The following is a 54,695-nucleotide window of genomic DNA, read 5'->3' as shown; positions in this document are numbered from 1 at the left end:
GCCGAGGCGGGCAGCCCCGCGAGGGCCGCGCCCTGGAGTGCCCGCAGCACCACCAGCGCGCCCAGCGACGGCGCGAACGGCACCAGCAGCCCGACGACCACCGCGACCGCCAGCGAGGCCGTCATGACCGTACGCCGTCCGAAACGCTCCGACAGGGCGCTCGCCGGGAGCACGAACAGTGCCAGGCCGCCGGTCGCGGCGGCCACCGTCCAGCTCGCGTCGCCCGCCGCCACGTGGAACTCGCCGGAGATCAGCGGCAGCAGGGCCTGAGTGGAGTACAGCAGCGCGAAGGTGGCGACACCCGCGAGGAAGAGGGCGAGGCTCATCCGGCGGTAGCCGGGGCCGCCCGGGGTCATACGGGAGTCGGAGTCGGGGACTGAGGCGACGGCGCCCATGATGGCGGGCGCCCCGGTATCGGCGGGAGTCATGCGTCGACGGTAGGAAGGCCCGCACTCATCCGTCCAATGCACGGACTCGGCATAATCGTTCCCATGGTGCATCAGCCGAGGTCGCAGCCGCGTCTGTCACAGACCGGTGACACAGAAGACATCGTCGCGTCGCTGGCGCCCCGCCTCGCGCACTTCGCCGGCGTGGCCCGCACCGAGCACGTCACGCGGGCCGCGCAGGAGATGCGGGTCCCGCAGTCCACGCTCTCGCGGGCCATGGTCCGGCTGGAGCAGGACCTCGGTGTCGACCTGTTCGCCCGCCGGGGCCGCACGGTCTCCCTGACCCCCGCGGGCCGCACCTTCCTCACCTCCGTGCAACGCGCCCTCGCCGAGATCGAGCGCGCCGCCGAGGAGGTGCGCGCGGACGCCGACCCGGCCACCGGCAAGGTCGCCTTCGGCTTCCTGCACACCATGGGCGCCGAGACCGTACCCGGGCTCATCCACGCCTTCCGCGCCGACCACCCCCGCGTCCGCTTCAGCCTGGTGCAGAACTACGGCGAGGCCATGCTGGAAGGACTGCGGGCGGGCGAGCTCGACCTCTGCCTCACGTCCCCCGTGCCGGACGCCCCCGACCTGGTCGCCCGCCGCCTAGACGAGCAGAAGCTGCGTCTGGTCGTCCCCGCCGACCACCGGCTCGCCGCCCGCCGCCGCATCCGCCTGGCCGAGGCCGCCGAGGAGTCCTTCGTGACCCTGGAGCCCGGCTACGGCCTGCGCCGCATCACGGACGCCCTGTGCCGGGAGGCCGGCTTCAAGCCGCGTGTCGCCTTCGAGGGCGAGGAGGCCGAGACCCTGCGCGGTCTGGTCGCGGCGGGTCTCGGGGTCGCCCTGCTGCCCCCGCCGGCCTTCCCCCGCCCCGGAGTCGCCGAACTGACGGTGACGGCCCCGCGCGCCGTGCGGGAGATCGGCGTGGCCTGGCTGGAGGGGCACCCGGACACACCGCCGGTGGCGGCGTTCAAGAAGTTCCTCCTCGCCAAACGCGGCAGGCTGCTTCCCGCATGAGCGCGGGTTGCCTTCCGTCCGCGGGCGGGCCGCCGCCCACCTGACGGCGGACTGCTCGCGGACGGCAGCGAGTTGCTCCCCACCGGCAGCCGGCGGCCCTACCGCCGCAGTGTCTTCCCGAACCCGGCGGCCAGCGGCATCCGCAACCCCAGCGGCGGCGGAGCCGCCAGCGCGTCCTGCACCGGGCGTGAGAACACCCGCCCGAACAGCGAGCCCATGACGAAGTCGGCAGTGAGCGCGAGGACTTCGTCGCGGTACTGACGCAACCCGTGCCCGTCGGCGTGCACTTCGAACCGGCACACGTCCCGGTTCGCCTTCTTCGCCCGCTCCGCGAACCGGAACGACAACTCGGGATCGGTCCGTTCGTCGTTCGTGCCGTGCACGATCAGCACGCGGCGCCCGGCGAGCTGCCTGACCGGTTCGGGGGAGGCCGCCATGTCGTCCTCGGGCAGCCAAGGGGCCAGGGCCACCACGGAGTCGACGGCCTCGTGCCCGGCCGCGTGCAGTGCGGCCCGGCCGCCCATGCCGGGACCGGCCAGGCAGACCGGCACGTCCCCGTAGCGTCGTACGATCTCCTCGACCGCCCAGGCGGCGTCGGCGGCCGCGTGCGCCTCGGCGCCGTTCCAGCCGCGGTAGCGGTAGTGCACCACGTGCACGGCCAGGCCCTCCTCGCGCCCGGCGCGGGCCAGCCGTCGCCCCAGCGCGCGCAGCGAGGCGGCCGTCAGCACCGGCGAGGGTCTGCGGGTGGACACCTCCTGGGCGCCCGGGAGCAGCAGCACCGCTCCGCCCACCGCCGCCGGCTCCGTGCCGAGCGTCCTCCCCAGCCGGGCCGTGCGAACCGGCGTCGCTTGGTGTGCCATGACAGAACAGTGTCAGAAGCGCCGCTGTACGCCACCCGTCCGGGCGGTCACCGTTACATATCGACGGTTGTGTACACACGATGATCTACGCGCGTAGGAGTTACAGTGCGGAAATGACGAGCCAGGCTGCGCACCAGGGGAACACCCCGAGCTCGGACCAGATCCGCCGGGCGCCCAAGGTTCTGCTCCACGATCATCTCGACGGCGGGCTCCGCCCGGGAACCGTCGTCGACCTGGCCCGCGCTTCGGGCTATGCGCACCTCCCCGAGACCGATCCGGACAAGCTCGGCCTGTGGTTCCGCGAGGCCGCCGACTCCGGTTCACTGGAACGGTACTTGGAGACGTTCTCGCACACCGTCGGCGTGATGCAGACCCGCGACGCCCTCGTCCGGGTCGCCCGCGAGTGCGCCGAGGACCTCGCCGAGGACGGCGTCGTCTACGCCGAGGTGCGCTACGCCCCCGAGCAGCACCTGGAGGGCGGGCTGAGCCTGGAGGAGGTCGTCGAGGCCGTCAACGAGGGCTTCCGCGAGGGCGAGCGGACCGCCCTGGAGAACGGTCACCGCATCCGGGTCGGCGTGCTGCTGACCGCGATGCGGCACGCGGCCCGCTCGCTGGAGATCGCCGAACTCGCCAACCGCTACCGGGACTCGGGCGTGGTGGGCTTCGACATCGCGGGCGCCGAGGCCGGGTACCCGCCCACCCGGCACCTCGACGCCTTCGAGTATCTGAAGCGGGAGAACAACCACTTCACGATCCACGCGGGCGAGGCCTTCGGGCTGCCGTCCATCTGGCAGGCGCTCCAGTGGTGCGGCGCGGACCGCCTGGGCCACGGCGTGCGCATCATCGACGACATCACGGTCCACGAGGACGGCACGGTCGAACTGGGGCGGCTGGCCTCCTACGTCCGCGACAAGCGCATCCCGCTGGAGCTGTGCCCGAGTTCCAACCTCCAGACCGGGGCGGCGTCCTCGTACGCGGAGCATCCGATCGGGCTGCTGCGCCGGCTCCACTTCAGGACCACTGTCAATACGGACAATCGTCTGATGTCCCACACCAGCATGAGCCGGGAGTTCGAGCGGCTGGTCGACGCATTCGGATACACGCTCGACGACATGCAATGGTTCTCCGTCAATGGGATGAAATCAGCATTCATCCCTTTCGATGAACGACTGGCGATGATCAATGACGTGATCAAGCCCGGATACGCGGCGCTGAAATCCGAATGGCTGTTTCAGCAGACCGTGTCCACCAGGGGTTTCTCTTCCCCGGACGAGTGATCGGCGGATACGGGAACGCATCCGGGACGCATATTCCGTCGGTATTTCGATGTTTGCGGCGGACGGCTCGGCGTGTTTACGGTCGTGGACCGCTCAGTTCCCTGTCTTCCACCCAAGGACGCGTTTTCATGAAGCAGTCTGCCGCCAAGTCCCTCGGTGTCGCCGCCCTCGGCGTCGCCTTCGCCGCCGCCGGCGCGGGCGCCGCGAACGCCGCGCCGGCTGTTCCGGACGCCGGCCAGGCACTCGGCACCGTCGGCAAGGCGCTCCCGACGGAGAACGTCACCAAGTCGCTGCCCGGCGCCGGCCAGGCGCTGAACCAGGCCAAGCCCGCGATGCAGTCGGGTCTCGCGGCCGCGCAGCCGGCCGCCCAGAGCCTGCTCCAGAACGGCCCGACCAAGCCGGTCGGCGGCCTGCTCGGCGGCCTGCCGCTGCAGGGCCTCCCCACCCACGGCCTGCCGCTGAACGGGCTGCCGCTGGGCTGAGTCCCAGGGCCGCTCGCCGACCCCCGCAGCGGACACGACGGCACGGCTGGGGCGCACCTCCTGGTTCCAGGGTGCGCCCCAGCCGTGCCGTCGTGTCCGCGTGTGCGGCGTTCACCATGCGCCGCCGGCCGCCCCCTCGGAGGGCAGCAGGATCCACAGCGCGATGTAGACCAGGAACTGCGGGCCCGGCAGCAGGCAGGACAGCAGGAACAGCACGCGCATCGTCGTCGCGGAGGTGCCGAAGCGCCGTGCCAGCGCAGCGCACACTCCGCCGAGCACACGGCCGTGGGTCGGGCGGGCGAGGGCGGTCATCTCGACTCCTTCGTGGTCTGTCGGTGCGGGGCCTTTTCGTCGGCTGCCCCGTCCGACTTCCACGCTACGGAGACGAAGGGGGCAGAGCGTCGCTCCACGGGGCGAGGCCGACCCTGGGAATCGTCGGGGTGCGCCCCTGAGGCGGCTCCTCCTGGCGCGGGGCGGTCCGCTCCCCGCGCTCCGCCCCGCGGCGGAGACGGGAGCGGCCCGCGGGGACGACCGCGAGGTGGGCGAGGGCCACGCCCACGGTGTTCAGCAGGACCGTGTCGACGTCCACCACCCGGCCCGGCACGCCGGTCTGCAGCAGGGTGATGCCCAGCGAGATCAGGGCGCCGGCGGCGACCGTGCGGATCAGGGAGCCGACCGGGGAGACATGGAGGCTGCCGTGCGTCATCGGCAGCAGTACGCCCAGCGGCGCGAGCAGCGCCAGTCCCTCGCCGATGCGCCGGCCCGCCTCGGGCCAGCCCAGCGCCAGGTCGGCCCGGACGGTGGCGAGCGGACGCAGATTGGGGGGCGTCACCCAGGGGACGTCCAGCGGACGCAGCGTGAGCCAGGCGACGAGCGCGAGGTGGGCGACGAGGAGGACACCCCCTGTCACGCGGACGTGGAACGCGGCGCTGCCGCGGATGGAGCCTTGACGCTGCACGCCACCCAAGACGCAGCCCCCGGCACGATCGGTTCCGCCCGGACACCCCAGTGACGGATGAGTGCTGCGCCACACCCGGCGGCGCGTCCGTGCCCCACAGGCTTCTCACGTGCGGGTGGCGTCCGGGTGCGCCGTGCTCGGCGCTGCCCTCCCGGGCGCCGCCGCGCGGTGCCGTTCCCGGCGTGCCGGGCGTGGTGCCCCGCACCGGTGCCGTTCCCGGCGCGCCGTCTCTCCCGTCAGCCGTCCGCCACCGGGCTGGACGGGGGCAGGCCGACGCCCGGGTGGGAGCGGAGTTCTCCGGTGCACTCGTAGCGGCGCAGGGCCGTGTCGTCCGGGCCGCCGAGGACGACGGAGCCGTCTCCCTCGGCTGCGGCCGAGTCGGACAGGGTGCACACGATCTGGGCGAGGGCGTACGGGGCGAGGCCGGCCGGCGGGCTGCTCAGCCGGAGCGTGTCGGCGGGGTCACGGGGGCGGGGCCCCTCGACCCTCAGTCCGCCCGGGACGTGCGTGGTGTACCCGGCCGCCTTCTCGACGGGCGACGGCGGCGCGGCGAGCTGGTCGAGCAGTCCCTGCGCCACGATCACCCGCCGCCGCGCGTCCGCGGTGCTCTCCGGCACCCGTACCGTACGGTCGACGGTCACCAGCGACGAGCCGCACAGCAGGAACACCTGGACGGGCACGCCGCGCGAGGACTGGATGGCCAGGTCGGGCTGGGACAGCGAGCAGGGCACGCGGGAGGGCGCGCCGCCGAAGTCCGTGGGCACCTCGGTGGGCCGGATCCCGCACCCGGCGAGCAGCAGGCCCAGGGCGGTCATCGTCACCGGCAGGAGTCGGCGTGCGTTCATCGGGCGGCCCCCTTCGAGCCGTTGTCCTCGTCCTGCCCGCGCTCGCTCCGCTCCGCGGCGAGCGTGGAGGCGTCCCGCGGCAGCCGCAGCGTGAACACCGCTCCGCCCTCCGGTGAGTTGGCCGCGGTGATGCCACCGCCGTGGATGTGCGCGTTGTTCAGGGCGATGGACAGTCCGAGGCCGCTGCCCTCGGAGCGCGGCCGGGACGCGCTCGCCTTGTAGAAGCGGTCGAAGACGTGCGGCAGCACGTCCTCGGGGATGCCCGGCCCGTGGTCGCACACCTCGATGACGATCTCGGCGGGCCGCTCCGCCTCCGCGGCCGACTCGCGCACCGACACCCGCACCGGCGAGCCGCCGTGCTTGAGCGCGTTGCCGATGAGGTTGGCGAGGATGACGTCCAGACGGCGCGGGTCGAGCTGGGCGTGGATGCCGCGCTCGGCGTCCAGCTCGACGGCGTCCAGCCAGGCGCGGGCGTCGATGCAGGCGGTGATCAGGTCGGCGATGTCGACGTCGTCCAGGACCAGCCGGGCCGTGCCCGCGTCGAAGCGGGTGACCTCCATCAGGTTCTCGACCAGGTCGTTCAGCCGCCGGGTCTCGCTGACGACGAGCCGGACCGCCGGCTCGATCATCGGGTCGATGCCGCCGCCCTCGGACTCCAGCTCCTCCTCGAGGACCTCCGTCACGGCGGTGATGGCGGTCAGCGGTGTACGCAGCTCATGGCTCATGTCCGCGACGAAGCGGCGGGAGGACTCGTCGCGGGCCGCCATGTCGGCGACCCGTTTCTCCAGCGCCTCGGCCGCCTTGTTGAACGTCCTTGACAGATCGGCGAGTTCGTCGGTGCCGGACACCTGCAGCCGGGTGTCGAGCTTGCCCTCGCCGAGCCGGCGCGCGGCGACTCCGAGCCGGTGCACCGGCTTCAGCACCGTGGTGGCGGCGGCCTGGGCGAGCAGGGCGGCGCCGATGAGGGCCAGGCCGGTGGCGATGCCCAGGGACCAGGCGAGCGAGTTGAGGTCCTTGGCCTCCGGCTCCAGCGACTTGAGCATGTAGCCGGTCGGGCCGCCGCCGATCACCCGCGTGCCGGCCACCAGATACGGGGTGCCGTGCATGACGATCCGCTGCCAGTACAGGTGGTACGGCGCCTTGTTGGCCGAGGAGAGCGGCTGCTGCCTGTTCACCGCGGTGCGCAGTGAGACGGGTACGTCCTCCAGCGAGAAGCCGTTCAGCCCGCCGGAGTTGCCGTACAGCGTCCTGCCGTTCGCGTCCTGGCCGACGAGCAGCACGCTGAAGCGCTGGCTGCTGCCGGCCATCTGCCCGGCGGTGTGCTGGAGCTGGTCCTGCGTGGTGTGCACCGGCAGCGCGCCCGCGCGGTTCTGCACCTCCTGCTGGAAGTCGCGCAGCGCCGCGTCCTGGGCGCGGGTGAGCACCGCCTCGCGGTTGAGCCAGTACGCGATCCCGGACGCCGACACCGCAGCGGTCAGCGCCACCAGCGCGAAGACGACGACCAGCCGCAGCCGCAGACTGGTGAACCGCAGCCGGGACAGCGTCCCCCTGTTGCGCTCCGAGGCCCAGCCGCGGAGCCCGCCCTGCTCGTCGGTCACTGAGGCGCGTCCAGGCGGTAACCGACGCCGCGCACCGTGCGGATCAGGGTCGGGGACGAGGGCACGTCCTCCACCTTGGCGCGCAGCCGCTGCACACAGGCGTCCACGAGCCGCGAGTCACCGAGGTAGTCGTGCTCCCACACCAGCCGCAGCAGTTGCTGCCGGGACAGCGCCTGCCCGGGCCGGCGGCTCAGCTCCAGCAGCAGTCTCAGCTCGGTCGGGGTGAGCTGGAGGTCCTCGCCGTTCTTCGTCACGGTCATCGCCGCCCGGTCGATGACGAGGCTGCCGAAGGTCGCCGAGTCGTTCGCCTCCCGCTCGCCGCGCCGCAGCACGGCCCGGATCCGGGCGTCCAGCACCCGCCCCTGCACGGGTTTGACCACGTAGTCGTCGGCTCCGGACTCCAGCCCGACCACCACGTCGATGTCGTCGCTGCGCGCGGTGAGCAGGATGATCGGCAGCTGGTCCGTGCGCCGGATGCGCCGGCACACCTCGAACCCGTCGATGCCGGGCAGCATCACGTCCAGCACGATCAGGTCCGGCCGCTGCTCGCGCAGCAGCTTCAGACCGTCCTCGCCGCTGGCAGCGGTGGCCACCCGGTGCCCCTGGCGCGTCAGTGAGAGCTCCAGGGCCGTTCGGATGGCGTCGTCGTCCTCGATCAGCAACAGGGAAGGCACGGGCTTCATTCTGGCCCATGCGGGGTCGCTGTTTCGACACCCGTACGGCACCCGTACGGCAACCTGCGCCCGGTAACGGCTCTCCGGCCCCTGTGACAGGTCTGTGACAGTCGGCGGACATGGTCATGAAGTGACCACGGCAAGCTTTTCGGCACGGGGCAAGGAAGCACGACGGAACACCGGGACTCCACGACGGGGGGCGCGAATGAACACACTGCACAGCACCAGCCACAGCGCAGTGGTCACGCGTCTGCACGACGTGGCGGCCCGGTCTCCGGAGAAGTCCGGTGCCGTGAGCGGGCGGGGGTGCGCTCGCGGCACCGGGCGTCAGCACACCGCGCATGCGTCGCAGGGGCTTCAGCCCCGCATGACGGTGGTTGACGCGAACACGGGGGATACACACGGGGGAACCGCGTACGGGGAGGGCTCGGGGGAGCGCCGCACGCTGTCGGAGACTGTGGATGCCGAAGCGGCGTTCACCGCCTACGTCCAGGAGCGCCGCGCCTCCCTGTACGCAACCGCCTACCACCTGACCGGCGACCGCTTCGAGGCCGAGGACCTGCTGCAGAGCGCGCTGTTCTCGACCTACCGGGCGTGGGACCGGATCAGTGACAAGGCGGCCGTCGGCGGATACCTCCGCCGCACCATGACCAATCTGCACATCAGCGCCTGGCGGCGCCGCAAGCTCAACGAGTACCCGACCGAGGAACTGCCGGAGACGCCCGGCGACACGGACGCCATGCGCGGCACCGAACTGCGCACCGTCCTGTGGCAGGCGCTCGCCCGGCTGCCCGAACTCCAGCGCACCATGCTGGTCCTGCGTTACTACGAGGGCCGTACGGACCCGGAGATCGCGGACATCCTCGGCATCAGCGTCGGCACGGTGAAGTCCAGCATCTGGCGGTCCCTGCGCCGGCTGCGCGAGGACGAGGTCCTCAGCTTCGGCCGTGACCGTGAGGAGTCCTTCGGCGAACTGGTCGCCTGACACGACCGAAGGGCAGGGGGAACGGGGGAAGGGGAAAACGGGGGGAATCCCGGGGGGACACGGGGCTCGGGGGAGTCACGGGGGACTCGGGAACCACGGGGGAAGTGGGGACACGGGGGAAGCACGGGGGAACCCACGGGGGAAAGTGGGGGAGCACCAAGGGAGCGGGGCTGGAGGACCGGGGGGTCTGTCCAGTCCCGCTTTCGTGTCCCGCTTCCGGGCACGTGCGCACGCGCGTTGACGTGCGAGGGGGCGTATCAGGGGCGTACGGGATGCGTACGCCCCTCTGCCGTAGGCCGGTTGAGCCGTGAGCCGGCTGAGGCGTGAGCCGGCTGAGCCGTCAGGCGGCCGTCCGCGTCTGCGCCTGCCGTCCCGCCGCCGCGGCGGCCAGCCGGCCCAGGGCCTCGTCCCGGTCGCACGCGTGGGCGCCCAGTGTGACCTGACGGGCCACGATCGACCGTTCGGCGCGCATCAGCCGCCAGCCGCGGCGCAGCAGGAACGGCACCGACTTGCGGCCCTCCTTCAGATCCCGCGCGAAGCGCCGCCGGAACGTCGTGACCGGTCCGCGGTTCAGGCACAGCGCGTCGGCCAGGACGCCGAGTTCCCGGCAGCGCTCCACGATCTCGGCGGCGAAGATGCCCTCCGCGATGAACAGCGGGGTGCGGCCGATGTGCAGTGTGGTCTCGCCGGTGCGGGCGCTCAGCGAGATGTCGTACACCGGCACGCTCGTGCTGCCCGTCGCGCACAGCCGGCTGATCGCCGCGACCGCGACGTCCGCGTCCCACGAGCCGGGGTGGTCCCAGTCGATGTCCGAACTCCCCGCCACCAGTGGCAGCGTCGGGTCGCCGGCCTCCTTGTAGAAGTCGTCGAGGCGCAGTACGGGCAGTCCGGCGCGGGCGGCGACCAGGGACTTGCCCGAGCCCGAGGGGCCGCACAGCAGTACGACACGGGCGGGAGACGGAGGATGAAGGCTCACGGAACACCAGTTTGACGCATGGTGGCGCGGCTGCCGACCCCGCGGGTCGGCTTTGGAACGTGGCTTACGTCTCAACTACCCTGTGCGCTGTTCTCGTTACCCACCGCATCCGTAAGGCGGCACCAGACATGGCCCGACACGCGTCCTCACCTCGTCCCACCGCCCGCCGCGCCCTGGTCGCCGTCGTGACCGCGGGGGCCGCCCTGGGCGTGGGCGCGACGACGGCCTCGGCGGAGATCCTCCCGGGCGGGGGCGAGGGACGTCTGCTCAGCTCCCTCGGCCAGGCCGACGCGCAGTCGGGTGTGCAGGCACTGGCCGGCACGGTCGGCCACACCACCGGGACCGTCACGGCCCTCAAGCCCAACCCGCTCGCGGGCACCGGCGTCGACCCGCTCGACAACGGCGTCGGCACCCAGGTCGCCGACTTCCAGCCGGTCGGCTCGAAGATGGTCACCGGCCCGGTGGCCCAGGCCCCGTCGGTGGGCGCCGTGCCGGTCGTCGGACAGCTGCTCGGGTCGGTGCGCTGACCCGGGCGCGTCCCGCGCACACGGAGAGCCGCGCCTCCCCCGGACGGAGGGGAGACGCGGCTCCGACCCGTGTGGGGCGCGTGCGGCGCCCCGGGCGGCTCAGTACGACGAGCCGGAGGCGCCCAGGGAGCCCGTCGGGTGCCAGACCGTCTTGGTCTCCAGGAAGGCCGTCATGCGGTCCGTGCCCGGTGTCGCCGACCAGTTGTCCACAGGCTGTGGACGAAGGACGCGCTTGAGGTTGTCCGCCGCCGCGACCTCCAGTTCCCTCGCCAGCTCCGCGTCGGCGCCCGCGAGGTCGATCGCGTTGACGTCCTGGTGCGCGGCGAGCGGCGCGGCGATCTCCGCCGTACGGCCGGACAGGACGTTCACGACACCGCCCGGCAGGTCGGAGGTGGCCAGCACCTCGCCGAGGGAGAGCGCCGGGAGCGGGGACTTCTCGCTCGCGATCACGACCGCCGTGTTGCCGGTCGCGATCACCGGGGCGATCACCGAGACCAGGCCCAGGAACGACGACTCCTGCGGGGCCAGGACGGCCACCACGCCGGTCGGCTCGGGGGAGGAGAGGTTGAAGTACGGGCCCGCCACCGGGTTGCCGCCGCCCACCACCTGGGCGATCTTGTCGGTCCAGCCCGCGTACCAGACCCAGCGGTCGATCGCCGCGTCGACCTGCGCGGCCGCCCTGGCCTTGGACAGGCCTTCGGCCTCGGCGACCTCGCGGACGAACTGCTCGCGGCGGCCCTCCAGCATCTCGGCGATGCGGTAGAGGATCTGGCCCCGGTTGTACGCGGTCGCGCCGGACCACGCCCCGAACGCCTTGCGCGCGGCCACGACCGCGTCACGGGCGTCCTTGCGGGACGACTGCGGAACGTTCGCCAGCCAGTTGCCCTTGGAGTCGCTCACCTCGTACACCCGGCCGCTCTCGGAACGCGGGAACTTGCCGCCCACGTACAGCTTGTAGGTCTTGAGGACCGAAAGCCGCGGTTCGGTCGTCGCCCCGGACTTCACTGACTTCTCGGAGTTCTCAGACATCGAGGTACGCCTCCAGGCCGTGCCGGCCGCCCTCGCGGCCGAAGCCCGACTCCTTGTAGCCGCCGAACGGCGAGGTCGGATCGAACTTGTTGAACGTGTTGGACCAGACGACACCGGCGCGCAGCTTGCTCGCCACCGCCAGGATCCGGGAGCCCTTCTCCGTCCAGATGCCCGCGGACAGCCCGTACGGGGTGTTGTTGGCCTTGGCGACGGCCTCGTCCGGGGTGCGGAAGGTGAGGACGGAGAGCACCGGGCCGAAGATCTCGTCACGGGCGATGGTGTGCGCCTGGGTGACGCCGGTGAACAGCGTCGGCGCGAACCAGTAGCCGCTCTCGGGAAGTTCGCAGGCGGGCGACCAGCGCTCGGCGCCCTCCGCCTCGCCCTTGTCGGCGAGCGCGGTGATCCGGGCCAGCTGCTCGGCGGAGTTGATCGCGCCGATGTCGGTGTTCTTGTCGAGCGGATCGCCCAGGCGCAGGGTGGAGAGCCTGCGCTTGAGGGAGTCCAGCAGCTCGTCGTGGATCGACTCCTGCACCAGCAGCCGCGAGCCCGCGCAGCAGACCTGGCCCTGGTTGAAGAAGATGCCGTTCACGATGCCCTCGACGGCCTGGTCGATCGGCGCGTCGTCGAAGACGATGTTGGCGCCCTTGCCGCCCAGTTCGAGGGTGAGCTTCTTGTCCGTGCCCGCGACCGTGCGCGCGATCGCCTTGCCGACGGCCGTGGAGCCGGTGAAGGCGACCTTGTTCACGTCCGGGTGCGCCACCAGCGCGGCGCCCGCGTCGCCGTAGCCGGGAAGGATGTTGACGACACCCTTCGGCAGGCCGGCCTGGCGGCAGATGTCCGCGAAGAACAGCGCGGACAGCGGGGTGGTCTCGGCGGGCTTGAGGACCACCGTGTTGCCGGTCGCCAGCGCCGGGGCGATCTTCCACGCCAGCATCAGCAGCGGGAAGTTCCACGGGATGACCTGGCCGGCCACGCCCAGCGGCTTCGGGGACGGCCCGCTGTGCCCATGCGTCGTCCTCCGGCCGAACCCGGCGTGGTCGAGCTTGTCCGCCCAGCCGGCGTAGTAGAAGAAGTACGCGGCCACCAGGGGCAGGTCCGCGTCCCGCGTCTCCCTGATCGGCTTGCCGTTGTCCAGCGTCTCCAGGACCGCCAGCTCACGGCTGCGCTCCTGGATGATGCGGGCGATGCGGAACAGGTACTTGGCGCGCTCGGAGCCGGGCAGCGCCGACCACTTCACGAAGGCCTTGCGGGCCGCCTTCACCGCGCGGTCCACGTCCGCCTCGCCGGCCTGGGCGACCTCGGACAGCACCTCCTCGGTGCTGGGGGAGACCGTCTTGAAGACCTTGCCGTCGGCGGCCTCGGCGAACTCGCCGTCGATGAACAGGCCGTAGGACGGCGCGATGTCGACGATCGAGCGGGACTCGGGCGCCGGTGCGTATGCGAAGGGAGAAGTCTGGTTTTCCATGTTCATGGGGTTCTCAGTCCACCGTCACGTAGTCGGGACCGGAGTAGCGGCCGGTGGCCAGCTTCTGGCGCTGCATCAGCAGGTCGTTCAGGAGCGAGGAGGCGCCGAAGCGGAACCAGTGGTTGTCCAGCCAGTCCCCGCCGACGGTCTCGTTGACCAGGACCAGGAACTTGATCGCGTCCTTGGAGGTGCGGATGCCGCCGGCCGGCTTCACACCGACCTGCACGCCGGTCTGCGCCCGGAAGTCGCGCACGGCCTCCAGCATCAGCAGGGTGTTGGCCGGGGTGGCGTTGACGGCGACCTTGCCGGTGGAGGTCTTGATGAAGTCGGCGCCCGCCAGCATGCCGAGCCAGCTCGCCCGGCGGATGTTGTCGTACGTCGACAGCTCGCCGGTCTCGAAGATGACCTTCAGGCGCGCGGCGCTCCCGCAGGTCTCCTTCACGGCGACGATCTCGTCGTACACCTTCAGGTACTTGCCGGCGAGGAACGCTCCGCGGTCGATGACCATGTCGATCTCGTCGGCGCCCGCGGCGACCGCTTCGCGCACGTCCGCCAGCTTCACGTCCAGCGGCGCCCGGCCGGCCGGGAAGGCGGTGGCGACCGAGGCGACCTTCACGGTCGAGCCGGCCACGGCCTCCTTCGCGGCGGCCACCATGTCGGGGTAGACGCAGACCGCGGCCGTGGCGGGGGCCGTACGGTCCGTCGGGTCGGGGTGGACCGCCTTGGCGCCGAGCGCCCGGACCTTGCCCGGGGTGTCCGCGCCTTCCAGCGTCGTCAGGTCGACCATCGAGATGGCGAGGTCGATGGCGTACGCCTTCGCGGTGGTCTTGATGGAACGGGTGCCGAGCGAGGCGGCACGGGCCTCCAGGCCGACCGCGTCGACACCGGGCAGCCCGTGCAGGAAGCGGCGCAGCGTGCTGTCGGACGCGGTGACGTCAGCGAGAGGGGGTGCAGTGGTGGGCATGGTCACCAGGCGAGCATATCTACGCGCGTAGCGGCTGTACACCCCCGGGATTGTCTTGTGACCAGCCCGATGTTCGCACGGTGCCCGCCCCGTCCTCGCGCACCGCGGATGAGAGCCCGTCCGGCCGTCGGGCAGAATCGGGACCATGACGACGCCCGAGCACGAACCCCCCGCGCCGCGACCTGCCGCCCCCGAGTTCAAGGACCGGGTCAACCGGTCGTCCGCAGGCATCGCGAGCGGTGTCCTGCTCCTCGCCGCCGTCGGGTGGCTGGGCATCGACGCGCTGGTGGTCGGCGAGGGCACCACCCCGTGGCTGGCCCTCGCCGGGATGATCCTCGTCGTGCCGCTCCTGGTCGCCTTCACCCTGCGGCCCGCCGTGTACGCCAACACCGACCGGCTGCGCATCCGCAACCCCTTCCGAGTGATCGTGCTGCCCTGGGGCCAGGTCTCCGGGCTGCGCTCCGGGTTCTCGAACGAGGTGTTCGACCAGTCCGGCACCAAGTACCAGCTCTGGGCGGTGCCCGTCTCGCTGCGGGGGCGCAAGCGGGCCGCACGGCGGCAGGCGCGGGCCGAGGCGGCGGGCGAGCGCGCGGTGGGCGCGGGCCGGGCCGGCGGACGCTCCGGCGGTGCCTTCGGGGTCGGGAACGCGGCCGACGACGGGCCCGTCCGCGCGGCGGGCGACCAGTTCATGGATGACCTGCGCGAGCTGCACGAGGCCCGCGAGCACGCCGAGACGGCGCAGGGCGAGGTGACCGTCCGCTGGGCGTACGAGATCGTGGGGCCGGCGGTGGCCGGTGCGGTGGTGCTGGCGATTCTGATCGCCGTGGGGTGACGCGCGCGTCGGCGGCGCGGGTGTCGGCTGCGTGTGTGCCAGCCGTGTGTGTCGGCCGTGTGTGTCGTCCGGTGTCCTTTCGGACGTGTGTGCGGCGGGTGGCTTCCGCCGGAACGGGTGTCCCTCTCGGTGAGGGACACCCGTTTTCGTACGGGTCAGATGCCCGCCGCCGCCGACAGGTCCCGCTTGATCGACGCGAGCAGCTCGGTGGCCTTGGCGCGGGCCGCCGGGAGGTCGGCGTGGGTACCGACCGGGACCACGACCTCCAGGTAGCACTTCAGCTTGGGCTCCGTGCCGCTGGGACGGACGATCACGCGGGCACCGTCCAGGGTGTAGCGCAGGCCGTCGGTGGGCGGCAGCCGGTCCGTGCCCCGGGTGAGGTCCTCGGCGCGGGTCACGGGCAGGCCCGCGAGCGCGCTCGGGGGCTGCTCGCGCAGGCGGCGCATCGCGTCGGCGATCAGCGAGAGGTCCTGGACGCGGACCGAGAGCTGGTCGGTGGCGTGCAGGCCGTGCTCGACGGCGAGGTCGTCGAGCAGGTCCAGGAGGGTGCGGTCCTCCTGCTTGAGCCGCGAGGCCAGCTCGGTGATCAGCAGGGCGGCGGTGATGCCGTCCTTGTCGCGTACGCCGTCGGGGTCGACGCAGTAGCCGAGGGCCTCCTCGTAGCCGTAGCGCAGGCCCTCCACGCGGGCGATCCACTTGAAGCCGGTGAGGGTCTCCTCGTAGGGCAGGCCCGCCTTCTCGGCGATGCGGCCGAGGAGGGAGGAGGAGACGATCGACTCCGCGAAGGTGCCGGTCGCCCCGCGGGAGACCAGGTGGGCGGCGAGCAGGGCCCCCACCTCGTCGCCGCGCAGCATGCGCCAGTCGGCGCCGTCCTTGACGGCCACCGCGCAGCGGTCGGCGTCCGGGTCGTTGGCGACGACCAGATCCGGGTCGGTCGCGCGGGCCCTGGCGAACGCCAGGTCCATCGCACCGGGCTCCTCCGGGTTGGGGAACGCGACGGTCGGGAAGTCCGGGTCCGGCTCGGCCTGTTCGAGGACCAGCTCGGGGGCGGGGAAACCGGCCCGGGCGAACGCGGCGAGGAGGGTGTCCTTGCCGACGCCGTGCATCGCCGTGTAGACGGTGCGGGCCGTACGGGGCGAGCCGGGGGCGAGGACCGCGTCCGTGCGGGCGAGGTAGGCCTCCAGGACGGAGTCGTCGAGCGTCTCCCAGCCGGAGTCCGGACGGGGGACATCGTGGAGGCTCTTGATCGCGTCGATCTCGGCGGCGATCCCCGCGTCGGCGGGCGGCACGATCTGGGAGCCGTCGCCCAGGTAGACCTTGTAGCCGTTGTCGCGGGGCGGGTTGTGGCTGGCCGTGACCTCCACGCCCGCGACCGCGCCGAGGTGCCTGATGGCGAAGGCGAGGACGGGCGTGGGGAGGGGGTGCGGCAGCACGGCGGCGCGCAGGCCGGCGCCGGTCATGACGGCGGCGGTGTCACGGGCGAAGTCGGCGGACTTGTGTCGGGCGTCGTAGCCGACGACCACGAGGCCCGCGTTCTCGTCCCCATGAGCGGTGCCGTTCTTCTTCAGGTACGCGGCGAGGCCGGCCGCGGCGCGGATGACGACCGAGCGGTTCATGCGCATGGGGCCCGCGCCGAGTTCGCCGCGCAGGCCCGCGGTGCCGAACTGGAGGGTGCCGGCGAAGCGCGCGGTCAGCTCCTCGATGCTCTCGGGGGTCTCGGCTTCCAGGAGCCGGGCGAGTTCGTCACGGGTCTCGGTGTCGGGGTCCTCGGCCAGCCACGCCTTGGCCCGTGCGATGAGGTCGTCGTGCACGTTGGGGTCAGCCTCTCGTGTGTGTGTCTGCCCGGGGGCCTGCGGCGGTCGGTGCGCTTGCCTCCGGCGGTGGGTGCCGGTGCCTCCGGCGGTGGATGCGCTTGCCTCCGGCGGTCGCGTGCCGGTTTCTCCGGCGGTCGCGTGCCGGTTCCTCCGGCGGTCGCGTGCCGGTTCCTCCGGCGGGTGCCGGTTCCTCCGGCGGTCGGTGCCGGGGCGCCTGGGGTGCGTTGTGGGGCGGGGCCGTGGGGGTGGGTCCAGCCCGCCGCGCACGGGCGTACTGCCCAGAGTTCTCATGGGTGGACTGGGCAGAGACGAAGTATGCGGCGGGCTGTCGACCCACCCCCACGGCCCCTTCCGTCGTTCGGCGGCTTTCCCGTCGTCGTGGGGGCCGCTCGATGGGTGGGCCGGTGCCTGTTCGTGGTTCTACAGGCGGCCCAGGACCTGGGTCAGGAGGGAACCCATGCGGGTGGCGCTGTCGCGGCCGGCCTGGAGGACCTCCTCGTGGTTGAGGGGCTCGCCGGTCATGCCCGCGGCGAGGTTGGTCACCAGGGAGATGCCGAGGACCTCCGCGCCGGCCTCGCGGGCGGCGATGGCCTCCAGGACGGTGGACATGCCGACCAGGTCCGCGCCGATGGTGCGGGCCATGCGGATCTCCGCCGGCGTCTCGTAGTGCGGGCCGGGGAACTGGGCGTAGACGCCTTCCTCGAGGGTGGGGTCCACGTCCTTGCACAGCGCGCGCAGGCGCGGGGAGTACAGGTCGGTGAGGTCGACGAAGTTGGCGCCGACGATCGGCGAGGTGGCCGTCAGGTTGAGGTGGTCGCTGATCAGCACCGGCTGGCCGGGGCGCATGCCCTCGCGCAGGCCGCCGCAGCCGTTGGTGAGCACGATCGTCTTGCAGCCGGCCGCTACGGCGGTGCGCACGCCGTGGGCCACGGCGGCCACGCCCCGGCCCTCGTAGTAGTGGGTGCGGCCCAGGAAGACCAGCGCGCGGCTGTCCCCGATGGTGTACGAGCGGATCTTGCCGCCGTGGCCCTCGACCGCCGGCGGCGGGAATCCGGGCAGCTCGGTGACCTGGAACTCGGCGTCGGGGGTTCCCAGGGCGTCGACGGCCGGTGCCCAGCCGGACCCCATCACGAGGGCGACGTCGTGGGACTCGGCACCCGTGAGTTCGCGCAGGCGCGCGGCGGCGGCGTCGGCGGCGGCGTACGGGTCGCCCTGGATGTCGTCCGGAAGGAGAGATGCGTTCACGCGGATGAGCGTAGCCGGTATTCGCCTACGCGCGTAGATGCCTGTGGTCACGGCAATGCGATCGTTGTCTTGTCGTTTCCGACGAGGGGGCGCATCCTGGACGGCCCGTACGTGGGTCGGGTCAGGCCTCCAGGAGGCCCGCGCTGCCGCTCAGCAGGGGCGTTTCCGCAGTTCCATCACGTAGTCGTGGGGTGCTCCCGCCGACTCCGCCGCGTCCGCGATCTCGCCGAGATAGCGGGCGGAGGGGAGACCGCCCTCGTAGCCGTCGAGGACGTAGGCCCAGGCCTGGTCCTCGCCGTCCAGGGTGTGGACGCGCACGCGTGCCCGCCGGTAGACGCCGAGCCCCACGCCCACCCAGCGGTCGAGGGAGTCCTCGTCCATCGGGGCGATGTCGTACAGGGCCACGAAGACCTGGGAGATCGGATCCTCCACAAGGGTCGCCAGCGCGCCCTCCCAGCCCATCTGCTCCCCGCCGAAGGTCAGCCGCCAGCCGTTCAGCCAGCCCGTGGCACGCAGCGGTGAGTGCGGGGCGCGGCGGGACATCAGCCGCGCGTCCAGATTGCCGGCGTACGCGGCATAGAGCGACATGCGTCGAGCGTACGGCAGCCGCGCACCCGTCTCACGGGTCCCACGGGCAACGCGGGACCACCGCGCCGCGCCCCGGGGCCGTAGCACCTTGAACGGTGCGGGACAATGGAGTACGTGACTCGGATCGTGATCATCGGTGGTGGACCCGGCGGCTACGAAGCGGCGCTGGTGGCGGCGCAGCTCGGCGCGGAGGTGACCGTCGTCGACTGCGACGGTCTGGGCGGAGCGTCGGTGCTGACCGACTGCGTGCCGTCGAAGACCCTTATCGCTACGGCCGAGGTGATGACCACCTTCGACTCGTCGTACGACGAACTGGGCATCACCGTCGCCGACGGCGGCCCCGCCGAGGCCTCGCCCGAGGACCGGGCCGCCCGGGTGGTGGGCGTCGACCTGGGGAAGGTCAACCGACGGGTGAAGCGGCTGGCGCTCGCCCAGTCCCACGACATCACCGCGTCCGTGACGCGGGCCGGCGCCCGGGTCATGCGCGGGCGCGGCCGGCTGGAGGGCATGCAGGCGCTCGACGGGTCGCGCACGGTCGTCGTCAGGGCGGCCGACGGGAGCGAGGAGCGGCTCACCGCGGACGCCGTGCTGATCGCGACCGGCGGCCACCCGCGCGAGCTGCCCGACGCCCAGCCGGACGGCGAGCGCATCCTCAACTGGACCCAGGTCTACGACCTCGACGAGCTGCCCGAGGAGCTCATCGTGGTCGGCTCGGGCGTCACCGGCGCCGAGTTCGCGGGCGCCTACCAGGCGCTCGGCTCGAAGGTCACCCTGGTGTCCTCCCGCGACCGCGTGCTGCCGGGCGAGGACCCGGACGCGGCCGCCGTCCTGGAGGACGTCTTCCGCCGCCGCGGCATGAACGTCATGGCGCGTTCGCGGGCCGCCGCGGCCAAGCGGGTCGGGGACCGTGTGGAGGTGACGCTGGCGGACGGCCGGGTCATCGAGGGCAGCCACTGTCTGATGGCCGTCGGCGCCATCCCCAACAGCGCCGGACTCGGCCTGGAGGAGGCCGGCGTCAAGCTGCGCGATTCCGGTCACATCTGGACCGACAAGGTGTCCCGGACGACGGCTCCGGGCGTGTACGCGGCCGGCGACGTGACCGGTGTCTTCGCGCTGGCGTCGGTGGCGGCGATGCAGGGACGCATCGCGATGTACCACTTCCTGGGCGACGCGGTGGCCCCGCTGAACCTGAAGACGGTCTCCTCCAACGTCTTCACCGACCCCGAGATCGCCACCGTCGGCTACTCCCAGGCCGACGTGGACGCGGGCAAGATCGACGCCCGTTGTGTGAAGCTGCCGCTGCTGCGCAACCCGCGCGCCAAGATGCAGGGCATCCGGGACGGCTTCGTCAAGATCTTCTGCCGGCCGGGCACGGGGATCGTGGTCGGCGGCGTGGTCGTGGCCCCGCGCGCCTCGGAACTGATCCACCCCATCTCGATCGCCGTCGACAACAACCTGACGGTCGAACAGATCGCGAACGCGTTCACCGTGTATCCCTCGCTGTCGGGCTCGATCGCCGAGGTGGCACGGCAGTTGCACACGCGCAAGGCGACCGGCGAGGCGTAGGGGCCCGGCGTACGGTTCCGACTCCCCGGCGGTCACGGGGAGTTGTGGACCATGCCGGTGGCACGAGCGAACGGAACAGGTCCTATACCACCTCGCCCCCTGCCCTGCGAACAACTTCTGCTATTCGGCGCAAACTGCTGAAAGCAGACGGTCGCTGGGGTTACTGTCAGTTTCGTGTTCGCTGCTGAACGTCGCCAATTGATCCTCGAAATGGTGCGAGCGAACGGTGCCGTGTCGCTCCGTGAACTCGCCCGCGTCGTCCAGACCTCCGAAGTGACCGTACGGCGGGACGTGCGGGCGCTGGAGGCCGAAGGACTCCTCGACCGCCGGCACGGCGGTGCGGTACTTCCGGGTGGGTTCACCCGTGAGTCCGGCTTCCCGCAGAAGTCGCATCTCGCGACCGCGGAGAAGACGGCCATCGCCGACCTCGCCGCGGGCCTCGTCGAAGAGGGCGAGGCGATCGTCGTGGGCGCGGGTACGACCACTCAGGAGCTGGCCCGCCGGCTCGCCCGGGTGCCCGGCCTGACCGTCGTCACCAACTCCCTGCTGGTCGCCCAGGCGCTGGCCCACGCCAACCGCGTGGAGGTCGTGATGACCGGCGGCACGCTGCGCGGCTCCAACTACGCGCTCGTCGGGTCCGGGGCCGAGCAGTCGCTGCACGGGCTGCGGGTCTCCAAGGCCTTCCTGTCGGGGAGCGGACTGACCGCGGAGCGCGGCCTGTCCACGTCCAACATGCTGTCGGCGTCCGTCGACCGGGCCCTGGTGCAGGCCGCCGCGGAGGTGGTGGTCCTCGCCGACCACTCCAAGCTCGGTACGGACACGATGTTCCAGACCGTCCCGACCGATCTCATCACCCGCCTGGTGACGGACGACCCCCCGGCCCACGACGACCGCGCGGCCACCGAGCTCCAGGCCCTCGCCGACCAGGGTGTCCAGATCGCCGTGGCCGGCGGTGCGGGAAACCCGGCGGCGGACCAGCCCCCGCCGCGCGACCGCCGCCGTGAGGTGCCCCTCCCGGGCCCCCGCCGCACCCAGCCGCCGAGCGCGAACCTCCGTCCGGCGTCCCTGGGCGGGGACCAGAACGGCACGGAGCGCCCGGCCGCGCGGGTGGCGGACCTCCGGAGGCGCTGAGGGCCTCGCCGCCCCTGGGGGAGGCCGGGTAGGGCTTCGGGCCGTGCCGGGGGAGGACCGCGGCCCGTCTCGCCCCGGAAAAGCACGGAGCCCGGCGGGCCGCTCGCGCGGCTCGCCGGGCTCCTGCGGGTGCTGCGGGAGATCAGTCCTTGATCTCGCAGACGACGGCGCCGGAGGTGAGGGAGGCGCCGACCTCGGCGGACAGGCCCTTGATGGTGCCGCTGCGGTGGGCGTTCAGGGGCTGCTCCATCTTCATGGCCTCCAGGACGACGACCAGGTCGCCCTCCTTGACCTCCTGGCCCTCCTCGACGGCGACCTTGACGATGGTGCCCTGCATCGGGGAGGCGAGGGTGTCGCCGGAGGCGACCGGGCCGGACTTCTTCGCGGCGCGGCGCTTGGGCTTGGCGCCCGCGGCGAGCCCGGTGCGGGCCAGCGACATGCCCAGCGACGTGGGCAGGGAGACCTCGAGGCGCTTGCCGCCGACCTCGACGACGACGGTCTCGCGGCCCGCGTCCTCGTCGGCGTCGGTCTCGGCGAGGGCGGTGAAGGGCTTGATCTCGTTGACGAACTCGGTCTCGATCCAGCGGGTGTGGACCGTGAACGGGGCGCTGGATCCGGTCAGTTCCGGGGCGAACGCCGGGTCGGTGACCACCGCGCGGTGGAAGGGGATGGCGGTGGCCATGCCCTCGACCTGGAACTCCTCCAGGGCCCGGGCGGCCCGCTGGAGGGCCTCCTTGCGGGTGCGGCCGGTCACGATCAGCTTGGCCAGCAGGGAGTCCCAGGCCGGGCCGATGACGCTGCCGGACTCCACGCCCGCGTCCAGGCGGACGCCGGGGCCGGAGGGCCCGGCGAAGTTCGTCACGGTGCCGGGGGCCGGCAGGAAGTTGCGGCCCGGGTCCTCGCCGTTGATGCGGAACTCGAAGGAGTGGCCGCGCAGCGGCGGGTCGTCGTAGCCGAGTTCCTCGCCGTCGGCGATGCGGAACATCTCGCGCACCAGGTCGAAGCCGGCGACCTCCTCGGTGACCGGGTGCTCGACCTGGAGGCGGGTGTTGACCTCCAGGAAGGAGATCGTGCCGTCCTGGCCGACCAGGAACTCGCAGGTGCCGGCGCCGACGTAGCGGGCCTCCTTCAGGATCGCCTTGGAGGCGCGGTACAGCTCGGCGACCTGCTCCTCGGACAGGAACGGCGCCGGGGCCTCCTCGACCAGCTTCTGGTGGCGGCGCTGGAGGGAGCAGTCACGCGTGGAGACGACGACCACGTTGCCGTGGCGGTCGGCCAGGCACTGGGTCTCCACGTGGCGGGGCCGGTCCAGGTAGCGCTCGACGAAGCACTCGCCGCGGCCGAAGGCGGCCACGGCCTCGCGCACGGCGGAGTCGTACAGCTCGGGGACCTCGTCCAGGGTGCGGGCGACCTTCAGGCCGCGCCCGCCGCCGCCGAAGGCGGCCTTGATGGCGATCGGCAGGCCGTGCTCCTCGGCGAAGGCCACGACCTCCTCGGCGCCGGAGACGGGGTCGGGGGTGCCGGCCACCAGGGGGGCGCCGGCGCGCTGGGCGATGTGCCTCGCAGCGACCTTGTCGCCGAGGTCGCGGATGGCCTGCGGCGGCGGGCCGATCCAGATCAGGTCGGCGTCCAGCACGGCCTGGGCGAATTCGGCGTTCTCCGAGAGGAAGCCGTATCCGGGGTGGATCGCGTCCGCGCCCGACTCCTTCGCGGCCTTCAGCACCTTGTCGATGTCCAGGTAGCTGGTGGCCGGGGTGTCACCGCCCAGGGCGAACGCCTCATCCGCGGCGCGGACATGCAGAGCGTCCCGATCCGGGTCGGCGTAGACGGCCACGCTCGCGATACCGGCGTCCCGGCAGGCCCGGGCAACGCGGACAGCGATTTCGCCACGGTTGGCGATGAGCACCTTGCGCACGATTGAGGCTCCCTCCTTGAAACAAGCCGAGTTTAGGGACTGCCGACACGGCACTTCGACCCGTCCCCGATGGTGAGCTTGCCCACACGGAGCGTGATCCGAGGCGCGCTCGACTCGCGAAATCCCTTGTCGCATCGCTGTACGCAGGACTCCTCCGGAAAACCCTAGCCCTCCCATGTGGCCAAGGTCTCTGTGAGGGCGTGCTGCGACGCACTTCGTTTCTTTGTGGAGTCCCTACGAATGGCCCAATGATTCTTTGCCGGTGGCAGGACTCTTGTCCCCGGGTTTACCCGTTAGTAGCGTTCAGGATGCTGAAGAGGACGCGTGGCCCGAAGGGCCTCCTTGAGGGGCGGTGGCCGGGTGACGGGTGGGCGGTACTCGCGGTAACAGGGCTCCGGACGGAGCGGCAGTCGGAAGTGGGTGGGACCGGTGGTGCGCAGACCGGTGGCGTGGGTGGTGGCGCTCGTGCTCTTCGCCGAGGCGCTCGGCGTGGCGGGGCTGAACTGGTTCCTCGGGGTGGTCGTGCACCGGCAGAGGATGTCCCTGGCCGGCCTGGACCCGAACGTCATGTCGGCCTCGTCGAAGGCCGGCGGTCTGGTCTTCGGCCTCTACTTCGCCCAGTGCGGCCTGGTCGCCCTGCTCGTGGCGCTACGGGGCCGCCGCCCGGCCGGCGCCGGACGCGTCCTGCTGATCAGCGCGGCCGTGGTGCACGGCCTCCTCGGCGCGTTCGCCTGGGGGCTGGTGGGCCGACGGGCGTTCCTGTTCATGGTGGTGGTGCTCGGCCTCATCGTGCTGCTGCTGATGACGCACGACCACGAGGAGGGGCCGGCGGGCGAGGCGCGGGAGGGCCGTCCCGGGAACGCGGGCGGACCCGGGGCCGAAGCGGCCCCCGGCTCCGGGAGCACCGCCGGTCCGCTGGACCTCACGAAGCGGACGGATCACGTACGCGAGGCGCCGCCCGCGCCCCTCACCCCTCCTCCGGCGGAGGCCCGTACCCCCTGATCAGTCCGCGGCGGGTGCCCACAGCTCGGTGATGCCCACGCCGAGGTCGGCCAGCAGGCGGCGCACCAGGGGCAGGCTGATGCCGATGACGTTGCCGTGGTCGCCGTCGATGCCGTCGATGAAGGGCGCCGAACGGCCGTCCAGGGTGAAGGCGCCGGCCACGTACAGAGGCTCGCCCGAGGCGACGTACGCGGCGATCTCCTCGTCGGTCGGCTCGCCGAAGCGGACCACGGTGGAGGCGGTGGCGGAGGCGTGCCGCCCGCTCTCCGTGTCCCAGACGCAGTGCCCGGTCTGGAGGGTGCCGGCCCGGCCGCGCATCGCCTTCCAGCGGGCGGTGGCCTCCTCGGCGTCGGCGGGCTTGCCCAGGGCGTGGCCGTCGAGGTCGAGCACGGAGTCGCAGCCGATCACGAGCGCGCCCCGGACCTCCGGGCGGGCCGCCACCACGGAGGCCTTCGCCTCGGCGAGGGCGAGCGCGAGTTCGGCGGGGGTGGGCGCGGTGACCGCGTCCTCGTCGACGCCGCTCACGATGACCTCCGGGTCGAGCCCGGCCTGCCGGAGCAGCCCGAGCCGGGCGGGGGACTGGGAGGCGAGCACGAGTCGGCGGCGCGGCTGGTCTGTCATACGGTCAGCGTATCGGCGGCGGCTCCTCCGCCTCACCTCACGCCGATCACGAACATGGCCAGCACCATGGCCAGCGCCATGAGAACGCCGAGCCGCCGCAACATGTCCTGCATGTCACGCAGTTCCTTCGGCGGCTCGTTCTCGGGGTCGGACCACAGCATCCCCCGATCGTGCGCCCGGGGCGGTGCCGCGCGCCTGAGTACGCGTACTCAACTTCGGCCGGCGTCCGGCCCCGGGCTCAGCCCGGCCAGTAGGTCCGGGCCCAGGACGCCGGTCCCGGCGACGGCACCCGCCGCGCGGCGATCCGGGACGGGTCGGACCACGCGTCCCGGTGGCCGGGGCCCGCGCCGGACGGCGCATCCGCGGCCGCCACGGCGCGGGCCCGGACCACCGCCAGGGCGGCGGCGAGCTCCTCCGGGGTCGGGTTGCCTCGTACGACCTTGATCACAGCGGCTCCTTACAGGGGGATGTTGCCGTGCTTCTTCGGAGGCAGTGATTCCCGCTTGGTGCGCAGTTGACGCAGGCCGCGCACGAGGTGGGACCGGGTGTCCGAGGGCTTGATCACCGCGTCGACGTAGCCGCGTTCGGCCGCGACGTAGGGGTTGAGGAGCGCGTCCTCGTACTCCTGGATCAGCCGGGCGCGGCTCGCCTCGGCGTCGCCCGCCGCCTCGGCCTCGGCGATCGTGCGGCGGTGCAGGATGTTGACCGCGCCCTGGGCGCCCATGACGGCGATCTGGGCGGTCGGCCAGGCCAGGTTGAGGTCGGCGCCCAGGTGCTTGGAGCCCATGACGTCGTAGGCGCCGCCGAAGGCCTTGCGGGTGATCACCGTGATCAGCGGGACCGTGGCCTCGGCGTAGGCGAAGATCAGCTTGGCGCCGCGGCGGATGATGCCGGTGTGCTCCTGGTCGACGCCGGGGAGGAAGCCGGGCACGTCGACGAAGGTGAGCACGGGCACGTTGAAGGCGTCGCAGGTCCGTACGAAGCGGGCGGCCTTCTCGGAGGCGTCGATGTCCAGGCAGCCGGCGAACTGCATCGGCTGGTTGGCGACGATGCCGACCGGGTGGCCCTCCACCCGCCCGAACCCGGTGAGGATGTTCGGCGCGAACAGCGGCTGGGTCTCCAGGAACTCGGCGTCGTCCAGGACGTGCTCGATCACCGTGTGCATGTCGTAGGGCTGGTTCGCGCTGTCCGGGACGACCGTGTCCAGCTCCAGGTCCTCGGCCGAGACGGCCACGTCGGCCTCCTCGGGGAAGACCGGCGCCTCGGCGAGGTTGTTCGAGGGCAGGTACGACAGCAGCTGCTTGACGTACTCGATCGCGTCCTTCTCGTCGCCCGCCATGTGGTGGGCCACGCCGGAGGCGGTGTTGTGGGTGCGGGCGCCGCCCAGTTCCTCGAAGCCGACGTCCTCGCCGGTGACCGTCTTGATGACGTCCGGGCCGGTGATGAACATGTGCGAGGTCTGGTCGACCATGATCGTGAAGTCGGTGATCGCCGGCGAGTAGACCGCGCCTCCCGCGCACGGGCCCACGACCAGGCTGATCTGCGGGATCACCCCGGAGGCGTGGGTGTTGCGGCGGAAGATCTCCCCGTACGCGCCGAGGGAGGCGACCCCCTCCTGGATCCGGGCGCCGCCCGAGTCGTTGATCCCGATGACCGGGCAGCCGGTCTTCAGGGCGAAGTCCATCACCTTGACGATCTTCTGTCCGTAGACCTCGCCGAGCGCGCCGCCGAAGACCGTGAAGTCCTGCGAGAACACCGCGACCGGGCGGCCGTCGACCATGCCGTAGCCGGTGACGACGCCGTCCCCGTAGGGCCGGTTCTGCTCCAGGCCGAAGTTGGTGGAACGGTGCCGGGCGAACTCGTCCAGCTCGACGAACGACCCCTCGTCGAGCAGCAGTTCGATCCGCTCGCGGGCCGTCAGCTTCCCCTTGGCGTGCTGCTTCTCCACGGCACGCTCGGAGCCGGCGTGCGTCGCCGCCAGGACGCGGCGCTGAAGATCCGCGATCTTGCCCGCGGTCGTGTGAATGTCGATCTCTTGGCGCTCTGGCTCGGACATCGGGATCGCGGCTCCCTGCCTGCTCACAAGGGGGGACGGTTACTCATCCGTAGCGTAGTAGGGGGTCCGCCGATCGGCAGTGCGGCGTTTCCCACACCTAGGGTGGCTTGCATGACGCCGCGAGATGCCGCAGACGACAATCCCGACAACGCGCCGCACGACAGCCGCTGGTCCGATCTCGACCGCCCGCCCCTGAACGCCGGTGCGCTGCGGCGCGGCCTGGTACGCGCGGGCGGGCTGTGGTCCGAGGTGGACGTGGTGCCGAGCACCGGCTCCACCAACACGGACCTGGTGGCCCGGGCCGTCGCCGGGAAGGCGGCCGAGGGAGCCGTCCTGGTCGCCGAGGAGCAGACCTCCGCCCGGGGCCGCCTGGACCGCCGCTGGACGGCCCCGCCCCGCTCCGGCCTGTTCTTCTCGGTGCTGCTGCGGCCCGGCGAGGTGGACGTGGCCCGCTGGGGCTGGCTGCCGCTGCTCACCGGCGTCGCGGTGGCCACGGGCCTGTCCCGGGCCGCCGGGGTCGACACGGCGCTGAAGTGGCCGAACGACCTGCTCGTGACGGTCGGCGGCGAGGAACGCAAGGCCGGCGGCATCCTGGCCGAGCGGGCCGGGGAGGACGCGGTGGTCATCGGCATCGGCATCAACGTCTCGCTGCGGAAGGACGAGCTCCCGGTCCCGCTGGCCGGCTCCCTCGCGCTCGCCGGAGCCGTGAGCACCGACCGCGATCCACTGCTGCGGTCGGTCCTGCGCTCCCTGGAGGAGTGGTACGGCCGGTGGCGGGCGGTGGACGGCGACGCGGCCGCGAGCGGTCTCCAGGAGGCGTACGCGGCGGGCTGTGCGACGCTCGGCCGGGTGGTCCGGGCGGAACTGCCGGGCGACCGGTCGGTGGTCGGGGAGGCCGTCGCGGTGGACGGGGACGGCCGTCTGGTCATCGCCACCGAAGCGGGTGCGCAGGAGCCGGTCGGCGCGGGCGACATCGTGCATCTGCGCCCCGCGTGAACCGCCCGGCGAGCGGCGGCCGGGATGCCGGGCGCGGCCGCGCACGGTAACGGTGGGGGTGCGGGAGCCGCGGAACGGCGCTCGTGCGATGCCGGAACAGTGCCGGTCAGCTCCACCGCGGACCGCACCGCCGGGTCCGCTCTCGGCGGAACCTGACGGAGTGAGCTGGCGCACACCTGCCGTAGAGTTGAGGCCGGTCGATACCTGACCGTGGCAGATCGGAAGGGCAGCAGGCGTGACCGTCGACGACACGGGCTCCGGCGCGGACGCGGACGGCCCGGAGGAGCCTCCGCCATTCTCGTCCTCGCACGAGCAGGAGGACCCGGACGCCGCCGATGCCGGCGGACACCCTCTCGCGCTGCGTCTCGAACAGCTCATCCTGGGCGCGGAGCGGCGCTACACCCCGTTCCAGGCGGCCCGCAGCGCCGGCGTCTCCATGGAGCTGGCCTCACGCTTCTGGCGGGCCATGGGCTTCGCCGACATAGGCCAGGCCAGGGCGCTCACGGAGGCCGACGTGCTGGCCCTGCGGCGGCTCGCCGGTCTGGTCGAGGCGGGGCTGCTCAGCGAGGCCATGGCGGTGCAGGTGGCGCGGTCCACCGGGCAGACCACCGCCCGTCTGGCCGAATGGCAGATGGACTCCTTCCTGGAGGGCCTGACCGAGCCGCCCGAGCCCGGGATGACGCGCACCGAGGTGACGTACCCGATCGTCGAGCTGCTGCTGCCCGAGCTGGAGGAGTTCCTGGTCTACGTCTGGCGCCGCCAGCTCGCCGCCTCGGCCGGCCGGGTCGTGCAGGCCGCCGACGACGAGGAGATGGTCGACCGGCGGCTGGCCGTGGGCTTCGCCGACCTCGTCGGCTTCACCCGGCTGACCCGACGCATGGAGGAGGAGGAACTCGGCGAGCTCGTCGAGGCGTTCGAGACGACCTCGGCCGACCTGGTGGCCGCGCGCGGCGGGCGGCTCATCAAGACGCTCGGCGACGAGGTGCTGTACGCCGCCGACGACGCCGGCACGGCGGCGGACATCGCGCTGCGGCTGGTCGAGACGATGGCCCACGACGAGACGATGCCGGAGCTGCGCGTGGGCATGGCGTTCGGCACGGTCACCACTCGTATGGGCGATGTGTTCGGCACCACCGTCAACCTCGCCTCCCGGCTCACCTCGATAGCTCCACGCGACGCCGTCCTGGTGGACAGCGCCTTCGCCGAGGAGCTGATCCGCACCGGGGACGCCCCGGCGTCCGAGGCGGAGGCGGCCGAGGCCGCGGCGACGGCGGAGAAGGAGGGCGAGGAGCCGCCGGTGTACCGGTTCGCCCTTCAGCCGATGTGGCAGCGCCCGGTGCGCGGTCTGGGTGTGGTCGAGCCCTGGCTGCTCACCCGGCGCAACGGCGGGCCCGCGTAACCGGCGGTCGAGGAGCGGTTCAGCGGGCCGGTTCGGCCCCGACGCCGACGCACAGCCCGATGACCGGCAGACATAGGCTCCCCCCTCCGCCGGAGGGCGGGGCGGGGGGCTGCGTGCTCCGGCTCGGGGTCGGTGCGGGGCGCGGAGCCGGGGCCGTGGTGGCGGACGGCCGTGGCGCGTCCGCGGTGGGATCAGGGTGTTCCGGCGGGTCCGTGTCCTCGACGTCCTCGGGAGGCGCCGCCGGGACGGTCGTGGTCTCCGGGAGCGCCGAGGGCCCCGCTGCGGCCGCCGAGGACGGGGAAGCCGTCGGCACGGCGCTCGGCTCCGTGACCGGTGCGCCGCTCACTCCGCCCAGGGGGACGTTCGCCGAGGGCGCGGCGGTCGTACGGGGCGCGACGGAGGTGCCGGTGGGGGGTCCGGCGGAGCGGCCGGAGCCGTTGCCCGGGGCCGCGTGGGGCTCGGCCTCCGCGGTGCCCGGACCGCCGAACCCGGACTCGGGCGCCAGCCGTACGAGGCTCAGCACACCGGCGGCCACCGCGAGCCCTCCGGCGGCCAGCAGCGCCTTGCGGGGCCGGCGCCTGCGGTGCCGCCCGCGGGCACCGGGGCCCCCGCCCGTCTCCTCTATGCCTGTCGTGTCGTCGTTGTCGTCGTTGTCGTCGTTGTCGTCGTTGTCGGCGGATTGCCGGACTGTGGCCGTGTGCGTCGTCATCGCCGTCCTCCCCGATGCGCTCGCGCCCCCGATGCGCCATGGCGGACGCACGTTATGCGCTCTCCGGGGTGTTCGGCGGGGGTTGGGCGAGGATGTCACTCGAACGGGGTGCCGGGTCTCGACAACGGGGCCGCGCCTGTAACCCGCCCGCCCTTCCCCCGGCGCGGGCCCTGCTGCGATGATCGGGCCTGGTTTCTTGTTAACCCACGTTAACCAGGAGGGTGTCATGAGCGAGGAGCGGTTCGGCGAGTTCGTGCTGGTGCGGCGGCACGAGTACGTCGCGGAGCTCGTCCTGGACCGGCCCGGGGCGATGAACGCCGTGTCCACTGACATGGCGCGGTCGATCGCCGCGGCCTGCGCGGCGCTCGCCGCCGACCGGGACGCGCGCGTGGTCGTCCTGACGTCCTCGCACGAGCGGGCGTTCTGCGTCGGGGCCGACCTGAAGGAGCGCAACTCCTTCAGCGACGCCGACCTGGTGCGCCAGCGCCCGGTCGCACGCGGGGCGTACACCGGCGTACTGGAACTGCCCATGCCGACGATCGCCGCGGTGCACGGGTTCGCGCTCGGCGGCGGCTTCGAGCTGGCCCTGTCCTGCGATGTGATCGTGGCCGACCGTACGGCCGTGGTGGGGCTGCCGGAGGTCTCGGTGGGGGTGATCCCCGGCGGCGGCGGTACGCAGTTGCTGCCCCGGCGGGTGGGTGCCGCCCGGGCCGCCGAGCTGATCTTCACCGCGCGTCGGCTGGAGGCGCCGGAGGCGGCCGAGCTGGGCCTCGTGGACAGCCTGGTGGACGAGGGCCGCGACCGCGAGGAGGCCCTGGAGCTGGCCTCCCGGATGGCGGCGAACTCCCCGATCGGGCTGCGCGCCGCCAAGCGCGCGCTGCGACTCGGCCACGGCCTCGACCTCCGGGCCGGCCTGGAGGTCGAGGACGCGGCCTGGCGCTCGGTCGCCTTCTCGGCGGACCGCGCGGAGGGAGTGGCGGCCTTCAACGAGAAGCGCAGCCCCCAGTGGCCGGGGGAGTGAGCCTCCCCACATGCGGGCCGATGTCTCGATTCGGGCGAAACATCCCTAGCCTGGGGTGATGGGCGAGAACAGGCGGCTGGCGGCCGTGGTGGCGCTGGCGCAGGGGATGGCCGCGGCGCAGACCTCGCGTGAGTCGTGGCGGGCGGCCGCGCTCGGCGCGTGCCGGGCGCTGGAGGGCAGTTTCGCCGCGCTCTCGGTGTGGGAGCGCGCGCACGGTCGGCTGCGGGTCCTGGTGAACGTGGGGGACCTGGCGCCGGAGGAGCGGGAGTTCCCGGACGACGAGGCCTATCCGGTGCACCAGTTCCCGGAGATCACCGAGTTCCTGCACGAGCGGTGGGCCTCGGGCGGTGAACCCGACGCCTGGGTGGAGACCGCCGACGGCGCGGCCGCGGGCCACCCCGGCTACAGCCACCAGCGCGTGGCCGCGCTGCGCCGGCGCGGGCGCGGCAGCTGCGTGGTCGCGCCGATCGTGCAGCACGGACGCGCCTGGGGCGAGCTCTACGTCGCCCGCCCGGTCGGCCTCCCCCTCTTCGGCCGGTCCGACGCCGACTTCGCCACCGTGCTGGCCGCCGTGGTCGCCGCCGGGCTCGCCCAGAGCGAGCGGCTGGAGGCGGCCCGCAGGCTGGCGTTCACGGACGCGCTGACCGGGCTCGCCAACCGCCGTGCCGTCGACGTGATGCTCGACGAGGCGATCGAGCGGCACCGGCTGGACGGGGTCGCCGTCAGCCTGGTCGTCTGCGACCTCAACGGGCTCAAGCAGGTCAACGACACCCTCGGCCACGCCGTCGGCGACCGGCTCCTCGAACGGTTCGGCTCCGTGCTGTCGCTGTGCGGCGCGATGGTGCCGGGCGCCCTCGTGGCACGGCTCGGCGGCGACGAGTTCTGCCTGGTCGCGGTCGGGCCGCCGGCCGACGAGGTGATCAAGGCGGCCGACGAGCTGTGCCGGCGCGCGGCCGAGCTGGAGCTGGGCGAGGGCGTCGCCTGCGGGGTCGCCTCGACCGAGCACGCGATCGGGCCGGTACCGTCGGCCCGGCGGCTGTTCCGGCTCGCCGACGCCGCCCAGTACCGGGCGAAGGCGCTGCGCGCCGACCGGCCCGTGGTCGCGGGCCGCGAGGGCTCCCAGGACCCCGTCGTCCGCCTCGCCGACGCGCCCCCGCCCGTACCGGAGGCCCCGGCGGAGCGGCGCCGCTTCCGGGGCCGCACGCCCTGAGCGACGCCGGGTGTCCCGCCCGCGCGTTGTAAGAGTCACTCCCGGCACCCACTAGTGACATCTTCGCATTCACTGCGTACGCTCCTGAATATGGATATGCATACTGTGGTGGTGGGGACGTCGGGGGTCACCGCGTCCGACGTTCTCGCGGTGGCGCGCGGCGGCGCCCGTGTCGAGCTCCCCGACGAGACGGTGGCGGCCCTGGCGGCGGCGCGGGAGATCGTGGACGCGCTGGCGGCCAAGCCCGAACCCGTCTACGGCGTCAGCACCGGTTTCGGCGCCCTGGCGACCCGGCACATCAGCCAGGAGCTGCGCACCCAGCTCCAGCGCAACATCGTCCGCTCGCACGCCGCCGGCCTGGGCCCGAGGGTCGAGCGCGAGGTCGTACGGGCGCTGATGTTCCTGCGGCTGAAGACCGTGTGCTCCGGCCACACCGGCGTGCGCCCCGAGGTGGCCCGGACCATGGCCGACGTGCTCAACGCCGGTATCACCCCGGTCGTGCACGAGTACGGCTCCCTCGGCTGCTCCGGCGACCTCGCCCCACTGTCCCACTGCGCCCTCGCCCTCATGGGCGAAGGCGACGCGGAGGGCCCCGACGGCGTGGTGCGCCCGGCCGGCGAGCTGCTCGCCGAGCACGGCATCGAGCCCGTCGAGCTGCGCGAGAAGGAGGGCCTGGCCCTCCTCAACGGCACCGACGGCATGCTCGGCATGCTGATCATGGCCCTCGCCGACCTCGACGCCCTGTACAAGTCCGCCGACATCACCGCCGCCCTCAGCCTGGAGGCGCTGCTCGGCACGGACAAGGTCCTCGCCCCCGAGCTGCACGCCATCCGCCCGCATCCGGGACAGGGCGCGTCCGCCGCCAACATGCTGGCCGTGCTCAAGGGTTCCGGCCTCACCGGGCACCACCAGGGCGACGCGCCCCGCGTGCAGGACGCCTACTCCGTGCGCTGCGCCCCGCAGGTCGCCGGCGCCGGCCGCGACACCCTCGCGCACGCCCGCCTGGTCGCCGAGCGCGAACTGGCCGCCGCCGTCGACAATCCCGTCGTGCTGCCCGACGGGCGGGTGGAGTCCAACGGCAACTTCCACGGCGCCCCGGTCGCCTACGTGCTGGACTTCCTCGCCATCGCCGCCGCCGACCTCGGCTCCATCGCCGAGCGCCGCACCGACCGGCTGCTCGACAAGAACCGCAGCCACGGCCTGCCGCCGTTCCTCGCCGACGACGCCGGTGTCGACTCGGGCCTGATGATCGCTCAGTACACGCAGGCCGCGCTGGTCAGCGAGATGAAGCGGCTCGCCGTACCGGCCTCGGCCGACTCCATCCCGTCCTCCGCCATGCAGGAGGACCACGTCTCCATGGGCTGGTCGGCGGCGCGCAAGCTGCGGACGGCCGTCGGCAACCTGAACCGGATCATCGCGATCGAGTTCTACGCCGCCGCGCGTGCCGTCGAACTGCGTGAGGGCCTGACCCCGGCTCCGGCGACCCGGGCGGTCATCGACGCCGCTCGCGAGGCGGGGGTCGGGGGACCGGGCCCGGACCGCTTCCTCGCGCCCGACCTCGCCGCCGCGGACGCCTTCGTGCGGGACGGCCGCCTCCTCGCGGCGGCCGAGACCGTCACCGGCCCGCTGCTGTAGGACGGCGGGCCGCGGCCCAAGTCGGGGGAGCGCCGGGCCGGTTCAGAAGCCCAGGCGCTCCCGGCGCACGGAGTAGACCACGAAGCCGGCGCCCAGTATGAGGAACGAGGTGCCGCCGACGACGTAGGGGGTCGTGTCGATGCTTCCGGTGTCGGCGAGTTCGGTCCCGCCGCCGGTGGACGCGTCCTCCTGGGCGTCGGACGTCTGCTCCGACGCGGCGGGTCGCCCCTGCTCCGTGACCTGGGCGGTCGGCGCCGCCGGGTCCGCCCCTCTCGCCGGAGTGCCCACCGAGGCGTCCGCGGAGGGGACGAACCACAGGGCGCCCAGCAGGGTGCCCGCGGCGGTGGCGGTCAGCAACGATCGGCGAGCGGATGACACGGAATATCGATCCCCTTGTGGCGCTGGTGAATTGGCCGTGTGGGGCGATGTTAGTGAACGTCGCGGGTCACAGGAAAGTCACGGGAGGTTTGCGCCGTACGCTCCGTCCATGAGCACTCCAGAGACTTCACGTTTTGTCCGCGTCACCGTCGAGCTCGTCGTCGAGATCGAGGACGCGGAAGCCGTCATCGCCGCGGCCCGCAGCCGGATCGCCGAACACGCCGAGGACGGCGAGCTGGACCCCGCGGAGCGGGCACACGCCGAGGGCGCTGTGACGGAGGACACCGCCGAGGCCCTGGCGTACCTGGTCGATCCGTTCGACCTGGTGGGCGAGGTGCCGGGGGTCGAACTCCAGCAGGCCTCCTGGTCGAGCGAACGCATCGCCTACGACCCCGATTCGCCGGACTGGGAGTTCGACGAGGATGATGGCGACGAGGACGACGAGGAAGTGGACGCCGCGGGCCACTCCGGCTGACGTCGCCCCGGGTCACATCGGCGACCCCGGGCGCAACCGGCGCCCGGGGTTTCGTCGTCTCACGCAACGCGCAGGCCGGGTCGCGCACCGTCCGCTCCGGCGGGCGTGGCGAGTCCCACACCTTCACGACGTGGGGAAGGGGACGAAACGGTCGTAGCGTTGAGGACTCGCGACGGGGGACTCGAGGGGTTTTGGGACTCGCCAACGATGGAGAAGCGTGTGATGACGAACAGTAAGCGGCGCAGGCGCCTGACGGCCGCGTCCGCACTGCTCGGCGGTGTACTGGTGCTCACGGCCTGTTCCGGCAGCAGCGACGCGGCCGGCGGCGGTGGCGACACCTCGCAGGCCAAGGCCGACAAGGCCGCGGCGCAGGAGTCGTCGGAGGCCCAGATCAAGATCACACCAGCGGACGGCTCCGACAACGCCTCGATCAACAACTCCGCTGCCGTCACCGTGGCCAAGGGCACGCTGACGAAGGTGACGATGACGACCGCCGACGGCACGGCCGTCGAGGGACAGATATCGGCCGACAAGACGAGCTGGAAGCCCGACGCCCAGCTCGAGCGGGCCACCACCTACAAGGTGGCCGCGACCGCCACGGACGCCAAGGGCCGCGAAGCCCACGAGAACGGCTCCTTCACCACGGTCGCCCCGGCGCACAGCTTCATCGGCTCGTTCACGCCGGACAACGGCACCACCGTCGGTGTCGGCATGCCCGTGTCGATCAACTTCGACAAGGCGATCACGAACAAGGCGGATGTCGAGAAGGGCATCACCGTCACCTCCTCCAGCGGCCAGGAGGTCGCCTGCCACTGGTTCGGCGTCCAGCGCATGGACTGCCGCCCCGAGCACTACTGGCAGGAGAACTCCACCGTCACGCTGAAGCTCGACCTCGACGGCGTCGAGGGCGCCCAGGGCGTCTACGGCGTCCAGCAGAAGACGGTCACCTTCCACATCGGCCGCAACCAGGTCTCCTACGTCGACGCCAAGACCAAGCAGATGAGGGTCACGCGGGACGGCAAGACCATCAAGACCATCCCGGTCTCCGCCGGCGCCCCCGAGCACACCACCTACGAGGGCGCGATGGTGATCTCCGAGAAGTTCCAGCAGACCCGGATGAACGGCGCCACGGTCGGCTTCACCGACGACGACGGCAAGGGCGAGTACGACATCAAGGACGTGCCGCACGCCATGCGTCTGACCAACTCCGGCACCTTCATCCACGGCAACTACTGGGGCGGACCGGGCGTCTTCGGCAACGTCAACACCAGCCACGGCTGCGTGGGCCTGCAGGACAAGAAGGGCGCCAACGACCCGAACACCCCGGGCGCGTGGTTCTTCAACAACTCGATCGTCGGTGACGTCGTCGTCGTCCAGAACACCGGCGACAAGACCGTCTCCCCGGACAACGGCCTCAACGGCTGGAACATGAGCTGGGCCCAGTGGAAGGCCGGTTCGTCCGCCTGACGACCGCTCGGCCTCCCCAAGACCGGTGCGACCCCTCGGGGTTGCACCGGTCTTCTCATGCTCCTCTCAGCGCGGCCTCAAGTCCTCATCACGGTGCGCCCCTACCGTCGGCCGCATGTTCTTCACCTACCTGAGGCGCGAGCTGCGCCGCCGTCGAAAGGCGGCTCTCGTCGTCGCCTCCGGCCTCGCGCTGGGCATCGCGCTGGTCATCGTGGTCAACTCCGTGTCCAGCGGCATGAGCAGGGCGCAGGACAAGGTCCTGCAGTCGCTGTACGGGCTGGGCACGGACATGACCGTCAGCAAGGCCGCCACACCGGCGTCCGGCGACTCGCGCCCGCGCTTCAAGTTCGACGCCCAGGAGAACGGCGACAAGAACGACCAGAGCAGCGACCGGGTCATGGCGCAGGGCTTCACCACCCTGCCCGCCTCCACGGTCGCCAAGGTGGCGGACCAGCGGGGCGTCTCCTCCGCGGTCGGCGGGCTCAGCCTCAACGTGGTGCGGATCAACGGCCAGTTCACCCGCGGCCAGTTCAAGCAGGACGGCGAAGGCGGGCAGACGCGCGGCGCTCCCGGCTCCGGGCCGCAGGGCCGGGTCATGGGCGGCGGCGCCGACTTCGACGTCAACCAGTACACGGTCTACGGCACCGACGTCACCCACCCGGAGCTCGGCCCCCTGACCTCCTCGAAGATCACCGACGGCCGCACCTTCAAGACCGGTGAGACCGACGCCAAGGTCGTCGTCGCCGACTCGGCGTACGCCAAGGAGAAGAAGCTCAAGGTCGGCGGCAGCGTCACCATCAAGAAGGTCAAGTACGAGGTGATCGGCATCGCCACCGCGAGCAGCGGGGACGCGGCGGCCAACCTGTACATCCCGCTGAAGCAGGCGCAGGCCCTCAGCGGCGACAAGGACAAGGTCACCACGATCTACGTCAAGGCGACCGACTCCCAGCGGATAGACGCCGTCAAGAGCGCCATCCAGAAGAACGTCCCGGGCACCACGGTCACCACCTCCGCCGACCTGGCCAAGACCGTCTCCGGCTCCCTGTCCACCGCCTCCGACCTGGCCACCAGCGTCGGCAAGTGGCTGTCCATCGCGGTGCTGGTGGCCGCCTTCCTCGTCGCCGGACTGCTGACCTCCTCGGCGGTCTCCCGGCGGGTGCGCGAGTTCGGCACGCTCAAGGCGCTGGGCTGGAAGTCGGGCCGGGTGACCCGGCAGGTGGTCGGCGAGGCCGTCGTCAACGGACTGGTCGGCGGTGTCCTCGGCATCGCGCTCGGCCTGGCGGGCGCCTACGCGGTGACCGCGATCAGCCCGACGCTCCAGGCGCAGCTCGGCGGTTCGGGCGGCGGGGCGGGCGGTCCGGGCGGCGAGGGCGTCTTCCGCGCCGGTGGCCTCGGCGGTCCCGGCCGGCAGGCCGCGAAGTCCCTGGAGGTCGCGCTCACCGCGCCGGTCAGCGTCACCACCATCGTCCTCGCGGTCGGCCTCGCCGTGGCCGGCGGCCTGATCGCCGGCGCGTTCGGCGGCTGGCGGGCCTCCCGGCTGCGCCCGGCGGACGCCCTGCGGCGCGTCGAGTAGCGCGCCGCCCTCCGCGAACCGGCCGGCCATCGACCCCCTTCTCCCCGCATCCCAGGAGTTGCTTCCCCCATGTACGAACTCACCGGCGTCACCAAGCACTACACCCGGGGCAAGGAGGTCGTCCGAGCCCTCGACGAGGTCGACCTGACCATCGGCGACGGCGACCGGCTGGTCATCCAGGGCCCCACCGGCGGCGGCAAGTCGACGCTGCTGCAGATGCTGGGCGGCCTGGACCGGCCCACCTCCGGCCAGGTCGTCCTCGACGGCACCGACCTGGCGAAGCTGCCCGAGGCCCGGCTGACCCGGGTGCGCAGCGAGAGCATCGGCTTCGTCTTCCAGTCCTTCAACCTGATCCCGACCCTGACCGCACAGGAGAACGTCGAGACCGCCCTCGTCCCGCTCGGCATCAAGACCGCCGAACGGCGCGAACGGGCCGCCGAGGCACTGGAGTCGGTCGGGCTCGGCGAGCGGCTCGGTCATCTCCCGTCGGAGATGTCCGGCGGCCAGCAGCAGCGCGTCGCCATCGCCCGCGCCCTGGTCAAGCAGCCGAAGGTGCTGCTCGCCGACGAACCCACCGGAAACCTCGACGAGTCCATGCGCGACGAGATCATGGACGTGCTCGAACGCATGTGGAAGGAGCACGGGTTGACGTTCGTCATGGTCACCCACGACTCCACCATCGCGAAGAAGGCCCCCCGCGTGGCGACCATCCGCAAGGGGCGCATCACCGTCAAGGAGAACGCGGGGGCCTGAACGGCAGGGGGAGGCCTGAACGGGAGGGAAACGAGAGGAACCGACCGCACCCCGCCATTGAGCGCGTGATCACCCCCCGGCATACTTCCTCTTCCGGGGGGTGGGGGTGTAGCGCACTTGTGCGAGCCTTCCCCCGGTCGAGTGGACAGGGATTCCGCTCGCCACTCTGTTTCCAGGGGGAGTTGTGCACAGACAAGTGAAAAGAGCGGGCGTGGCCGCGCTCGCCACGGCGGCGGCCGTGGCCCTCGCCGCGGGTATGACCAGCCCGGCGGCGGCGCGGCCCGAGCACCGCGCCGCCAACGCCGCCGGTCCCGCGGCCCACCGCACCATCACTCTCATCACCGGCGACCGGGTCACCGTGGACGCCAAGGGCCGCGTGGTCGGCCTGCACCGGGCCGAGGGCCGCGAGCAGATACCCGTGCAGGTCCGCCGCATGGGCGGACGCACCCTCGTCGTCCCGGCCGACGCGTCCCGGCTGATCGCCTCCGGCAAGCTGGACCAACGTCTCTTCGACATCACCGAGTTGAACAAGTCCGCCACCCGCAGGTCGCTCAAGGACGGACTGAAGGTCATCGTCGGCTACCAGGGCGCGGCCACCGCCGCCCGGGCCGACGTCCGCGAGGCCGGCACCCTGCGCAGGGCCCTGAAGGCGCTGAACGCCGACGCGGTGCAGACCCCCGTCAAGGACACGCCGGAGCTGTGGAAGGCGCTCACCAACGGCGACCGGACCAGCGCCGGCGTCGCGCACATCTGGCTCGACGGCGTCCGCAAGGTCACCCTCGACAAGTCCGTGCCGCAGATCGGCGCGCCGACGGCGTGGCAGTCCGGCTACACCGGCAAGGGCGTGAAGATCGCGGTCCTGGACACCGGTGTCGACGCCACCCACGCGGATCTGAAGTCCCAGGTGGTGGCGGCCAAGAACTTCACCACCAGCAACAGCACCACGGACCGCGTCGGCCACGGCACCCACGTCGCCTCCATCGCGGCGGGCACGGGCGCCAAGTCGGGCGGCAAGTACAAGGGCGTGGCGCCCGACGCCAAGATCCTCAACGGCAAGGTCCTCGACGACGAGGGCTACGGCGACGACTCCGGCATCCTGGCCGGCATGGAGTGGGCGGCCCAGCAGGGCGCCGACATCGTCAACCTGAGCCTCAGCGGCGAGGACACCCCCGGTGTCGACCCGCTGGAGGCGGAGGTCGACAAGCTCTCCGCGGAGAAGGGCATCCTCTTCGCGATCGCCGCGGGCAACGAGGGCCCCGAGTCGGTCGGTTCGCCCGGCAGCGCCGACTCCGCCCTCACCGTCGGTGCGGTCGACAAGAAGGACCGTCTCGCCGAATTCTCCTCCACCGGCCCGCGACTGGGCGACGGAGCCATCAAGCCCGACGTCACCGCGCCGGGCGTGGCCATCACCGCGGCCGCGGCCAAGAACAGCCTGATCGGCCAGGAGGTCGGCGAGAGCCCGGCCGGCTATCTGACCATCGACGGCACCTCGATGGCGACCCCGCACGTCGCCGGTGCCGCCGCGCTCCTCAAGCAGGAGCACCCCGACTGGGGTTACGCCGAACTGAAGGGCGCGCTGGCCGGCTCCGCCAAGGGCGGTCCGTACACCCCCTTCGAGCAGGGCGCCGGCCGTATCGCCGTCGACAAGGCGATCAAGCAGACCGTGATCGCCGACCCGGTCTCGGTGAGCTTCGGCATCCAGTCCTGGCCGCACACGGACGACGAGCCGGTCACCAAGCAGCTGACCTACCGCAACCTCGGCACCGAGGACGTCACGCTCAGCCTGGCCATGACGGCCACCGACCCCAAGGGCCGGCCGGTCCCGGACGGCTTCTTCACGCTCGGCGCGACGGAGGTGACGGTCCCGGCCGGCGACAAGGCCTCCGTCGACCTGACCGTGAACACCCGGCTGGGCGGCACCCTGGACGGCGGCTACTCGGCGTACGTGACGGCGACCGGCGGCGGACAGACCGTCCGCACGGCCGCGGCGGTGCAGCGCGAGGCCGAGTCGTACGACGTCACCGTCAAGCACATCGGCCGGGACGGCAAGCCCGCCCCCGCCCACGACACGGTCCTGTGGGGCTACACCGGCCGCGGCACCTTCCGCACCTACCAGGTGCCGGACGGCTCCGGCACGACGACCGTGCGCGTGCCCAAGGGCACCTACGCGCTGGACGCCTGGATCGCGAAGGACTTCACCAACTTCAAGGGCGGCCTGGACTGGCTGGTCCAGCCGAAGCTGACCGTCAACGGGAACGTCACGGTCACGGTCGACGCCCGGAACGCCAAGCCGGCCGACATCACGGTGCCGGACAAGGCCGCACGGCAGCACGGCGCGATGATCGGCTACTCCTACGACCCGGCGATGTACGGCATCTCCGTGACCCTCGGCTCCTGGTCCCAGCTGCGCACCGGCTCCATCGGCGGCGACGTCGGCGGGCTCAGCCAGGTCTGGAGCGGCCAGTGGACCAAGGGCTCGTCCGCCGAGTACGACGTGGCGACCACCGCGACGGTCAAGCGGTTCCAGGGCGGCAAGGTGCGCCACTACGCGGCGCGTGAGCTCGCCACGGTGAAGAACTCCGTCGGCTCGGGTGCCTCCGGCAAGACCGGCGCGGTCACGCCCTGGGCCCTCGTCGGCGACTACTTCGTCATGGCGGACAGCATCGAGCAGAAGCTGCCGGGCACCCGGACGCTGTACCTGTCGACGGGCAACAACGTCTACTGGTACTTCTTCGCGGAGCAGTTCCGGGGCCACGACAAGCAGAACCGCCCGATCAGGGAGGCGCTGTACACGTCCGACGACGTGAAGGCCTACAAGGGCGGCAAGACCTACACCAACACCTTCAACAGGGCGGTGTTCGGTCCCCACCTGAACCAGGACTACGGCGTCTTCCGCTACAGGAACGAGCTCTACGGCTCCCTGCCGCTGTTCGCCGACTCCCAGGGGCACGGGGGCTACTCGACGTTCAGCTCGGTGCAGACGACCCTGTACCGCAACGGCAAGAAGGTCGCGTCCAACCACGACCCGCTGTTCGGTGACGAGTCCTTCGACGTCACGGCCGGCGACGCCCAGTACCGGCTGACCACCTCGGTGAAGCGCAGCGCGGCGGTCGCGGCCGCCTCCACCCGCGTCGACGCGAGCTGGACGTTCCGCTCCAAGAAGCCGTCCGGCTCGTCCGAGGTCCGGCTGCCGGTCTCCACGCTCCGCTTCAAGGCCACCACCGGTCTGGACAACCGTGTCCCGGCGGGCAGGAACGCCACCTTCCCGGTCACCGTGGAGGGCGCCGCCGCGGGCAAGAACCTCAAGTCGCTGGGCGTCTGGGTGTCCTACAACGACGGCAAGACCTGGAAGAAGGTCACCGTCAAGAAGGGCAAGATCACGGTCAAGAACCCGGCGAAGGGCAAGGCCGTCGCGTACAAGGCCAAGATCACCGACAAGAAGGGCAACGTGTCCACGGTGGCGATCTACGGCGCGTACCGCGGCAAGTGAGCCTGTGGGCCTGTGACGGCCCATGACGGATGAGCGGCCCGCCGGAAGCATGGCTTCCGGCGGGCCGTTCCCGTGTTCCGGACCAGGCCCGGCGGGTCCCGCACGCGCGGGTGCGACGGCTGAGCGGGTCGCTGTTGCCGGGCGGATGTGCGGGACGGCCCCCGCTGGATAGAGTCGTCCCTTTACACCTGGTTGTGGGGACAGCCGGAGCGCCTCGGGGAGGGCCTGCAGCACATGAGTCGTCGTTCCAGTGGCTTGGTCGGTGTCTGGGCCGAGGCGCAGAGGCAGCAGCAGCGCCGGACGGAGGCCGAGGCCCGGCGGCGGCGACAGGAAGAACAGCAGGCACGTGCCCGTCAGCGGCAAGCGGCACAGAGCCACCGCGACTACCGGCAGGCGGAGGCCCGGCGCCGTACCGAGGAACTGGACGCGCAGGTCGCGTCCCTGCGAGATCTTCTCGCCTCGGGATGCCGGGCCCCGGCCTTCAGAGCCTCCTCCCTCAGGCGCCCCGAGGAGATCGAGCCCTTCGCCCCGGGCCCACTGGCTCAGCCCGTGCCCATGCCGAACGCCGAGCACTACCAGGCGCAGGGCGGTTGGACCGCCGGTCGCCGGGCACAGGCGCAGGCCGAGGCCCGCGCGCGCTTCGAGCGGGACTGGCACGCGGCTCAGGCGGCGGAGGCGCAGCGGCAGCGGCAGCTGGCGTCGTACCAGCGGGAGTACCAGCGGTGGGCCGACGCCCAACTGGCCGACGTACGGCGGCACAACGCGGGCATCGTCGAGCTGGCCGAGAGAGTCGCCCGCCGCGATCCCGACGCCGTGGTCGAGTACTTCTCCGCCGCCCTGTACGCGTCGACCGCGTGGCCGGAGGGTTTCCCCCGTCAGGTGGCGGCGGCCTACGACCCGGCAGCCGGACAGCTCGTGCTGGACTGGGAGATGCCCGCCTACGACGTCGTCCCCGAGGTCAAGTCCCTTCGGTACGTGTCCACGACGGACCAGGACAAGGAGACGCCCCGGCCGGTGACGCAGCGCAGGGCCCTGTACCGGGAGGTCCTGGCCCAGTGCGCGCTGCTCGTCCTGCGCGAACTCTTCGCCGCGGACGAGCTGGGCGCCCTCGAATCCGTGACCCTGAACGGGTTCGTGGACGGGCACGACCCCACGACGGGCCGGCCGGGTCACATCCATCTGGTGACCGTCATGGCCCCGCGCTCCACGTTCCGCGACCTGCACCTGGCGCAGGTGGACGCCTGCAGCTGCCTGGCCGACGCTTTGCGCGGACAGCTCTCGGCCCGCCCCGACCAACTCACCGCGGTGCGGCCGGGCCGCCGGCCGCAGGAGGTCGGGAACCGCGTCGTCACGCACGGCAGCGACGAGGATCCCGACCTGTACGCGATGGATCCGATCGCCTTCGAGAACCTCGTCGCCGAACTCTTCCGGGCCATGGGGATGCAGGCGGTCACCACCCAGCGCTCCAACGACGGCGGCGTGGACGTCGACGCGCTGGACCCGGCCCCCATCCGCGGCGGCAAGATCGTCGTGCAGGTCAAGCGCTACCGCAACACGGTGCCGCCCACCGCCGTGCGTGACCTGTACGGCACCGTGCAGGACGCGGGCGCCAACAAGGGCGTCCTCGTGACGACGTCGAAGTTCGGCCCCGGCTCGCACACTTTCGCCAACGGCAAGCCGCTGGAGCTGATTTCGGGCCCCGAACTCGTCGACCTGCTGCACCGCCACGGGCTGCGCGGGCGCCTGGGCGACGGTGCCCGTCCCTCCGCGGCGCAGTCGGCGCCGACGGCCGCGGACACCGGTCTGCCCGACGACCACAACGTCCTGGGCATGTCGTGGACCGGGAGTGTCGCCCTGGACGTGTGCGCTCTGGTCTGCCGCGGCAACCGCGTCCTCAGCGACGACCACTTCGTCTTCTTCAACAACCCACGGACACCGGACGGTTCCGTGCACGCCCAGCCCGCCCACGCCCCCGACAAGGCCGCGATCCGCGTCTCCTTCGACGCGTTGCCGGGCGAGGCCGACCGGTTCGTCCTCGTGGCCGCCGTCGACCCGGAGATCAACCCGGACGCCGACCTCTCCGGCTTCACGGACGCGAGCATCCGCCTGCTCGACCCGAAACTGGCCGAGCTGGGACGACTTGAGGTCTCCGACGGCCGCCCCCGCGAGACCGCCCTGGTACTCGGCTCCTTCCGCCGCAGACCGAACGGCGACTGGGACTTCGTCCTGGGCGGCAAGGGCTACACGGGTGGCCTGGAGGAACTGGTGCGGGACTTCGGCATCGAGGTGGAGTAGGACCAGGCTCAACCCACGTGCCCCGCGATGTCACTCGGGGGCGAAGGAGAAGCTGTGCCACGGACTTGTCAGCCTGGCGACCTGGTCGGACTGCCCGATGTCCAGGTAGTTGCTCTGCCCGCCCGGCGGCACCGTGCAGTCCGGTGTGTTGTACAGCACCAGATTGCTCTGTGTCTGGTTCTCGACCTGTGTCACGCCGTCGGGAAAGCGGTGACATCCCTGGATCGGCGGGTTGGAGAGGGTTTCCACGACCCTGACACCGCTCCGCGCCACGACCTGACCGGACGCCTGGTCCTGGCACGCGGTGAGCGTGATGCCGAGCAACGCGATGCCGATGAGCGCGGCCGTCGACCGTGAAGAAGGCATCGAGCCTCCTGAAGTACGGGGAGCTGCGGCGGACGTCGTCCTCCCTTCACTATCCGCCAGACCTGACGGGCCCGCATGGCGAGAACAACCGTCGCGGTCCGTGAACCGGACCGCGCGGTCGGTGACGGCGGCCGCCGCATCCCCCGGACCACCGGCTGCACGGGGCTGTGAACGCGGCTTGATGATCCACGTCGTCCGGTCCCGCTGCCGGCCCGGCCTAGCAGAAGCCGTTGAGCTCCCACCAATCGCCGTCGGTCCGCTGGCCGGACGTCAGGGTGCCCGTGTCCCGTCCCCGGTAGGTGACCAGCCAGCCCGGGTGGCCGGGGTAGCCGTCGATCACGTACTTCGTGTTGGTCACGGCGGCGAGATCGGGACGCCCGTCGCCGGAGAAGTCGCCGACCGATATCAGGTTCGCCATGGCCTTCCAGCCCTTTGAGCCGACGAGCTTGCGCTTGCCGAGCTTGCCCTTGGAGGTGCCGGGGTAGAGCCACAGCTTGCCGGTGGACGCCTCGCGTGCGTAGAGGTCGGGACGGCCGTCGCCGGTCACGTCGCCCATGGCGACGAGCGCGTTCATCTTGTTCCAGCCGCTGGAGTCGATGAGCTTGCGCTTGCCGAGCTTGCCCTTGGACGTGCCCGGGTAGAGCCACAGCTTGCCCGTGGCCTTCTCGACCGCGATCAGATCGGAGCGCCGGTCACCTGTCAGATCACCGAAGGCGGTGATGTGGCTCATGGACTTCCAGCCCGAACTGATGAGCTTGCGCTTGCCGAGGGAGCCGGTACCGGTGCCGGGGTAGAGCCACAGCTTGCCGGTGGACGCCTCGCGGGCGATGAGGTCCTCACGGCCGTCACCGTTGAAGTCGCCGTGACGGGTGAGGGCGTTCATCTTGTTCCAGCCGCTGGAGCCGATGAGCTTGCCCTTTCCGTTGCCCGGAGTGAACCAGAGCCGTCCGGCCTTGTCGCGGACGATCATGTCGGCCCTGCGGTCGCCGTTCATGTCCCCGAAGCCCAGCGCCTTCGGGGAGGTCTCGGAATACCAGCGCGGGTAGGCGGGCGAGGAGCACTCGCGCTTGGTGCGGACGAACTTGATCGAGCTGGTGGTCGCGTCCGGTCCCCAGGCCCACTCGCCCGCCTCGTTCGGCCTCTGGGCCCAGTAGCCGCCCCCCGGCACGTAGTTCTTGTCCTCGTAGAGGCAGGCGATCTTCTTCGTACGGTTGGTGTACGTATGGATCTTGTTGTCCCAGCTGCCCAGGGACGCGACGTTCTTGTTCGTCTTCCACATCGAGCCGCTGGGGCTCTTGCCCTTCCACCCGCAGAAGTAGCCCGCCGGGCAGCTGTTCGAACTCGCGGCCGCCGGAGCGGCGTTCACGGCGGCCAGACCGGTGCCGGCGAGCGCGAGGCCGACAAGAGTCGCCATGCCCCGGTTGAAACGGTTCTGCATGTGCTGCGTTCCCCTCCCCTTGACGCGCGCCGGCGCCTTGTCCCGGCAACACACCGGAACCTCCGCGAAGTTGCCGCGGACCCCTGACGACTGACCGGCGCAAGCCAAGTGATCGTAAAGCACGCCTACGGTGTGAGCGCCCGGTCCGGTCGGCACCGCCCCTCGCCGCTCAGCCGGTGCGTCGGTTCGCGGAGACCAGCCACCGCCAACGGTGGCGTTCCGTCACGAGGGTGGCGGCCACGAGGAGAGACACGAGCACCGCCGCATAGGCAGGCCACGCCGACCATGCGGCGATCACGGCAGCGGCGAGCTGGAGCAGCACGAGCAGGATCGTGACCCTTCCGGTGGTGGTCTGCATAGCCTGCCGGGGGGCGAATATGGAGAAGCCGGATGACCGCGTCGCGTCCGGATATTACGAGGAATCACGCAAACCCGGGAGCCCAGCAGGCGACTCGGCCGCGGGCGAGAAGTGCGGGATCCGGGTCTTGAGCGGGGCTGTGAACGCGGCTCGACGACCAGCATCAAGCGGCGTTCACAGACCTTTTGGCATCACTGGTCGCGGCTCCTCCGACACTTGGGATAGAGCCGTGGGCGGCCGTACAAAGCTCCGATCCTGACGGGAGCCGGCACGCGAACGCTGTCCGCCCCCTCATGGACCTGACGCTGACCCTGCATCCTTCGGACGGGGACGCGCCCCTGGTCTGCGCGGAAGCAGGCGCCCGGCCCCATGCATCGAGCAGGCAGCGTCCATTGCAGGCCCCGGAAGCGGTGCGTCGGCTCCGCACATGATCTGGTCTAGTTGATACGGGCGCTTCCCTCGGGAACGTTCATGAAGCTGCAGAACTTCGAGTACTTGAGGCGTGAGCAAGTGCGTGGATCAGTGATCTTCCGCCCAGCGTCGTCGAGATCGCTCACCGGTGCCACTCCTGCTTTGTGCGCCCAGAAACCGTCGCTGTTCATGCGGTACCAGTGGAAGTCGACGGCGGGTTCCAGCACGAGGGCGACCAGCACACCTTCCGAAGGACAGACGTTGTCGGTAGCCGGGGTGTACACCAGGCCGTCGTAGAACGCGTAACGGCTGAGGTGATCACAGTCGCAGTCAATGGCGGTGACGGTCCGGCCACTACCTCGGCCGGGTTGGGCGAACGTGTCGGTGCGCACATTGGTGGCGTAGTTATAGCAATTGTTGGTGCACTGCCTGCACCAGTCGGGATTCTTCCGCTGACAGTCGATGGAACGAGCCGTTGCGTCACTCCACTGCTCCAGGGCCGCAGTCGGTGCTGACGGACAAGTTGACGCCGCGAGTACACCCTGGCCGTCCGGCGGCGGCAGCCACCACTCCACCGTTCGCGCGGCGGCCAGGCCGTCCCGGAGGAAGTCCAGTTCCGCCGGGCTGCTCAGCACCTGCCCGGCTGGTCCCTGTTCGGAGCAGATGTAGTCCTCCACCTCTGGATAGGCCGCCCATCGCCGCAGCCCCGGACCGAGCAGCCGCCCGGCCACCAAGCGGAAGACCGCCGGCAGAGACGGCACCGGCTCGCCGGCCTGTTCGACGACGAGCCCGCGGTAGCCAAGATGCGGGCGCGGGCCGGCTTGCTCGGCAGCGTCGATCAGGTCGCCCGGCGCGAGCCGGGCGAGCAGTTCCCCAGCCTCAGGGCCCGCTATCTCGACGACCGGGTTGGGCCGACCGCTGAACATGTCGAACGTGATCCGTAGGCGAGTTATGGCCATGTCGTCGTTGCCACCTCGATGATCGTGACCGAACAGCGGTCATTGGCGTCTGTGGCGGTCCCAGCGTCCGCTACCAACGAGACGGTGCGCTTACCTGCGTTGATGCCGGTGACCACGAGGTCATTCCCGGGCAGGCCCAGATGGACTCCCTTGGGATTCGCGAACGCCTGCATCGAGCCGACATCTTGGCTGTCGACCTGGATGGTCATGCCGAGTTTCGCCGCGTCACTGTGGGAGTACGCCGAGGCAGCCGAGGTGATGATGAGGGTCCCGCCGTAACTGCTGAACGCACCACTTGCCACCCACTCGCCGCCGGTCTGCCCAGCGGCGGGGGCGTTGGCCAGGACCTCGGTCACGTTGAGCACAGTGGGCGGCGCCATGACCTCGAAGACGGTGATGGCATAAGCGTCGTTACTGTCGATGGTGGTGCCGGCGGCGGGCGTGGCGACGAGGGTGTGATCCCCGGGTGGGATGCTTTTGATCAGGAAGTCGGCCGGTACAAACGCCAGGTGCCAGTTCTTCTTGTTCGCGAAGATCTGGATGGTTCCGTGACACGTGTCGTCGATGCTCAAGTCCATTCCAGTCATCGCCTGCCCGCTCGTGCTGAAGCCGGTGGCGGAGGCACACACGAGCAGGTACCCGCCGCGCGAGCGGAAGGAGGTGCTCCCGTACTGGCTGAGGGAATCGGGCGGGCCGACCTTTCTGCAGGCCATCCGCCAGACGGCCGGTGACCCGAGTTCGAGGACGGTCAGGGAGACATGGTCGTTTGTGTCGGTGACCGTCGCCTTCCCGGCGGTGATCTTCGCCGAGGCGGACGGGTCCGGCCGGAGGTTGCCAAGTAATACCCGCTGCCTGATCATAGTCAGGTGAGTCAGATCTGGATTGGCGAAAATGCGAGCACTGAATGATGAACTTCCGCCGATTGCGAGATTCGCCTGTAGTCCTGTGTCACCTGATCTGTTCCAGCCGGAGGCGGTGAAGAACGCGTAAACCTTCCCGCCCCGCACATTCACTGACCCTGTGGCGATGGGCTGTCCGCCGTTCTGGTACGTGCAGGCCACGTTATTCATTACCTGCGTCACGCGAGTGACCGGGCCGAGAGCCCCTGTCGCCAGAGCAGAGCCGCCAGGCGCTGCTTTCTCCAACGGATAATCAGTACCGACGCCCGAGATATGTGCATCATCACCCACAGCGCTACCCCTCTCGCTGCTTTCGCCGAGTAGCTGTAGCTCTTGGACGAGGCCGATACGGTACGGTCCCGCGTAGGCACCAGCGTGGAGCGTGCATCCCCACCCCCGCAACTCGAAACCTTTGGCCTGAAGCCAGACTCGCCTATAGGTGGCCGTCCGGTCCCACGCAGGATTCGCACGCATCACAGAGAGTCAGCTCGATCGGCCGGGTTTCGCGCAGCGTTCCAGCGTTGCCGCAGCGCTCGCAGATGTGCTCGCAGCGGAGTTCGTGCGGGCCCATATTGAGCGGGGCCGCAGCAACCCCGGTGCGTGCCACCCTGATCCAGCAGCCTCAGAGCGGGTAAGTCAAGGGGATGCGCGATGACGGAGTTCTAGCACGCACACGGCTGCTCCGCTCCGTCAGTACCAGCGGGCGTGGCCGGCCACGCCCTGGCCTGTGCCGACCGCGTGGCGGAAGACGCGCAGCGGACCGCCAAGGAGCTCGTCGGCGTCGTGGTCTGGCTCGTTACCCAAGCCGGTCATCCACACATGGATCCGATCGCCCACGTCACGCCTCCTGGTTCCGGTCAGAGCAAGGGTTTCCTCGGCCGCTGCCAGCTGTGCCCGGACTTGTTCGGCGTCGAGAAGGAAGCCACCGAACCAGCCCGGCAGCCGCACTACCGCGTCGGGACCGAGCGCCCAGGCCAAGGCCGAAAAGGGGCTGGCCTTGCGAGCCACGGCCGCGAACAGGCCCTCCTCGGCGTCGGGCGAAAACTGGTCCATCACCGCGCCTTTGCCACCCGCTTCTGGGGTCGATCGACGAACTGGCCGCCTTCGAAGAAATCAATGGCGGACGGAGATCCGTCGGCCTCACCCTGTAGGCCATGGAAGAACCGCGACACAGAATCCGCGCGCTCCACACGGCATCCACGGTCACCGTCTATCAGGCGTACTCCCCGGAGATCGGCATGCCTGCGGTGCGCAAGGGCCGTTTCCCCGCCGCGTGGAAGCGGGACCGAATGACGTGGATAAAGCCGTCGTTCACGTGGATGATGTACCGCTGCGGCTGGGGCACGAAGCCGGGACAAGAGACCGTCCTGGCTGTCGAGATCACCCGCGACGGCTTCGAGTGGGCGCTGCGCAACGCGTGCCTGTCCAGTTACGTACGGGGGCTGCACCTCGACCGCAGCACCTGGCAATGCCAGTTGAAGCGTGCACCGGCCCGCGTCCAGTGGGACCCCGAACGCGATCTGCACCTCCAACCCCTGCCGTACCGCTCGCTGCAACTCGGGCTCTCCGGTGAGGCGGTACGACGCTACGCGGACGAATGGGCGGTTGCCATCAGCGACGTGACTCCGCTCGCCCGCGAGATCCACGCACTCGTCAGCAGTGGCGATCTCGACTCCGCGGCCCGGCTGCTGCCAGAGGAGCGGCCCTACCCGGCCGAGGACGAACTCATGGCGCACCTGCGCTCGTGACCGAGCACGCTCTCCGACGGTCGCTGGACGTGAGCGGGGATGCGGCCCGCGACGTGGTCGGGGTCGTACTTCCGGTTTCGGTCCGGCCGGCAGGCCGATGGCCGTGCGTGCTTCGTCGAGGATCCGCCCGATATCGGAGGCGTCCTGCCACGCCCGGACTGCGTCGCCGGATGCGGCAGTGTCCTCCCAGCGGCGGAGGTCTGCTGTGACACCGCTGAACGTGTGTTCCCAGTGGGCCGCACGGATCCTGCGTTGCGGTCGGTGCGCTCCTCGTGGTGGCCGGTGGTCGGCGACCGGAGGGCGGGTTGGACGGGCAAGGAATCGCTTCGCGGCCTCGTGCGTTGAGCACGGTGGGTAGGGGATGCCGGTGGTGTGCGAGCCGAGCAGCCCGAGCGAACGAGCTGACAGACATTGGAGGACCGTGATGGCTGCGCAGACGCAGAGGGCGGTGCTGGCCGGCGGATGCTTCTGGGGGATGGAGGAGCTGATCCGCCGACTCCCGGGCGTGACGGCGACCCGGGTCGGATACACGGGGGGTGACGTGCCGAACGCGACGTACCGTAACCACGGCACGCACGCCGAGGCCATCGAGATCCTTTTCGATCCCACGAAGACCGACTTCCGCGCGATCCTGGAGTTCTTCTTCCAGATTCACGACCCGAGCACCAAGAACCGCCAGGGCAACGACATCGGCCTCAGCTACCGCTCGGCGATCTACTACGTGGACGACGAGCAGAAGCGGATCGCCGAGGACACGATCGCGGATGTGGACGCCTCCGGACTGTGGCCCGGCAAGGTCGTCACCGAGGTGGAGCCGGTCGGCCCCTTCTGGGAGGCCGAGCCCGAGCACCAGGACTACCTGCAGCGTTACCCGGACGGCTACACCTGCCACTTCCCGCGCCCGGGATGGCGACTGCCCACCCGCACGGAGGGCTGACCGCGAGGCGGCTTGGCGGAAGGCGGGACCGGCCGACCGAGACGTCCCGCAGCCGGGCCGCGCCTCCAGCAGTGCTGCCTCGGCGGCGGGGTGCAGCGCCGCTGGTGGGGTAGGAGGACACCAGTTCGTCTGGAACGGGTCACCCACGGGGGCGACGAGCTGGTCGGCCAGACGTTTCAGCTCCGCACCACATGTGCGGGGATGCCGGCCACCACGTGGACGCGGTTGTACTCCCAGCGCCCATCCGTGCTCAGCGGACCGGCAGGCCGATGGCCGCGTGGGCGTCGTCCAGGATTCGCCCGATCCCGGAAGCGGCCTGTCGTGCCTGGGCTGCGTCGCCGGACTCGGCAGTGTCTTCCCAGCGGCGGAGGTCTGCTGCCAGGTCGGGCCGGCGCTGGATGTGCACATAGACGGCCCACTGTGCGATGAACCGCTGGAGCGGCGCCAGGTCGGAGCCCTGCCAGGACTGGTCGGCCGCCTCGTCCAGTTCCCGGGTGAAGGCCGGTAGCGCGGCAGGCGTGATCTGACTGATGGCCTGCCGTAGCGCGGCAACCGTGGCAGAGGAGGTCGTCATGGCTACTCCTCCCATGGGCCTGATTCTGATCCCGGGCGTCGTATCGGGGGCTCTCCCACTGCTCGGGTGGGCAGGGCGGCGGGCCCGTCCGTCACAACGGGCCCGTCGGTTCCGCCGGTCCCGCGTGCGCGGGCGGCGGCATTCGGGACAACGATGCCGCCGCCGTCGTCATTCCGGCGGGGGTATCGACCCCCGGCAGAGGCGGGCGGGTGGCCGGGTCCGTCCGGATGCGTGGGCGGGACCGATCAGTGGTGCAGTGTCGCCGGGCTGCCGCCGTTGGCCTCGTAGCCCGCCACGGCCAGCGCCCGGTAGACGGCGAACTCCGCCGCCGGGTCCTCGGACAGGGTCCACGGCACCGCGCCCACATGGCCGTCGACGTGTATGAGCTGGCTCATCGCCTCCGCCCAGCGTTCGGAGCGGACCAGGAAGAAGAGCAGCAGGTGGCGGACGTGGGCGAGCATCGGGTCGTCGGGGCGGGCCGCGTGCACCGCGAAGAGGGCGCCGTGGACCGCCTTGGTCACGACCTCGCTCTCGTAGAAGCCCCTGACCAGGTTGACCTCGGGCAGGTGCTCGAAGACCGCGAACAGCGGCATGGCCGCCAGCAGCGAGCCCCGGGGCGCACGGGCCGCGGCGGCCTCCGCGAAGGAGTACGCCAGGTCACGCGAGCCGTGCCACTTCTCGCACCAGTAGTGCAGGGCCGCCAGATGTGCCCCCGTGTGGGCCGGCGCGCGGTCGAGGATCCTCAGCCACAGCTTCTTGAACTCCGGGTGCGAGTACGCCAGGCCCCGCGCCACGGACAGCTCGACGATGCAGGGGACCGGGTCGCCCGGGGCCAGCAGCGCCGCCTGCCCGCACGCCTCCCGGGCCTCCTCCATGATGATCCGGAACTCGTTCGTGCCCGGCGTGGCCGTACGCCACGCCTGCTGAACGAGGAACTCGGCGTACACCGCCGCGCAGCCCGGGTCCTTGGGCGCCTCGGCCCGCCACACCCGCAGCCACTGCCCGCCGGGCATCTCGCCGACCCCGCCCGGCCGCTGCTGGAGCTCCACCGAGGCCGCCCCGGCGAAGGCCTGCACGCGCTGCCAGCGCAGCTCGCCCTCCTTCTCCGTGCCCGCGAGGAGCTGGGAGGCGGCGCGGTAGTCCTGGGTGCGCTGCACCAGCTCCAGGACGTCGAGCAGGTCCTGGTCCGGTCCTGGCATGCGGACGTCGAGTTCCTCCTGCCGGACGAAGCCGTAGTTCGCCGGGTCCGCGGCGTCCGGATGCCCCGGCGGAACCTGCCCGATGCCGGCACGGCTGCGCCTGAGGAACGGGACCAGCACGAAGCCCAGCATGGCCAGCGCCATCACGACCCAGAGAATCTCCATGCGACAAGCGAACCAGACGGTGCCGACACTTGGCCAACCTGTGCCGCGAGCCTGTGGAAAACCCTGCCCGCGGTGCCGCCCGGGGCCTCCGTCCCGCACCACCCCCACAGGCGCACTACCCTCGGGCCCATGAGCGACAGGCACATCAGTGAGCACTTCGAGACGCTCGCGATTCACGCGGGCAACACGGCCGACCCCCGGACCGGGGCGGTCGTCCCGCCGATCTACCAGGTCTCGACCTACAAGCAGGACGGCGTGGGCGGTCTGCGCGACGGCTACGAGTACAGCCGCAGCGCCAACCCGACCAGGACCGCCCTGGAGGAGAACCTCGCCGCCCTGGAGGGCGGCCGTCGCGGACTCGCGTTCGCGTCCGGACTGGCGGCCGAGGACTGCCTGCTGCGCACGCTGCTCAGCCCCGGCGACCACGTCGTGATCCCCAACGACGCCTACGGCGGCACGTTCCGCCTGTTCGCCAAGGTCGTCTCCCGGTGGGGTGTGGAGTGGTCGGTCGCGGACACCGCGGACCCGGCCGCGGTACGTGCCGCCATCACACCGAAGACCAAGGCCGTGTGGGTGGAGACCCCCTCCAACCCGCTGCTCGGCATCACCGACATCGCCGCCGTCGCTCAGGTCGCCCGGGACGCGGGCGCGCGGCTCGTCGTCGACAACACCTTCGCGACGCCCTACCTCCAGCAGCCGCTCGCGCTCGGCGCGGACGTGGTCGTGCACTCGCTGACCAAGTACATGGGCGGTCACTCGGACGTCGTGGGCGGCGCACTGATCGTCGGCGACACGGCGCTCGGTGAGGAACTGGCGTTCCACCAGAACGCGATGGGCGCCGTCGCCGGCCCCTTCGACTCCTGGCTGGTGCTGCGCGGCACCAAGACGCTCGCGGTGCGCATGGACCGGCACAGCGAGAACGCGACGAAGGTCGCCGACATGCTGTCCCGGCACGCGCGCGTGAGCCAGGTCCTCTACCCGGGGCTGCCCGAGCACCCCGGCCACGAGGTGGCCGCCAAGCAGATGAAGGCGTTCGGCGGCATGATCTCCTTCCGGGTCGAGGGCGGCGAGGAGGCGGCCGTCGAGGTCTGCAACCGCGCCAAGGTGTTCACGCTCGGAGAGTCCCTGGGCGGTGTCGAGTCGCTGATCGAGCACCCCGGGCGCATGACGCACGCGTCCGTGGTGGGCTCCGCCCTCGAGGTCCCCGGCGACCTGGTGCGCCTGTCCGTGGGCATCGAGAACGTCGACGACCTGCTCGAGGACCTGCGGCAGGCCCTCGGCTAGTGCTGTGACCGGAAAGGTTTGCCGGAAAGCTCGCGGCGTCCGGTGATGGGGGTACCTCCCACGCCGTCCAGGCAGTGGGGGAGCATCGCAAGGCGGAGCAT

At 71.5% G+C, this 54,695-nt stretch carries 52 protein-coding genes (1 of these 52 running past the window's edge); 23 read left to right on the top strand and 29 right to left on the bottom strand.

Going from position 1 to position 54,695, the window contains the following annotated elements:
- Window positions 1-428, bottom strand: partial view of an MFS transporter gene (locus ACIP4X_RS08745; protein ID WP_391456195.1) — the beginning only. 847 nt of this gene lie to the left of the window's left edge; the window shows 428 of its 1,275 coding nt (coding positions 1-428); its start codon is at window positions 426-428; its stop codon lies off the left edge, out of view.
- Between the two features lie 63 nt (window positions 429-491).
- Between ACIP4X_RS08745 and ACIP4X_RS08740 the strand changes: the two genes are divergently transcribed.
- A complete protein-coding gene (locus tag ACIP4X_RS08740) occupies window positions 492-1,445 on the top strand; it encodes a LysR substrate-binding domain-containing protein (RefSeq protein ID WP_391456197.1) in 954 nt (317 codons plus the stop codon).
- 98 nt (window positions 1,446-1,543) lie between these two features.
- On the opposite strand, the gene ACIP4X_RS08735 is transcribed toward ACIP4X_RS08740, so the two are convergent.
- Complete coding sequence (locus ACIP4X_RS08735) at window positions 1,544-2,305, bottom strand: alpha/beta hydrolase (protein WP_358735949.1); 762 nt, start codon at window positions 2,303-2,305, stop codon at window positions 1,544-1,546.
- Between the two features lie 113 nt (window positions 2,306-2,418).
- Here ACIP4X_RS08735 and ACIP4X_RS08730 point away from each other — a divergent pair, with 113 nt between their 5' ends.
- Both ACIP4X_RS08730 and ACIP4X_RS08725 read left to right on the top strand, forming a co-directional pair.
- A complete protein-coding gene (locus ACIP4X_RS08730) occupies window positions 2,419-3,582 on the top strand; it encodes an adenosine deaminase (protein WP_391456199.1) in 1,164 nt (387 codons plus the stop codon).
- A 128-nt stretch (window positions 3,583-3,710) separates the two neighbouring features.
- On the top strand, window positions 3,711-4,064 hold the full coding sequence (locus tag ACIP4X_RS08725; protein WP_358735953.1) for an ATP-binding protein: 354 nt from the start codon (window positions 3,711-3,713) through the stop codon (window positions 4,062-4,064).
- Window positions 4,065-4,175: 111 nt separating this feature from the next.
- Here the strand turns inward: ACIP4X_RS08725 and ACIP4X_RS08720 are convergent, their stop codons facing one another.
- The 5 genes from ACIP4X_RS08720 to afsQ1 all read right to left on the bottom strand — a co-directional run bounded on the left by ACIP4X_RS08720 (window position 4,176) and on the right by afsQ1 (window position 8,139).
- Window positions 4,176-4,376, bottom strand: a complete 201-nt coding sequence (locus ACIP4X_RS08720; RefSeq protein ID WP_358735955.1) for a PspC domain-containing protein — start codon at window positions 4,374-4,376, stop codon at window positions 4,176-4,178.
- A gap of 64 nt (window positions 4,377-4,440) precedes the next feature.
- Window positions 4,441-5,022, bottom strand: a complete 582-nt coding sequence (locus ACIP4X_RS08715; protein ID WP_358735957.1) for a VanZ family protein — start codon at window positions 5,020-5,022, stop codon at window positions 4,441-4,443.
- Between the two features lie 236 nt (window positions 5,023-5,258).
- Window positions 5,259-5,867 carry a hypothetical protein gene (locus tag ACIP4X_RS08710; protein WP_401347441.1) on the bottom strand — a complete coding sequence of 203 codons (609 nt, stop codon included), beginning with the start codon at window positions 5,865-5,867 and terminating at the stop codon, window positions 5,259-5,261.
- Entirely contained in the window at window positions 5,864-7,465 is a 1,602-nt protein-coding gene (locus tag ACIP4X_RS08705) for an ATP-binding protein (protein ID WP_401347439.1), read from the bottom strand. Before ACIP4X_RS08705 ends, ACIP4X_RS08710 begins: the two co-directional genes overlap by 4 nt.
- A complete protein-coding gene (afsQ1, locus tag ACIP4X_RS08700) occupies window positions 7,462-8,139 on the bottom strand; it encodes a two-component system response regulator AfsQ1 (RefSeq protein WP_037868090.1) in 678 nt (225 codons plus the stop codon). Before afsQ1 ends, ACIP4X_RS08705 begins: the two co-directional genes overlap by 4 nt.
- A gap of 205 nt (window positions 8,140-8,344) precedes the next feature.
- Here afsQ1 and ACIP4X_RS08695 point away from each other — a divergent pair, with 205 nt between their 5' ends.
- Entirely contained in the window at window positions 8,345-9,124 is a 780-nt protein-coding gene (locus ACIP4X_RS08695) for a SigE family RNA polymerase sigma factor (RefSeq protein ID WP_358735960.1), read from the top strand.
- Between the two features lie 340 nt (window positions 9,125-9,464).
- Here the strand turns inward: ACIP4X_RS08695 and ACIP4X_RS08690 are convergent, their stop codons facing one another.
- Window positions 9,465-10,100 (bottom strand): uridine kinase, encoded by a 636-nt coding sequence (locus ACIP4X_RS08690; protein WP_358735961.1) that lies wholly within the window; start codon window positions 10,098-10,100, stop codon window positions 9,465-9,467.
- Between the two features lie 128 nt (window positions 10,101-10,228).
- Between ACIP4X_RS08690 and ACIP4X_RS08685 the strand changes: the two genes are divergently transcribed.
- A complete protein-coding gene (locus ACIP4X_RS08685; RefSeq protein ID WP_358735963.1) occupies window positions 10,229-10,627 on the top strand; it encodes a hypothetical protein in 399 nt (132 codons plus the stop codon).
- Window positions 10,628-10,726: 99 nt separating this feature from the next.
- Here the strand turns inward: ACIP4X_RS08685 and ACIP4X_RS08680 are convergent, their stop codons facing one another.
- Genes ACIP4X_RS08680 through deoC form a run of 3 tightly spaced genes read right to left on the bottom strand, consistent with a single transcriptional unit; the run spans window position 10,727 to window position 14,085 of the window.
- Entirely contained in the window at window positions 10,727-11,656 is a 930-nt protein-coding gene (locus ACIP4X_RS08680) for an aldehyde dehydrogenase family protein (protein ID WP_358735965.1), read from the bottom strand.
- Window positions 11,649-13,121, bottom strand: coding sequence for an aldehyde dehydrogenase family protein (locus ACIP4X_RS08675; protein WP_358736033.1), 1,473 nt, complete (start codon window positions 13,119-13,121; stop codon window positions 11,649-11,651). The genes ACIP4X_RS08680 and ACIP4X_RS08675 overlap by 8 nt, the downstream gene beginning before the upstream one ends.
- Window positions 13,122-13,134: 13 nt before the next feature.
- A complete protein-coding gene (gene deoC, locus ACIP4X_RS08670; protein ID WP_358736035.1) occupies window positions 13,135-14,085 on the bottom strand; it encodes a deoxyribose-phosphate aldolase in 951 nt (316 codons plus the stop codon).
- Between the two features lie 145 nt (window positions 14,086-14,230).
- Between deoC and ACIP4X_RS08665 the strand changes: the two genes are divergently transcribed.
- A complete protein-coding gene (locus ACIP4X_RS08665) occupies window positions 14,231-14,917 on the top strand; it encodes a PH domain-containing protein (RefSeq protein ID WP_358735967.1) in 687 nt (228 codons plus the stop codon).
- Between the two features lie 155 nt (window positions 14,918-15,072).
- Here the strand turns inward: ACIP4X_RS08665 and ACIP4X_RS08660 are convergent, their stop codons facing one another.
- The 3 genes from ACIP4X_RS08660 to ACIP4X_RS08650 form a co-directional block, all read right to left on the bottom strand.
- Window positions 15,073-16,728, bottom strand: coding sequence for a phospho-sugar mutase (locus tag ACIP4X_RS08660; RefSeq protein ID WP_358735969.1), 1,656 nt, complete (start codon window positions 16,726-16,728; stop codon window positions 15,073-15,075).
- 423 nt (window positions 16,729-17,151) lie between these two features.
- Window positions 17,152-17,976, bottom strand: coding sequence for a purine-nucleoside phosphorylase (locus tag ACIP4X_RS08655; RefSeq protein WP_358735971.1), 825 nt, complete (start codon window positions 17,974-17,976; stop codon window positions 17,152-17,154).
- Window positions 17,977-18,126: 150 nt separating this feature from the next.
- Window positions 18,127-18,564 carry a gamma-glutamylcyclotransferase gene (locus ACIP4X_RS08650; RefSeq protein ID WP_358735973.1) on the bottom strand — a complete coding sequence of 146 codons (438 nt, stop codon included), beginning with the start codon at window positions 18,562-18,564 and terminating at the stop codon, window positions 18,127-18,129.
- A gap of 105 nt (window positions 18,565-18,669) precedes the next feature.
- Between ACIP4X_RS08650 and ACIP4X_RS08645 the strand changes: the two genes are divergently transcribed.
- The gene (locus tag ACIP4X_RS08645; protein WP_358735974.1) at window positions 18,670-20,130 is read left to right on the top strand and encodes an NAD(P)H-quinone dehydrogenase; all 1,461 of its coding nucleotides are present in this window, start codon (window positions 18,670-18,672) and stop codon (window positions 20,128-20,130) included.
- A gap of 174 nt (window positions 20,131-20,304) precedes the next feature.
- A complete protein-coding gene (locus ACIP4X_RS08640) occupies window positions 20,305-21,261 on the top strand; it encodes a DeoR/GlpR family DNA-binding transcription regulator (protein WP_358735976.1) in 957 nt (318 codons plus the stop codon).
- Between the two features lie 142 nt (window positions 21,262-21,403).
- Here the strand turns inward: ACIP4X_RS08640 and ACIP4X_RS08635 are convergent, their stop codons facing one another.
- Window positions 21,404-23,176 carry a biotin carboxylase N-terminal domain-containing protein gene (locus ACIP4X_RS08635; protein WP_358735978.1) on the bottom strand — a complete coding sequence of 591 codons (1,773 nt, stop codon included), beginning with the start codon at window positions 23,174-23,176 and terminating at the stop codon, window positions 21,404-21,406.
- A gap of 429 nt (window positions 23,177-23,605) precedes the next feature.
- Between ACIP4X_RS08635 and ACIP4X_RS08630 the strand changes: the two genes are divergently transcribed.
- On the top strand, window positions 23,606-24,178 hold the full coding sequence (locus ACIP4X_RS08630) for a hypothetical protein (RefSeq protein WP_401347431.1): 573 nt from the start codon (window positions 23,606-23,608) through the stop codon (window positions 24,176-24,178).
- Here ACIP4X_RS08630 and ACIP4X_RS08625 read toward each other — a convergent pair whose 3' ends face one another.
- From ACIP4X_RS08625 to ACIP4X_RS08610, 4 genes are all read right to left on the bottom strand, one after another.
- On the bottom strand, window positions 24,179-24,799 hold the full coding sequence (locus ACIP4X_RS08625; RefSeq protein ID WP_358735982.1) for a nucleoside triphosphate pyrophosphatase: 621 nt from the start codon (window positions 24,797-24,799) through the stop codon (window positions 24,179-24,181).
- Between the two features lie 32 nt (window positions 24,800-24,831).
- Window positions 24,832-24,960, bottom strand: coding sequence for a morphogenic membrane protein MmpB (gene mmpB / locus ACIP4X_RS08620; RefSeq protein ID WP_358735984.1), 129 nt, complete (start codon window positions 24,958-24,960; stop codon window positions 24,832-24,834).
- A gap of 77 nt (window positions 24,961-25,037) precedes the next feature.
- Window positions 25,038-25,247 carry an acyl-CoA carboxylase epsilon subunit gene (locus ACIP4X_RS08615; RefSeq protein ID WP_358735986.1) on the bottom strand — a complete coding sequence of 70 codons (210 nt, stop codon included), beginning with the start codon at window positions 25,245-25,247 and terminating at the stop codon, window positions 25,038-25,040.
- A gap of 9 nt (window positions 25,248-25,256) precedes the next feature.
- Window positions 25,257-26,855 carry an acyl-CoA carboxylase subunit beta gene (locus tag ACIP4X_RS08610; protein ID WP_358735988.1) on the bottom strand — a complete coding sequence of 533 codons (1,599 nt, stop codon included), beginning with the start codon at window positions 26,853-26,855 and terminating at the stop codon, window positions 25,257-25,259.
- Between the two features lie 111 nt (window positions 26,856-26,966).
- On the opposite strand from ACIP4X_RS08610, the gene ACIP4X_RS08605 reads away from it, so the two are divergent.
- Complete coding sequence (locus ACIP4X_RS08605; RefSeq protein ID WP_401347426.1) at window positions 26,967-27,851, top strand: biotin--[acetyl-CoA-carboxylase] ligase; 885 nt, start codon at window positions 26,967-26,969, stop codon at window positions 27,849-27,851.
- A 235-nt stretch (window positions 27,852-28,086) separates the two neighbouring features.
- Window positions 28,087-29,250, top strand: a complete 1,164-nt coding sequence (locus tag ACIP4X_RS08600; protein WP_358735992.1) for an adenylate/guanylate cyclase domain-containing protein — start codon at window positions 28,087-28,089, stop codon at window positions 29,248-29,250.
- A 19-nt stretch (window positions 29,251-29,269) separates the two neighbouring features.
- Here the strand turns inward: ACIP4X_RS08600 and ACIP4X_RS08595 are convergent, their stop codons facing one another.
- On the bottom strand, window positions 29,270-29,959 hold the full coding sequence (locus ACIP4X_RS08595; RefSeq protein ID WP_401347422.1) for a hypothetical protein: 690 nt from the start codon (window positions 29,957-29,959) through the stop codon (window positions 29,270-29,272).
- A gap of 226 nt (window positions 29,960-30,185) precedes the next feature.
- On the opposite strand from ACIP4X_RS08595, the gene ACIP4X_RS08590 reads away from it, so the two are divergent.
- The 3 genes from ACIP4X_RS08590 to hutH all read left to right on the top strand — a co-directional run bounded on the left by ACIP4X_RS08590 (window position 30,186) and on the right by hutH (window position 33,825).
- Window positions 30,186-30,980: an enoyl-CoA hydratase-related protein gene (locus tag ACIP4X_RS08590; protein ID WP_358735996.1), complete on the top strand. Its 795-nt coding sequence runs from the start codon at window positions 30,186-30,188 to the stop codon at window positions 30,978-30,980.
- Window positions 30,981-31,038: 58 nt separating this feature from the next.
- Window positions 31,039-32,190 carry a GGDEF domain-containing protein gene (locus ACIP4X_RS08585; protein WP_358735998.1) on the top strand — a complete coding sequence of 384 codons (1,152 nt, stop codon included), beginning with the start codon at window positions 31,039-31,041 and terminating at the stop codon, window positions 32,188-32,190.
- A gap of 96 nt (window positions 32,191-32,286) precedes the next feature.
- Window positions 32,287-33,825, top strand: coding sequence for a histidine ammonia-lyase (gene hutH, locus ACIP4X_RS08580; RefSeq protein ID WP_358736037.1), 1,539 nt, complete (start codon window positions 32,287-32,289; stop codon window positions 33,823-33,825).
- Window positions 33,826-33,867: 42 nt separating this feature from the next.
- Here the strand turns inward: hutH and ACIP4X_RS08575 are convergent, their stop codons facing one another.
- Window positions 33,868-34,203, bottom strand: coding sequence for an LPXTG cell wall anchor domain-containing protein (locus ACIP4X_RS08575; RefSeq protein ID WP_358736000.1), 336 nt, complete (start codon window positions 34,201-34,203; stop codon window positions 33,868-33,870).
- A gap of 109 nt (window positions 34,204-34,312) precedes the next feature.
- Between ACIP4X_RS08575 and ACIP4X_RS08570 the strand changes: the two genes are divergently transcribed.
- The 6 genes from ACIP4X_RS08570 to ACIP4X_RS08545 all read left to right on the top strand — a co-directional run bounded on the left by ACIP4X_RS08570 (window position 34,313) and on the right by ACIP4X_RS08545 (window position 44,256).
- Complete coding sequence (locus ACIP4X_RS08570) at window positions 34,313-34,678, top strand: hypothetical protein (protein WP_358736001.1); 366 nt, start codon at window positions 34,313-34,315, stop codon at window positions 34,676-34,678.
- 222 nt (window positions 34,679-34,900) lie between these two features.
- Window positions 34,901-36,145, top strand: a complete 1,245-nt coding sequence (locus tag ACIP4X_RS08565; protein ID WP_358736003.1) for an Ig-like domain-containing protein — start codon at window positions 34,901-34,903, stop codon at window positions 36,143-36,145.
- 115 nt (window positions 36,146-36,260) lie between these two features.
- Complete coding sequence (locus ACIP4X_RS08560) at window positions 36,261-37,718, top strand: ABC transporter permease (protein ID WP_358736005.1); 1,458 nt, start codon at window positions 36,261-36,263, stop codon at window positions 37,716-37,718.
- Between the two features lie 69 nt (window positions 37,719-37,787).
- Complete coding sequence (locus ACIP4X_RS08555) at window positions 37,788-38,471, top strand: ABC transporter ATP-binding protein (RefSeq protein ID WP_358736006.1); 684 nt, start codon at window positions 37,788-37,790, stop codon at window positions 38,469-38,471.
- 256 nt (window positions 38,472-38,727) lie between these two features.
- Entirely contained in the window at window positions 38,728-41,961 is a 3,234-nt protein-coding gene (locus ACIP4X_RS08550; RefSeq protein ID WP_401347758.1) for a S8 family peptidase, read from the top strand.
- A 234-nt stretch (window positions 41,962-42,195) separates the two neighbouring features.
- Window positions 42,196-44,256 (top strand): restriction endonuclease, encoded by a 2,061-nt coding sequence (locus tag ACIP4X_RS08545; protein ID WP_401347415.1) that lies wholly within the window; start codon window positions 42,196-42,198, stop codon window positions 44,254-44,256.
- A 30-nt stretch (window positions 44,257-44,286) separates the two neighbouring features.
- Here the strand turns inward: ACIP4X_RS08545 and ACIP4X_RS08540 are convergent, their stop codons facing one another.
- The 6 genes from ACIP4X_RS08540 to ACIP4X_RS08515 all read right to left on the bottom strand — a co-directional run bounded on the left by ACIP4X_RS08540 (window position 44,287) and on the right by ACIP4X_RS08515 (window position 49,740).
- The gene (locus ACIP4X_RS08540) at window positions 44,287-44,622 is read right to left on the bottom strand and encodes a hypothetical protein (RefSeq protein WP_358736010.1); all 336 of its coding nucleotides are present in this window, start codon (window positions 44,620-44,622) and stop codon (window positions 44,287-44,289) included.
- 217 nt (window positions 44,623-44,839) lie between these two features.
- On the bottom strand, window positions 44,840-46,036 hold the full coding sequence (locus ACIP4X_RS08535; RefSeq protein ID WP_401347413.1) for an FG-GAP-like repeat-containing protein: 1,197 nt from the start codon (window positions 46,034-46,036) through the stop codon (window positions 44,840-44,842).
- Between the two features lie 193 nt (window positions 46,037-46,229).
- The gene (locus ACIP4X_RS08530) at window positions 46,230-46,418 is read right to left on the bottom strand and encodes a hypothetical protein (RefSeq protein ID WP_358736013.1); all 189 of its coding nucleotides are present in this window, start codon (window positions 46,416-46,418) and stop codon (window positions 46,230-46,232) included.
- Between the two features lie 437 nt (window positions 46,419-46,855).
- Window positions 46,856-47,788 carry a hypothetical protein gene (locus ACIP4X_RS08525; protein WP_358736015.1) on the bottom strand — a complete coding sequence of 311 codons (933 nt, stop codon included), beginning with the start codon at window positions 47,786-47,788 and terminating at the stop codon, window positions 46,856-46,858.
- The gene (locus ACIP4X_RS08520) at window positions 47,779-48,978 is read right to left on the bottom strand and encodes a hypothetical protein (protein WP_358736016.1); all 1,200 of its coding nucleotides are present in this window, start codon (window positions 48,976-48,978) and stop codon (window positions 47,779-47,781) included. Before ACIP4X_RS08520 ends, ACIP4X_RS08525 begins: the two co-directional genes overlap by 10 nt.
- Window positions 48,979-49,377: 399 nt before the next feature.
- Entirely contained in the window at window positions 49,378-49,740 is a 363-nt protein-coding gene (locus ACIP4X_RS08515; RefSeq protein WP_358736018.1) for a hypothetical protein, read from the bottom strand.
- A gap of 101 nt (window positions 49,741-49,841) precedes the next feature.
- Here ACIP4X_RS08515 and ACIP4X_RS08510 point away from each other — a divergent pair, with 101 nt between their 5' ends.
- Both ACIP4X_RS08510 and msrA read left to right on the top strand, forming a co-directional pair.
- Window positions 49,842-50,435: a DUF4291 domain-containing protein gene (locus ACIP4X_RS08510; protein ID WP_358736020.1), complete on the top strand. Its 594-nt coding sequence runs from the start codon at window positions 49,842-49,844 to the stop codon at window positions 50,433-50,435.
- A 424-nt stretch (window positions 50,436-50,859) separates the two neighbouring features.
- Entirely contained in the window at window positions 50,860-51,372 is a 513-nt protein-coding gene (gene msrA, locus ACIP4X_RS08505) for a peptide-methionine (S)-S-oxide reductase MsrA (RefSeq protein WP_358736022.1), read from the top strand.
- A 250-nt stretch (window positions 51,373-51,622) separates the two neighbouring features.
- Here msrA and ACIP4X_RS08500 read toward each other — a convergent pair whose 3' ends face one another.
- Together ACIP4X_RS08500 and ACIP4X_RS08495 are read right to left on the bottom strand one after the other, a co-directional pair.
- Window positions 51,623-51,946, bottom strand: a complete 324-nt coding sequence (locus ACIP4X_RS08500) for a hypothetical protein (RefSeq protein ID WP_358736023.1) — start codon at window positions 51,944-51,946, stop codon at window positions 51,623-51,625.
- 245 nt (window positions 51,947-52,191) lie between these two features.
- Window positions 52,192-53,310, bottom strand: a complete 1,119-nt coding sequence (locus ACIP4X_RS08495) for a hypothetical protein (RefSeq protein WP_401347406.1) — start codon at window positions 53,308-53,310, stop codon at window positions 52,192-52,194.
- A gap of 129 nt (window positions 53,311-53,439) precedes the next feature.
- Between ACIP4X_RS08495 and ACIP4X_RS08490 the strand changes: the two genes are divergently transcribed.
- Window positions 53,440-54,594 carry a cystathionine gamma-synthase gene (locus ACIP4X_RS08490; RefSeq protein ID WP_358736027.1) on the top strand — a complete coding sequence of 385 codons (1,155 nt, stop codon included), beginning with the start codon at window positions 53,440-53,442 and terminating at the stop codon, window positions 54,592-54,594.
- Window positions 54,595-54,695 lie beyond the last annotated feature (101 nt).

Origin of the sequence: Streptomyces sp. NPDC088817 (assembly GCF_044750345.1) — a bacterium.
In the GTDB taxonomy this organism is placed as follows: domain Bacteria; phylum Actinomycetota; class Actinomycetes; order Streptomycetales; family Streptomycetaceae; genus Streptomyces.
The sequence above is the reverse complement of the archived record's forward strand: the minus strand, read 5'-3'. Positions and strand labels throughout refer to the sequence as shown.

What these genes read in the sequence shown, in the direction of transcription:
- ACIP4X_RS08740 (WP_391456197.1), top strand. Translation starts at nt 492, where the DNA reads ATGGTGCATCAGCCGAGGTCGCAGCCGCGTCTGTCACAGACCGGTGAC.
- ACIP4X_RS08735 (WP_358735949.1), bottom strand. Translation starts at nt 2,305, where the DNA reads ATGGCACACCAAGCGACGCCGGTTCGCACGGCCCGGCTGGGGAGGACG.
- ACIP4X_RS08730 (WP_391456199.1), top strand. Translation starts at nt 2,419, where the DNA reads ATGACGAGCCAGGCTGCGCACCAGGGGAACACCCCGAGCTCGGACCAG.
- ACIP4X_RS08725 (WP_358735953.1), top strand. Translation starts at nt 3,711, where the DNA reads ATGAAGCAGTCTGCCGCCAAGTCCCTCGGTGTCGCCGCCCTCGGCGTC.
- ACIP4X_RS08720 (WP_358735955.1), bottom strand. Translation starts at nt 4,376, where the DNA reads ATGACCGCCCTCGCCCGCCCGACCCACGGCCGTGTGCTCGGCGGAGTG.
- ACIP4X_RS08710 (WP_401347441.1), bottom strand. Translation starts at nt 5,867, where the DNA reads ATGAACGCACGCCGACTCCTGCCGGTGACGATGACCGCCCTGGGCCTG.
- ACIP4X_RS08695 (WP_358735960.1), top strand. Translation starts at nt 8,345, where the DNA reads ATGAACACACTGCACAGCACCAGCCACAGCGCAGTGGTCACGCGTCTG.
- ACIP4X_RS08685 (WP_358735963.1), top strand. Translation starts at nt 10,229, where the DNA reads ATGGCCCGACACGCGTCCTCACCTCGTCCCACCGCCCGCCGCGCCCTG.
- ACIP4X_RS08680 (WP_358735965.1), bottom strand. Translation starts at nt 11,656, where the DNA reads ATGTCTGAGAACTCCGAGAAGTCAGTGAAGTCCGGGGCGACGACCGAA.
- ACIP4X_RS08675 (WP_358736033.1), bottom strand. Translation starts at nt 13,121, where the DNA reads ATGGAAAACCAGACTTCTCCCTTCGCATACGCACCGGCGCCCGAGTCC.
- deoC (WP_358736035.1), bottom strand. Translation starts at nt 14,085, where the DNA reads ATGCCCACCACTGCACCCCCTCTCGCTGACGTCACCGCGTCCGACAGC.
- ACIP4X_RS08665 (WP_358735967.1), top strand. Translation starts at nt 14,231, where the DNA reads ATGACGACGCCCGAGCACGAACCCCCCGCGCCGCGACCTGCCGCCCCC.
- ACIP4X_RS08650 (WP_358735973.1), bottom strand. Translation starts at nt 18,564, where the DNA reads ATGTCGCTCTATGCCGCGTACGCCGGCAATCTGGACGCGCGGCTGATG.
- ACIP4X_RS08645 (WP_358735974.1), top strand. Translation starts at nt 18,670, where the DNA reads ATGGAGTACGTGACTCGGATCGTGATCATCGGTGGTGGACCCGGCGGC.
- ACIP4X_RS08625 (WP_358735982.1), bottom strand. Translation starts at nt 24,799, where the DNA reads ATGACAGACCAGCCGCGCCGCCGACTCGTGCTCGCCTCCCAGTCCCCC.
- mmpB (WP_358735984.1), bottom strand. Translation starts at nt 24,960, where the DNA reads ATGCTGTGGTCCGACCCCGAGAACGAGCCGCCGAAGGAACTGCGTGAC.
- ACIP4X_RS08610 (WP_358735988.1), bottom strand. Translation starts at nt 26,855, where the DNA reads ATGTCCGAGCCAGAGCGCCAAGAGATCGACATTCACACGACCGCGGGC.
- ACIP4X_RS08605 (WP_401347426.1), top strand. Translation starts at nt 26,967, where the DNA reads ATGACGCCGCGAGATGCCGCAGACGACAATCCCGACAACGCGCCGCAC.
- ACIP4X_RS08595 (WP_401347422.1), bottom strand. Translation starts at nt 29,959, where the DNA reads ATGACGACGCACACGGCCACAGTCCGGCAATCCGCCGACAACGACGAC.
- ACIP4X_RS08590 (WP_358735996.1), top strand. Translation starts at nt 30,186, where the DNA reads ATGAGCGAGGAGCGGTTCGGCGAGTTCGTGCTGGTGCGGCGGCACGAG.
- ACIP4X_RS08585 (WP_358735998.1), top strand. Translation starts at nt 31,039, where the DNA reads ATGGGCGAGAACAGGCGGCTGGCGGCCGTGGTGGCGCTGGCGCAGGGG.
- hutH (WP_358736037.1), top strand. Translation starts at nt 32,287, where the DNA reads ATGCATACTGTGGTGGTGGGGACGTCGGGGGTCACCGCGTCCGACGTT.
- ACIP4X_RS08570 (WP_358736001.1), top strand. Translation starts at nt 34,313, where the DNA reads ATGAGCACTCCAGAGACTTCACGTTTTGTCCGCGTCACCGTCGAGCTC.
- ACIP4X_RS08565 (WP_358736003.1), top strand. Translation starts at nt 34,901, where the DNA reads ATGACGAACAGTAAGCGGCGCAGGCGCCTGACGGCCGCGTCCGCACTG.
- ACIP4X_RS08560 (WP_358736005.1), top strand. Translation starts at nt 36,261, where the DNA reads ATGTTCTTCACCTACCTGAGGCGCGAGCTGCGCCGCCGTCGAAAGGCG.
- ACIP4X_RS08555 (WP_358736006.1), top strand. Translation starts at nt 37,788, where the DNA reads ATGTACGAACTCACCGGCGTCACCAAGCACTACACCCGGGGCAAGGAG.
- ACIP4X_RS08550 (WP_401347758.1), top strand. Translation starts at nt 38,728, where the DNA reads ATGACCAGCCCGGCGGCGGCGCGGCCCGAGCACCGCGCCGCCAACGCC.
- ACIP4X_RS08545 (WP_401347415.1), top strand. Translation starts at nt 42,196, where the DNA reads ATGAGTCGTCGTTCCAGTGGCTTGGTCGGTGTCTGGGCCGAGGCGCAG.
- ACIP4X_RS08540 (WP_358736010.1), bottom strand. Translation starts at nt 44,622, where the DNA reads ATGCCTTCTTCACGGTCGACGGCCGCGCTCATCGGCATCGCGTTGCTC.
- ACIP4X_RS08535 (WP_401347413.1), bottom strand. Translation starts at nt 46,036, where the DNA reads ATGGCGACTCTTGTCGGCCTCGCGCTCGCCGGCACCGGTCTGGCCGCC.
- ACIP4X_RS08530 (WP_358736013.1), bottom strand. Translation starts at nt 46,418, where the DNA reads ATGCAGACCACCACCGGAAGGGTCACGATCCTGCTCGTGCTGCTCCAG.
- ACIP4X_RS08525 (WP_358736015.1), bottom strand. Translation starts at nt 47,788, where the DNA reads ATGGCCATAACTCGCCTACGGATCACGTTCGACATGTTCAGCGGTCGG.
- ACIP4X_RS08515 (WP_358736018.1), bottom strand. Translation starts at nt 49,740, where the DNA reads ATGGACCAGTTTTCGCCCGACGCCGAGGAGGGCCTGTTCGCGGCCGTG.
- ACIP4X_RS08510 (WP_358736020.1), top strand. Translation starts at nt 49,842, where the DNA reads ATGGAAGAACCGCGACACAGAATCCGCGCGCTCCACACGGCATCCACG.
- msrA (WP_358736022.1), top strand. Translation starts at nt 50,860, where the DNA reads ATGGCTGCGCAGACGCAGAGGGCGGTGCTGGCCGGCGGATGCTTCTGG.
- ACIP4X_RS08500 (WP_358736023.1), bottom strand. Translation starts at nt 51,946, where the DNA reads ATGACGACCTCCTCTGCCACGGTTGCCGCGCTACGGCAGGCCATCAGT.
- ACIP4X_RS08495 (WP_401347406.1), bottom strand. Translation starts at nt 53,310, where the DNA reads ATGGAGATTCTCTGGGTCGTGATGGCGCTGGCCATGCTGGGCTTCGTG.
- ACIP4X_RS08490 (WP_358736027.1), top strand. Translation starts at nt 53,440, where the DNA reads ATGAGCGACAGGCACATCAGTGAGCACTTCGAGACGCTCGCGATTCAC.